Consider the following 42,288-nt stretch of genomic DNA (forward strand, 5'->3'; position numbering starts at 1 on the left):
CATGGCGGCCGATGCCTACGAGCAGTACCTAACCGAGACAATCAATCGACTGCCGGATCCTGGCGACGATCACGATCCGAGCGCCTATATGGCGCAGGACGAACGACTTACCGTGTGTGGCATACAAACCATTGTCTTCTCAGCTATGGCGCTCGAGGCGGCCGCCTTCGATTTCGCCGCCATTCAGCTTGGCGATGAAATGGCCAAAGAACACCTCGACAAACTCGACCTGTTGGCCAAGTGGGTCATAGTGCCTCAACTGGTCTGCGGTCGCTCTCTTCGGACCGATGGTCCCGCCCTCAATGACTTGCGAGCGCTCATCAAAGCCCGGAATCGTCTGGTTCATCACAAATCACAGCCCTGGCCTTCCACTGAATCGGTATGGGACGACATGGAAAAGCGCTCAACCCGCTTTCGCCAGGAGATAGGGCTGGCTATCAAAACCGTGATCTTGCTGTCCTTGGAACTGGAAATGCTGCTCGGCACGTCGGCAGGGGTATTACCATCCTTCGATAAAGATCGAAAAGACTTCAATCAGAGCATCAACCCTCAGCCAGAAAAACGTCCCCTGCTGGCAAAAGTGATCGCCGAGTGCCGTGCTATCCACCGCAAAAACTTTGCTCTGGAGAAGGCATGAGTAAGGAGCAAAAGGACGCTCTCCCCATAATTGCCGAGTGCCGACTAAGCGCCGCCGAATTCCTGGGCTTGAGCAACATGCCGTCCGCCGCCGAGTGGTTCGCCAACCTGGACAACCCGCGGACCCGCCGGGCCTACCAGGGCGATATACGCGATTTCTGCAGTTTTGTCGGTATCCATGGGCCGGAGCAGTTTCGTGAGGTGACCCGAGCCCATGTGCTAGCCTGGCGTTCGGCCCTGGAGGGCAAGGCGCTGTCCGGTGCGACCATCCGTAGAAAGCTCGCGGCGCTGGCCAGCCTGTTCGATCACCTGCTGGACAGCAACGCAGTGGCCGGTGGCAACCCGGTGCATGGCGTTAAACGGCCGAAGATCGAGAGCAACGAAGGCAAGACCCCGGCCCTCGGCGATCAGCAGGCCAAGGCGCTGCTCGACGCGCCAGATCCTTCTTCTATTAAAGGTAAACGTGACCGGGCGATTCTCGCCGTCTTGCTCTACCACGGCCTGCGTCGCGAGGAGGCCGCCCGCCTACGAGTCGACGACCTGCAACAGCGTCGGGGCATTCAGCACCTGCGCATTCATGGCAAGGGAGGCAAGCTTCGCTATGTGCCGCTGCACCCGGCCGCCGCCGAACGCCTGCAAGCTTACCTAGATGTCTTCGGGCATCACCAAGATCAGGAAAAAGCGCCACTGTTTCGACCACTGCGCGGACCGAAAACCGGCGAAGGGATTTCCGCCGAGGGGATCTATGCCCTTGTTGGCCAGTACGCCAAGGCGGCCGGGATTGCCGTTGCCGGCCTAGGCGTGCATGGCCTACGCGCGACGGCCGCGACCAACGCCCTCGAGCACGAAGCCGACATCGCCAAGGTCCAGGCCTGGCTCGGGCATGCCAATATCAGCACGACCAAACTCTATGATCGGCGCCACTCAAGACCGGAGGATTCGCCGACCTTCAAGGTCCGTTACTGACACCGACCGTTACTGCTCCGTCGCTTTTGTACTTGAGGCGGCTAGTGGATAGGGGGTTTGGGGAGCAACGGAACAGAAAGTGCACTTAAGCTCGGATGTCCTGGAGGCGACCTTTCACCGAAGAGATGTCACTGATCGTCGTCTGGATTGCGCAGCGGTCTCAGCTCACCTCGAGCAACCTCTTCCGGTACCACGAAGGAGTACCGACCCAGCATGTTGATGTGTTCATAGATCAGCGGCGACAGCCGAGCCAGATCCTCCTCCTGCACCGGGTAGCCGTGCTGCCTTAGCCGTTCCACGGCGGCGGTCATGTAGAGGGTGTTCCACAGCACGATGATATTTACCACCAGGCCCAAGGCGCCGAGTTGGTCCTCCTGACCTTCGCGGTAGCGCTGGCGAAGCTCGCCGCGTTTGCCCTGGAACACGGCACGGACCAGGCTGTGCCGGCCTTCGCCGCGATTCAGCTGGGTCAGGGTGGCACGACGCTTGGATTCGTCATCAATGTAGGTCAGCGTGTGCAGAGTTTTCTCGATCCGTCCGAACTCTGCCAATGCCTGGGCCAGACGGGTCGGACGATCCCCCATTTGCAACGTGCGCATGATGCCGGTCGCCGGTACCCGACCGAGCTTGAGCGACCCGGCGAGACGCAGCAGGTCATCCCAGTGCTCGGCGATCAGGTCGATTTTTACCGACGCCAGTCCGTTGAGCTTGCCATAATCCGCGTCTGGGCTCGTGCGCCAGAAGCGGGTACCGCCGACATCGGCTAGGCGCGGGCAGAAGTGATAACCGAGCAGGCGGAACAACCCGAACACCACATCGCTGTAGGCACCGGTATCGGTCATGATTTGTGTTGGCTGCAATTCGGTCTGTTGTTCCAGCACGACCGCTAGCAATACCAGGCTGTCGCGCAAGGTGCCAGGCACCGTGATGGCGTTCAGGCCGGAGAACTGATCGGAAATCAAGTTGTACCAGGTGACTCCCCGTCCGGTACCGAAATACTTCGGGTTGGGACCGGCATGCACGGTGCGCACCGGTACGACGAAACGCATGCCATCGGCGGAGGCCACCTCGCCGCCGCCCCAGACCTGAGCCAGCTCCAGTTGGCTTTGCGCAGACACCAGAATGGCATTGGCTGCTGACAGGGTGTCGTCGCGGAGATAGTTCTGGCTGACCCAGGACAGTCGGTCACGGCGCAGCGCTTGGTTATCCCGGTGCCTCGAATACCGGAGTGTCGTCCGGCGATCAGGAAAACTCGGCGTCACGCTATCGCACGGAAGTACAGGAAGCCGCGTCTGAGTCGGCCCAAACGATCCTGGGTCGCTACGCCAGTATCCAACCAACTTTGACCGTGCCCCATGGCTCGCGTGTGGTGATCTACCTGCAGCGCGATTTGGATTTCACCTCGCAATTCGAGGCCGAGATCGAGCACGCCAAGAGTGGCGGCGTCACCTTCATCCAGTGAGGAAGCGGTATGTCTGAGATTGCATCGTTCCGCGCCAAACTGAAAAACCTGGTCACGCTGCTGGACGATCCAGAAGTGACCGAAATTGCGATCAACGGCCCTGGCAACGTCTGGGCCGGTTATCACGGCAGTCGGTTCATGAAGCCGGTGCAGATCGAGGGGGTAACAACTGGATTAATTACCTCGCTCGGTGAGGTGATTGCCGCTCATACCGGGCAACAGGTTGACTCGTATACGCCGATTCTGTCGGGCCGTATTCCGATCAATCTCGCCGAGGGTGCATCCGCAGACCCTAAAGTCATTGATCGGCAATGAATCGACCTACAACCCTTACGCTATTGGGGTTGTCGATGGCCGATTGGAGCGTCAGCCCAAGTCGTTGCGTGAAGCGGTGGCCACCGCCGAACGGTTGGAGCGCGAAGGCTTCCTTTTCTCGGTCGGTATTGGCCAGCTCCTGGTGACGAACATGCGGGCTCTCGGCCTGAGCTACGCCCAAGCGTTTGAGCCGTGCCGCAACCTGCAGGCGATTAGCGAGCTGATGGTCAAGAACTACACCAAAGCCCTGACCGCGAATCCGAACCCACAAGAAGCCCTGCGCGACTCGCTCTCGATGTACTACAGCGGGAACCCTGTACGTGGTTATCGCCCGGACAAAGAGGGTGATCTGTCCTACGTGCAGAAAGTTGTGGTCGGTGCCCTGAATCCTTCGAGTGCTGATCCGATTGTGCCTGCTGTGGAGGCCACTGCAGGCGATGAGGCGATACCCGTAGCGGTTGCATCACCAGGGGCACGAAAAACGCCTGTGCGCGCTCGTACAGCTTCGTCAAAACATAGTGACCCATGGATGATTGTGACCGACGAAAACGGCCAGGCACCGCAACCCGCTCAACAGGCTGCGATGCAACCGGCTAGCCCTGAGCAGTCAAGGATTCAAGTTGCGCTGGACACTGGCGATGCCGCGCCGGTTGAACAGTTCCAACGCTTCGCTGATCCCAAACCAGCCGCTGCGCTGGCATCCGGCCAAGGGCAAGCGCAAGTCGAGCCATCTTTCGTACAGATCATCAATTGAATTTCTCGCACGCGAGAAAAGGGGGATTTATGCAAAAACTTCCATCCGTTTTTTTGCTGGGAGCGTTATTGCTGTCAGGTCCAGCCGTTGCTGATGAACCGGTCCAGCCGCCCTATGGCCATGACAGTAACCCCGACGCTTGCGGTGCTGTTCTTTGTCTACTTGGCATGACCCGCGATGGTGACTGCGACAAGTACATCCAGAAATATTTCAGTATCAAGCGTTACAAGCACGGACATTTCAGTCCTTCGCGCACGAAAGCCGCACGGGGGGAGACTGATGAGTCCTGCAAGGACGATGAGGGTTTGACTAAAAAGGCCAACGATATTTGGGGGCCTGTAGAACATGGTTTCTAGAGTTTTCAAGCCACTGGCGTTGACGATGGCACTGGTCGCGGGGGGCAGCCTGCAAGTGCTGGCCCTGGCTGCTGACAACGAGGGCGACGCAAGCCGTCGCATCGAGGTCGGTTTCTAGCCCGAGGGCTCTGCACAGAAACTAGTCTTGCGCACCATTTACGCGGCCACCAGCTCTATCCGCGTTGCTGCGTACGTCTTCACCAGTCCAGACGTTACCCGAGCGCTGGTTGCCGCCAAGCAACGCGGTGTTGACGTGGCGGTGGTCGCCGATCACCGCAGCAACCTCGAAGAAGCGCGCTCAACTGCTGGGCGCCATGCCCTGACGCTTATAGCCAAGACGGGTACCCAAATATTGGATCTGATTTTTCGCGCCCAGCATCAGACACGCGGCCGACTTCGCCTACAGCGCTTACTATTGGCGCAGTTGCACCGTGATCGCACTGGTGGGCCGCGTGCAGCACAACAGGATGTCACCGTTTTGCGGAGCGTCCAGCGGGTCGTCGAAGTACTCGACCGTACCTTCGCGCAAGCTCACCTGGCAGGTATTGCACAAGCCCGCCCGGCAATTGAACGCCGGAGTCAGGCCCGCCTGTTCGGCCAATTCGAGCAATGAATGGCAGTTTTCATCCCAGGCTACGCGGGTGCCGGACGGCATGAAGCAGACACTTACGGCACCGTCCTTTGCCACAGGTTCGCTCAGCGTCGGCTCAGGTGGCGGCGCTGGACTGACGTCGTCTTCCTCAAGCACCGTCGCCGGGCCAAAAAACTCGTAATGAATTCGTTCGCGGGCCACCCCAAGGCTGCGCAACAGCCGCCAGTTGGCCTGCATGAAAAGTCTGGGGCCGCACAGGTAGATATCATAGTCGTCCAACGGCAGCAGGCTTTGCAGGGTTTGGCGACTGATCAGGCCCTGGCTGTGAAAGCGGTCACGATCCGCCTCGCTCGGATTGCGATAACAGAAGTGCACTTCAATGCCCGGGCGCCGGTCGGCCAGGGCCAGCACTTCATCGCGAAACCCATGCACCGCGCCGTTTTCGCAGGCGTGCAGAAAGTGCACCGGGCGCATCGACTGGCCGCTCAGGCGATGCAGCATGCTCAGCATGGGCGTCAAACCGACGCCGCCGCTGAACAGCACCACCGGCCTTGGACTTTGCTCGTCCAGCACAAAGGTGCCGGATGGGCCTGCGATGTCGAGTACGTCGCCAACCCGCACGCCGTCGTGCAGGTGGTTGGAACCTTGTCCGGCCGGCAGGTCTTGGCGATCGAACGGGGCGGGTTCACGCTTGACCGAAATTCGTACCTGGAGCGGGTTGTCCGTGAAGGCACTGACGCTGTAGTTACGCAGCACTCGAGTGCCGTCGCCCAACACCAGCCGCACCGTGAGGAACTGCCCCGGACGAAAGTCCATGGGTGCAGGACCGTCCTGCGGCGCGAGGACGAAGGAGGTAATGACCGCGCTTTCCGGCGTTTTCTCGATCACCCGCCAAGCCTTGAAACCTTGGGGTTGGCTGCTCATCTCAAACCCCCGCTGTTTGCGGTCTGGCCTGTACCAGCGGGATCAAGTCCGCAGGTTGTTCCTGGGCAATCAATTTGGCCAGGTTACGCCGGAAACGCAGGGGTCCCGAGTCGGAGGCCAGGTCGATATTGGGGCTGCACTTGTTGGCCATGCCTTGATGGACGGCGGCGAGCACCACGCGGTCTTCGGCGAAAGCGTGACGTACGTCCTCATCGAACTGGCGCGAGACTTCCTCGTTGTCCTGGTCGAAGTTGCGCACCTGGAACCAGTAGTAGCGGGTGGTGGATTCATCGATGGGGGTCATGAAGTTGTAGGAGTTCATCAAGAACACCTGTTCGTGCACCGGCCCGGCATCCGATCCGGTGCCGGCCGGGGTGAAGATGGCCTTGATGATGGCCTGGGCCGGGTAGTGCACTTCGTAATGCTGCTTGCGGTCACAGTTGCCGCTGAACTTGACGAACTTGGCGTAGAACGGCGCCACTTCGATGTCGCGCATCCACCGCGACACGATCACGCCGACGTCTGTCACCGTAGTTTGCAGCGGCTCCTGGGCGCATGCGGCGCTGCCAAAGGAGGACTGGTGAACCCAGGCCACGTGGGAGGGGTCGAGCAGGTTGTCGGTCATGTACAGGTAGTTGCAGGGGATGACCATGCTGTCGCCACGATTCAGGCCCCAGGCCGGATCGCCCCATTCGGGCACGTGGCAAATCTTGCTGGCGTCGGCCAGCTCGGCATCGCCCATCCAGATCCAGATCAGGCCGTAGCGCACGGCCAGCGGATAACTGCGCACCTTGGCGCCTTGGGGAACGTGCTTACTGCCGGGGGCGCGCACGCAACTGCCCGAGCAGTCGAAGGTTAGGCCGTGGTAACCGCATTCGATGTCGTCACCTTGGCGCCGCCCTAAGGACAACGGCAGTTTGCGATGCGGGCAGGCATCTTCTAGGGCGACCGGGGTGCCATCGCCTTTGCGGTAAAGCACTACCGCCTCATTCAGCAGCTTGACCGCAAACAGTTGCTCACCGAGTTCGGTTTCACTGGCGGCGACATACCAGGCGTTGCGCATAAACATGGGGTCTCTCCTTATTATTATTCGGATCGTGGCTAACGACGTATCCAGAATACGAGAGGCCAGTTGAGTAAGAATAGATGGATAAAACTGATATTTGGTTTAGGTTCTCTTAAGTGTTTATCGCGTCCCCACGAACATCTCCTGTGGGAGCTAGCTTGCTCGCTCCCACACTGGGTGCTGTGCGTTTTACAGACCGCCGCGCGTGCCTATCGCGGACAACGCCCGTTCCCAGATCTGCCGCGTTCGCACCCACACCAACTCTTGCCAGTCGCTGTCCGCGGGGAAGAATTGTTCAAGCAGTTGCAACTTGATCTGCCGTGCTTCGGGGCCGGTTGGGTCGCCGTGTAGGTGCAGCCACTGATCGTCGCGCAGCACCGCATGGATTTGTTGACCAGGGTAGGTGCCGCACTCGATCACGAACGGCATCAGTTGCACATGAGGCAAGGCGTTGATGATGGCCTGGGAGGTGTAACCGGTGGCAGTGGCAGCAACGCCGGTGTCACTCTGGCTGTTGGCGCTGGTCATCAGGGTGAACAGCCAGGGCCCGAACAACACCTGGGCCTGGGGCAGTGCCGGGTACGAGGCCTGGGCAATGGTCATCAACATCGGATGGCCATAATCGCCCGCGCCGGTGTGCAGGTCGAAGCACATCGCGACCTCGGCGTGTGCCAGGTGTTCGCCGAGGATCCGGTGCAGGGTCTGGTTCGACCAACTTGAGCTGTTACCGCCGTAGAACAGGCCATCGGGATGGCGATACTGACCGGCCTCGACAATCGACATCACCGCCGACCAGCCCTCGCGGCTGATCCGTTCATTGAGCTGGGCATCGGCGCGCTCACGTTCGGGGCCACGCAGTTGGGTACAGGTGTAGATCGGGTGCAGAGTTTCATAAGCCGCGTTGTCGGGTGGTGTCTTAGTGAAGTCCAGGTAGTTGCGGTTGAGGTCGATGTTGTCCTCGTTGACCCGACGCATCCAGGCCGTGCCCCACGGGTTGATCAAGTGGATCATCAGTACCGCGACGTCGTCGGGCAGGCTGCGCTCGCTGAAGGTTTGCAGCCATTGGCGCTGGCAATCCGAGCCGTAATAACCTTCCACGCCGTGGGTGCCGCTCAAGGCCACCAACACCCGTTTGGCCTGGGGGTTGCCGAGCAGGGCCACATCTGTGCCCAGGGCCTCGGCGAACGGGCCGCGCAATGGGTGCGGGTAATGGCTAAGACGGGCGCCGACGGCCTCGGCGGCGGCGAGGAATTGTTCACGCTGCTGGGTAAAGCTGCGGTGTGATGGAAAACCGTTACTCATGGTTGTCTCCTGTCGAAATGGGGTTACTTCAGGCGGCCGGAGAGGAACTGGGTCAAGCGCTCGCTTTGCGGACTGACCAGCACTTCACCCGGCGGACCTTGCTCTTCAACCCGGCCTTGGTGCAGGAACATCACATGGTTGGAGACGTTGCGCGCAAACCCCATCTCGTGGGTGACCACGACCATGGTGCGACCTTCCTCGGCCAGGGCCTGCATCACTTTCAGCACCTCGCCCACCAGTTCCGGATCCAGCGCGGAAGTGGGTTCGTCGAACAACATCACTTCCGGTTCCATGGCCAAGGCACGGGCAATGGCGACCCTTTGCTGCTGGCCGCCGGACAGGTGGGACGGGTATTTTTTCTCAACGCTCGGGTCCAGACCGACTTTATGCAGGTACTGCCGCGCGCGTGCCTCTGCGTCCTTGCGCTTGACGCCCAGCACATGCACCGGTGCTTCGATGATGTTCTCCAGCACGGTCATGTGCTGCCACAGGTTGAAGTGCTGGAACACCATCGCCAGTTTGGTGCGCACTTTTTGCAGCTGACGCGGGTCGGCCACCCGCAGCGCGCCGTTGAGATCCTGTTTGGTGCGGATTTGCTCGTTGTTTACCGTGATGGTTCCGGCGCACGGCTGTTCCAGGAAGTTGATGCAACGCAGGAAGGTGCTTTTGCCCGAGCCGCTGGAGCCAATGATGCTGATTACGTCGCCAGCTTTGGCCTTGAGCGATATGCCCTTGAGTACTTCGTGGTCGCCGTATTTCTTGTGCAGCTCATCTACGCTTAGCTTATACATGTTCGATGTCTCCAAAAGGACGGTCACTCAATGCGCCTGCGGTTGCAAGAAGGCCAGCCAGCGCACTTCGCAGCGACGAAACAGCCAGACCAGGGTAAACACCATCAGCGCGTACAGCACCGCCGCCAGGCCGAAGGCTTCGAACGAGGAGTAGGTCGCAGAGTTGACGTCGCGAGCGACCTTCAATAGATCGGGCACGGTGGCGGTGAAGGCGAGAGTGGTGGAGTGCAGCATCAGGATCACTTCGTTGCTGTAGTACGGCAGCGAACGGCGCAATGCCGAGGGCAGGATGATTCGCCGGTACAGGGTGAAGGTGGACATGCCATAGGCGCGGCCTGCTTCGATCTCGCCATAGGGCGTGGCGCGGATGGCGCCGGCGAAAATCTCCGTGGTGTAGGCGCACGTGTTGAGGGCAAAGGCCAGCAGGGTGCAGTTCATGCCCTCGCGAAAAAACGCATCGAGGGTCGGTTGGTCGCGCACCACTTGCAAGCTGTAGATCCCGGTGTAGAGGATTAGCAGTTGGATATACAACGGCGTGCCGCGAAACACGTAGGTGTAGAACCATACGGGCATGCGCAGCAGCGGATTGGACGAGACTCGTGCCACGGCCAGCGGCACGGCCAGGGTGCCGCCGATGGCGATGGAAGCGACTAGCAGCCAGAGGGTCATGGCCACGCCTGAGAGTTGGTAGCCGTCAAACCAAAGGTAGGCTTTCCAGTACTCCTGGACGATATCGATCATAGCTGCGCACCTCTGACGCCCACCGAGTAGCGGCGTTCAAGCCACATCAGCACGCCGTTGGAAACGGTGGTCAGGGCCAGGTAGATCAGGCCGCCGACCACGCTGAAGAAAAACAGGTCCATGGAGTTCTTGCCCGCGTCCTGGGTGACTTTGACGATATCGATCAAACCAATGATCGACACCAGCGCCGTGGCCTTGATCAACACCTGCCAGTTGTTACCGATTCCCGGTAGGGCGAAGCGCATCATTTGTGGAAACAGCACCCGCACAAACACCTGCCGACGATTCATGCCGTAGGCCACGGCAGCTTCCAACTGGCCGGCTGGCACGGACTGAAAAGCGCCGCGGAAGGTCTCGGTGAAATAGGCACCGTAGATGAAACCCAGGGTCAGCACCCCGGCCGCGAAGGGGTTGATGTCAATCTGTTCGGTGTCCAGCCATTCAGTCAGGTTGTTCAGCCAGATCTGCAGGCTGAAGAACAGCAACAACATGATCACCAGGTCCGGCACGCTGCGAATCAGCGTGGTGTAGCCGGCGGCCAGGTGACGCAGCAGCGGTTGTTTCGATAGTTTGGCTGATGCGCCGATCAGGCCCAGCGTGACGGCCAGTACCATGGACATCAGTGCCAGCTGGATGGTCGCCAACGTACCTTCGAGAATGAGCGAACCATAGCCCTGTAAAAGCATGTTCTGTCTCTCCGTTGGCAAGGGCGGCCCGGGGGCCGGCCCTTGCGCGAAATGGATGGGCAAGGCGCCGGATCACCAAGCCGCGAGCGTTCCGGCACCGGTCAAGCGCAGGGCTTTTAGTTGTAGATGTCGAAGGTGAAGTACTTCTTCTGGATGGTGTCGTAGGTGCCGTTCTTGTGCATTTCGGCCAGTGCCCGGTTGATGGCTTCCATCAGCTGCGGCTCGTTCTTGCGCAGGCCGATGGCAATGCCTTCGCCCAGCAGTTCCTGGTTGTACACAGCGTCGCCGGCGAAGGCGAAACCGGTGTTCTTAGGCGTTTGCAAAAAACCCAGTTCGGCCACGGCGGCATCGGTCAGGCTGGCGTCGATACGGCCGCTGACCAGGTCCGGATACAGCAAGTCCTGATTGGGGTAGGTGACCATGATCACCCCTTCAGGCGCCCAGATTTTTTTGACGTACGTCTCTTGGGTAGTGCCTTGGGCTACGCCGACGCGCTTGCCTTTCAGGGATTCTGGCGTAGGCAGCAGACCGCTGTCCTTTTTCGCGATCAAACGGTTGGGGGAGTTATAGAGACGGTCGGAGAAGTCCACGTTTTTTTTGCGCTGGTCGTTGATGGTCATTGCCGACAACACGGCATCGAACTTTTTCGCCCGCAGCGCCGGGATGATGCTGTCGAATGCGTTTTCCACCCACACGCACTTGACCTTCAGCTCGGCGCAAATGGCGTTGCCCAGGTCGATGTCAAAGCCCACCAGTTGACCGTCGGGGTTTTTCGATTCGAACGGAGCGAAGGTCGGATCGACGCCAAAGCGAATGACGCTTAAATCCTTGGCCAGGACGCCGGTGGAAGCCAATGCAAAGACGGTGGCGAGGACAAATTTTTTCATTGTTGTTTTTCCTTTGTCTGACGGATCGAACGCTAACGATGTATTACAGAAAAATCTTTATATGATAGTACCTGTATATACATTAAATGCAAAATGCAGGCCAATTCACGGAAAATGCCTGCAAGGTGCTGTTTTTCGCGGTGCTGATAAGCCCGGGGTGGCTGAGTCGCCGGGCCACTATGGTTTTTTGTTACGCATGGTTACATCAGAGGCTGCACCGTATCGGGTCTTGCGCAACAACATGGGGCGTCTCCTGACCGGGACAGGTAAATACCCGCCAAAGCCAGAATACGAGGCTTTTCATATACAAAAAATGTCGAAAACTGTGGCTTGCTATAGCTCAGCTAAAGTATAAAACCGTCGATTGCTATGGAGATGATGATGAACAGCTTGCCTTCCCTGCGCGCGCTGCAGGTTTTTGAAGCCGTGGGACGTTTCGGCGGCATTGTCGAGGCCGCCAAGCGTCTGGGTATCTCGGCCGGTGCCGTCAGCCAACAAATGAAACTGCTGGAAGACACCCTGGACTTGAGCCTGACCTTGAAGGTCGGCAAGCGTATTCGCCTGACCGCCGCCGGCCAGCGTTATCACGATAGCTGCGCAGCGGCATTCGAGAGCCTGCGCATCGCCCAGGTCGAGGTCGAGCGGTCGAAAAACGCCAGCAACCTGCGCATCAGCGCTTTGCCGTCATTGCTGTCGGATTGGTTGGCACCGCACATCTATGCCTGGCAGGACGAGCACCCGGAACTCAATTTGTTTCTCGATGGCAGTCACGCCGAACCTTCGCCAGAGGGCTACGACATCGATTTTCGCTTCACCTACGGCGACTACGTGGCCACTGAAAACGCCATCGAACTGTTTCGCGATTGCGTGGTGCCGGTGTGCAGCCCTTGGTTGTTGCGGCCTGATGTGCTGCTCAACAAACCGGCAGACCTGCTGGCATATCCGCTGCTGTCCATCGACTGGCTACCGAAGTTTGCCTCGCCGCCTTCGTGGCGTGACTGGTTCAAGGCCCAACAGGTGGACTGCGAAAGCATTCGCGATGGCTACCGCGTGTATTCCTTGTCTGCCATGGCAATCCAGGCCGCATTGGCGGGGCAGGGTGTGGTACTGGCGCAATACTCAATGGTGGCTGATGCGTTGTCAGATGGGCGTTTGATCAGGCCGTTTGCCCGGGCCTTGCCCTTGCCGTCGGCGTATTTTTTGGTGGGTGCCAAGGGCGCGTTCGACAAGGCCCACTGCCGCGACTTCCACCGTTGGATTGTGGCGCGCGGGCGTGAGCAAATGGTGATCAATCAGCGGTTGCTGGCGTAGCCGTCACTAGGCTGCGCTTGAGCTCAGGTTTTCGTCGGACAGTTCGCTGTTGGAGCGCCGGCACAGGTAGTACTGGCGGCCGTCATCCACGTGCAGGTCGAACAGCTTTACCAGTTCGCCGCTGGCGACATCGGCGCCACCAACGGCTCGCGCAGCAGCGAGCAACCCAGGCCGGTCAGCGCCAGTTGCCCGTCTTCGAGCAGCAAGCCATTGAGCGCACTGGCGTGCTTGACCTCGGCGACTTGAAACCATTCGGCCCAGGTGCCGCGTTCTTCGTCGTGCAGCAACGGCAGTTGGCTCAAGGCCTGGGGCGAGTCGATGGGGGCGTGGCGCTGAAGGAATTCGCGGCTGCAATAGGGCGAGACGGCACCCGAGATCAGCGGCTCGCTGTGATTGCCCGGCCAGTGGCTGGTTCGCTGGAATAGCTGCGGTGGTTTGCGTAGGTGACGTTGATGTCCAGTTCCGGGTTTTGCGCCAGGAACTCGACCAGCCTCGGAATGAACAGGTTGATGCCAAACAGCGGAATCAAGCTGATGGTCACCTGGCGCATGACGGACTTCTCGCGCACATGCTCGGTGGCGCTGTGCAATACCGCGAAAGCCGAGCGGATGGCACGGTAATAGGGGGCATGCCGAGATAAGGCAAAGTTCACTAATTTGGTATGCAACTACTTGTCTGGATTGATAATTCCCGAGACAACGCGATGGCGTGCGCAGATTGTCCTAGGTGGCCAGCCATTTAGGACGGCTTGAGGTGGGTACGCAAGCCTTTATAGAACAACAGTATGCGAAGCAAATGTCCTAATTTTCCCTTATCTCGGCATGACCCCTCAAATCGCCAAACGCATTCTGCTGTTCCTGCATGAACGTGTGTCGAGCTTGGAGGATCCACGCAGCATTGGCGAAGCCTTAAAAGACTCAAGCTTAGGGGATTTTTGGAAGTATCGCGTGGGGGATTACCGCCTCATCAGCAGCATCGAGGACGGTGCGTTGCGCATCCTGGTCGTCAAGATTGGTAACCGCCGTGAGGTGTACCGGTAAGTAACGTATGGGTTAGGTTGGCGAATTTTGGTGGGCTGTCTGGGGCTATACCCAACGCTCTTATTGGTACTGAGTTTATTGGGGCCGCTGACCCATGATCTGAGCTTTCCGCTGATGGTCTTGGTGGAGGTGGTGGTTTGGGTGCCTTTCACTCAGATCATCTCCTTTCCGCTGGCAGGGTGGCTGGTTTCTCGTTTAAGGCGAATTAATCAGTGAGTACGTGGACTGTTTCAGTCAGCGTCACGTGCCATTAACACATTAAAAAGCGATGACTACAGTTGTCGGCATTAACCCAATTAGGCAGAGGAAAGACCATGCAAACGTTAATCATCAACGGACAGTCGCAGCAGGTTGACGTTGCAGCGGATATGCCTCTGCTGTGGGTCTTGCGCGATGTGCTCGGCCTGACAGGGACAAAATACGGCTGTGGCATTGCTCAGTGTGGGGTGTGCACCGTGCATCTCGACGGCCAGCCGATCCGTTCGTGTGTGACTCCTATTTCGGCTGTGGCAGGTCGCTCAATCACCACCATTGAGGCCATCGGTGAGACGGCCGTGGGCAAAGCCGTGCAGCAGGCCTGGCTAGCGCATGAGGTGGTGCAGTGCGGTTACTGCCAGTCAGGACAGATCATGGCAGCAACTGCTCTTCTGAATAGCCAGCCGACGCCCGATGACCAGGCGATTGATGCGGCCATGGCGGGTAATCTTTGTCGCTGCGCCACTTACACCCGCATTCGCACGGCCACACTCCGGGTAGCTGTGCAGTTCTGTCATGTTGAGATGTCCCTCATGGTTTGCCAGGTTAGTTATCTCCGCAGCGCTGAGTGTGGACGGGTAGGCAAGGTGTTGAGTGGCAATCAGGTGTGTCTCGCGAGTAAGGCTCCATTATCCAGACGCGGCATGACGGCGTAAGTAATTCTGCGCTACAGCGAAGTCGCTAGCGAGGTGGCGACCGCTTTTGTTGTGCCTGAAGAATACGGCCGTCAGGGTTAAGCCGTGACGGCCGGTGGAGCGGATTTACTCGGCGTAGGTCGGGTAATCGCTGTACCCCTTTTCCGTGCCGCCGTACATGCTGCTTGGGTCGACCGGGTTGAGCGGCCAGCCATTGGCAATGCGCTGCGGCAAATCGGGGTTGGCAATGAACGGGCGACAAAAGGCAATCAAGTCGCCCAGGCCAGCCTCCAAGGTTTCCGCGCCGCGTTGTGCGGTGTAGCGGCCGGCGTAGATGATGCGCCCGCTAAATACCTGCCTGATTTCGCGGCGGAAGCCTTCGGGAAGCGCCGGGGCATTGTCCCAGTCGGCCTCGGCAATCGACAGGTAGGCGATGCCGGCCTCTTCGAGCACCTTGATGGCCTCGATGTAGGTGCTGTGTGGGTCTTCTTCGACAAGGCCCAAATAGACCCTGTCCTCTGCTGTACTTTCAAACAACGGCGCGAAACGCACGCCTAGGCGGTCAGCACCGATAACTTCGGATACGGCCTGGATAATCTCGCGCAGGAAGCGCAAACGGTTGTGCAGCGAACCGCCATATTCATCGTCGCGCTGGTTGCTGTGGGCGGAGATGAACTGGTTGACCAGATAACCGTTGGCGCAGTGAATTTCCACACCATCAAAGCCTGCACTCAATGCATTGCGCGCGGCCTGCGCGTACAGCTGCACCAGTTCTTTTACCTCGGCATTGGCCAATGCGCGAGGTACCGAAGGCTCGGCTAAAGTACCTGCACCTGGACCGGTTTCAATAAATACTTTGACGTTGTTCGCAGCAATAGCCGAAGGCGCTACTGGCGCGGCACCATTAGGCTGCAGCGAGATGTGCGATACCCGGCCGACGTGCCAGAGCTGGGCGAAAATGATGCTGCCAGCGGCATGTACGGCATCGGTGACGTTGCGCCAACCTTCGATTTGTTCTTGGCTATGAATGCCTGGTGTCCAGGCATAACCTTGCACGTCTTTTGGGGGTGCATCGAGCCACGCTATACCGTGCGTTGCCTCAATAGATAATTAGCGCAATGTCCCAGCAAAGCCCACCCAGTGGACTTTTTGCGACTGCTGGACGCCAGTGGGTGCGGAGCTGGTCTACTCAGTAGTGCAATCGACTTCTGAAAATGACAGGATGCCTGGGAAGAAGGTACTGAACGACGCTGGTAGGGCTTAAGTGCACTTTCTGTTCCGTTGCTCCCCAAATCCCGATAGTGGTGGAGCGACGGGCCAGTGAGACCCGCCGCAAAGGGCGTTGCTTAAACGATGCCGGTATAGAGGCGCACGTCTTCCTCCGCGCGCTCGGTATCGGGAACAAGCATCCACAATTGACCATTTACATCACGCAAATCGTCCCAGTTCTTGGTCGCAACCAGCCGGCGTCCATGGTCGATAAGTTGCTTGGCCTGCGCTTGATCGTTCATGGTCGGCCGTATCTCTTCCAGATGCTGGAACATACCAACTAGGAAGTCGGGCTGGCGAGCTAGGATTTGGAAGTGAAGGCGCTGCAATTCGCTCGTCGCAGCGTCAATACGCTCTGGGTTGGTTGAGTGGATATGCAACTCCTCTCGCGCCAGGATTTCCTTCAGCTGATGCCGCTCGCGATCGTTGCCCGACTCTTGAACCATGGAGGCCGTATCGGACTTGACCTGGAGATAGTTTGCTTTTGCAGCATCGATCCGCTTGGATGCTGTCAGCTCAAAAATCCCTTGAGCAATCTTGCACTTCTTGTCTTCGAGCTTGAAGCGATCGTCGGTCACGTCATCGCTAGAAAGCGATGCGCTCTCAACGATAAGCGACTGGAGTTCGTCATTCAGTTTCTCCAACTTAGCTGCGCCATCATGGTTGTGGTTCGCCTGAGCGTCCTCAATCTCTGTCTGGATCTTCGTTTCGAGCTGAAGCACCTCGGTGGCCAACAAGCGGGTATCGACGTGGCGGGCCTGGCCCTTGAAGACCTGAGAGAACTCCTGTCCCGTACCGTTCAGGTAGGCGGACACCGTCAAATCTCGTGACTCCGACATTTCGAAGGTCAGATCCACCTCTGTGTCGCGAAGAAGGTCACGGCTAATTTGCTCACCGGTGATAGCCAATATTCCAATCGGCTTATTGGTCGATGAATGTTTTTCGGATGGTCCTTCAACGACCATGATGGTGATGGCGTCACGAGAGCCTTTGACGATGGTCTTGGCGATCTCAACGGTGCGCTTCCCTTTGGTAGGTAGTACGCAGTTCTTAGCAAAAACAAGGTCGAGTCGTGTGTCCTTGGTAGAACGATCGTCCTTAACTAGGCAAATGTCTTCAGGAAACATCTGACCGGCTACGCTGTAGCGCCCCTGTGCAATCTGGATCGAATCAAAGCCAACATCGATGGGGCTTTGTCGTTGGTTTCCTTGAGAGCTTCTAGGGCAGCCTCTTTCCTGCCTAGGGAAATATTGTTGAGTGCCAGAAGCCACCAGCCATCAGCATTGTCGGTATCCTGGACCGTGGCTGCTTTGGCAGAAATTACTGCTTCCTCGTACCGCTCGCGTCTACGTTGATCTCTAGCCTTTTCTATTAGCTCTCCTACGTCCATATCCGTATTTTGGATCCAGTTTTGGCAGTGGTGAAACTGCCATGATTCTGGCAGTTGAGTTTGCGAGGGCTCATCTGACACCGGGGTGTGGATACCCTTGCCGGTTGATTGTCACTCAATAATTGGAGCACCTAAAGTTGCATGGTTGCAATCTCGCACTTAGGGAGGATAGGCATATGAAGCTTATGTAACTTGCCGAAGTGATTCTGCTTATGCGGCTTGCATAAGCTATTTTTGCTGAACGTCCTTCAAGAGCTTGGACACCTCTTCGTCGCCTTGCGCAGCAAGGAATGCGACAGCCGCTCGAATCACATCAGATTTAGTAGCACGAAAGCCATGCGGAACCAGGCTGAGACGGTCGATCTCTTTGTCAAGCTCGTCGGTCAGGGAAAAGGTGACTCGTTTATAGACTTTCGACAGTGCTGGCTTAGCGGCCACTACCCCGTTCTTGCCATCGATCTTTGCGGCGTTGATGAACTCGTCTGCCGCTGGTGATGTTGCCGCTAGGTTCGCTGTTCCTTTACGCAAATTACCAACACCCATTACTTATCCCCCCAGAGCTCTTTTGCGATCATTTCGATTTCCTCAACAGCTCGTAAGTCGGTTCCAACCTCAAGTACAGAGGAGCCATTTTCGTCGGCATCGTCATAAACGTTACGTGCTGTCGTGAATACCTGGAGAGGTTCAAGACCATAGCTTGTGCAAGCTTCTTTCGAATCTAGGATCCGCTGGATCTGGCTCGGTAGGGCCGGGGCCTGAGTTACGATCGCACGGGCCACCAGCTCAGGATTTACACTTTTGGCCAGCGTAATCAACTCCTCCACATGTGCAAGGGTCTTCAGATCGCGCCGCTTAGGCCGAAACGGAAGAAGTGCATGTGTGGCGACAGTAAGTGCGGAACGCAAGGCTACTGAGTCAGCACCGCCGGCATCCACGACGATTGCCTCATACCGCTTAGCTCGATCGAGGAGCGTCTTCCGAATGTCGCCATGGGCTGACTCAACCTGTAGATCCTGCAGATTTGGGTTCTGTTCTCGCTCACGAGCCCAATCAACTGACGTTCCCTGTGGGTCGGCATCCAGCAACAACACATCATTCCCTTTCCGTTGCAACCATACGGCTAGATTCTGTGCGATGCAGCTTTTCCCGCTGCCACCTTTCTCGCCACCGAGCACCAGGATCATTTGTGCAACCCTCATCAGTTATTGAAGTTACTGCGCTTATGTAAGCCACACAGAGAATTTATGCAAGGCGAGCAACTTATGCAAGTTAAATAACCTATGTAATCTCGCCGCATATTGCGCCTATGCATTGAAAATGGGAAGCGGTCGGACCTTGTGAGATGGCTCGCACTGATGCGCTATGACCCTCGATCACACTTGGTTCATCTTTCGATCAATCTCTGAAGGTTCGAAGACAGGGCCGCGACGCCTTAGGAGTGACAAATCTTTCAGGGGGCTTTGCCGTCCAGAGCTGTCTCTTTTTTATGGGGCGGTTGATTTTTGCTCTCAGCGTAGAGCTGTCAAGCTGCCGCGCCCCCGGCTCGTCGGGACAGTTCTATCGTCCCGTCGAACGGAGGCACGGGCGAAGCGTACGGCTTGATAGATCGTAGCGACCCAAGTCTCAGCGACAGGAGGTTGGGACAGCTTTTCGTCCCAGCCTCCCGAGCACTCGGCGACCCGAGGCTCCCCTCGCTTGCGAGGGGCGGGGGGAGTAGTTTTTTGAATACGGGTGCAGGGGCGGTTCGCCCTTGCCGGGGTGCGGGCGAGTAGCCCGCGTAATCGCGCCGTGGCGTAGCCACGAAGTGCGCGAGGCGATCATTTTTCGATGTTGCGTTAGGGAGATGATATTTCGCGTTGCACGGTCCGGGGGGCCGCCGGGTCGGGCGAAGCCCGGGAGGGCTTGAGCCGGCTGGGGGCAGAGCCCCCCAGGAGGCGGCGGCGCTTTGCGCGAAACGCGCTGAGCCGGTTTAAATATCTGTTTAAGAACTGTTTAAGCCGTTTTGGAACGTCTGGAAGCCTTAAGCCACGCGGGCTCCAGAAAAATCGATTCTCAGCTATGCCAAATTTTTTCTCAGCTATGCCAAATTTTTTCTCAGTAGTGCCAATTGCTCAACGGTAAAACTCTCAGCTATGCCAACGCTTGTGAATAACTAGCTTGCTGCTGTTTCTGGCCGCCACCAACGTGCACGAATGACCGACTTACCTTCTTCTGATCGCTCGGTATAGATCTCTGGTTTTTCGATGATATGCCCCTTCTCCAGTTCGGTGAGGGCCTTTCTGAGACCTTTACCGGTCGCTAAGAACGATTTAAGCGTTCGGTACTTACTCGGTCCGCGTAGCGTCTCTACATCAACGTGGTGCCACCCTGTAGGCTGTTCTAAAGCGTATGCCTGCAACCACCTAGCAAAGTCGCTTGGCCTCCACCAACGCACCATCTTTTCGTTGCGCCCTGCCGCGGTCCTAGCAACGTAAAACTCGTACTCCTCAATGATGCCGGCGGACTCCATCTCGTTAAGCGCTTTTGGTAAACCGCGTCCTTTAGACATGAAGTTACGCATCTCACCGCCGCCGCTCCATACACGTAGATTTTCGATGGTGACGTGGTGCCAGTCGCCAATGCGATGGCCGCTAGCGTAGTTTTGCAACCATTTCGCCAAGGGTGCTTTGAGCTCAAGTCGAGCCTGGAAATCGATGTGAGCTAGCTCGTGCTTACCGAAGAACTGGACAATCTCAGGATCCAGGGCAAGCCAGAACTCTTCGTTCTTCCGTTTCCAGCTCAACTCTGAGATCAACCGGAACATTTTACCGTCGCCATCCGAGTTCTCAATAAAGAGGCTCGCCGAGGCGATACGTTGCAGGCTGTCTTTCAACCACTTGTAGCTTGTTGTACCAGGAGATCTGCCAATGGCCTGGAGAAACTGGCTGCGCACAAAATGAATCTGTTCCCCGGCTTTACGGCCCTGAGCGAGGCGGAGTGCATGCAGGAAAACATCGTTGTCGGCCATGTCCAGTTGTTCGCCCGTATAGAGCAGCACTAGGTCATCACGACTGGCCAGCCGGGTTTTTACGTACTTTGCACGTTTTCCAGCGGCAATCGACATAAACAGGCTGGATCGGGTCCACTTATGTGGCATAGCCGACTTTTCGCCCGGGAAGAGCGGGAGTTGCAGGGCAATCTGAGGAGGGGTGGAGTCGAGCTCCTGTTCGGCCTGGAGCGCCAGAGCCAGACCCTGTTGCTGTGCTTTATCGGTTTTCTGTTTACTGGTGTTCTTTTTGGCGATCGCAGCTACGCGTGCTGCGGCGCCGCCTCTTTTCGCTACAATATCGTCGCTCATCTGTGAACCTCAGTTTCACTCATGCGCTGGGCCTGCTGAGCCGCAATCTCAGCCGGCCTGCTTATCCTTCTTTGGGCTCAACGTCCACACCGCCCGATTCCAGCAAGCGCAACCCGGCAACAATGAAAGCGGCCTCAATTGCGTCGAGCGTTACTCTGCGAGGTGAGCTTTTCCCAGCCTCAAAATCACTAATTGCCCGTTTCGATGCACCAGACGCTTCAGCCAAGTCGGTCTGAGTCCAGTCCAGCAGCATTCGAGCCGCAGCACATTGACGTGCGGTAATAGGGGATGGATCAGCCATTGTTAGCCTCAAGTGTGTATTTAATAGCGCTTCTGCACTTTAAAACACGCTTATCCTCTCAGCTATGCCAATGGACGTCAATCGACTCATGCCACAACCAAAAGTGAGTATTAAAGTGCGTAACCGCGTAAAAAGTGCAGAACTTTGAACTGAGATAGGTGGAAATACTCTCAGCTATGCCAACGCAATTGCGAAAGAACATCACGACTAGGCTTCACAACTCTCAGCAACGCCAAGAGAAAATTTCAGCTATTCGTACCCATGCTCAACCAAGCCGCTGACGGTCTCTACAGGGAACCTCAAGGCGTGAACCATGCACCTTGGGGTTGCACTCGCTCACAGGCTTTGCCTGCAGGCCTCATATCCTAATGCGTTCCACCTCATCCAAACTGATGTCATCCCGGCACCGGTCATACATCTGGGTGGTGTGCGGGTCGAAGCATGGTTGGCCATGGCCGCCGCGTTTTCCAGGGTGCCACCATTTTTTAAATAGGCCGTGATCCCGGTGGCGCGAAACGTGTGATTGTCGATCAGCGTCTGGATCCCGGCTGCCAAGGCGCGCCGACGCACCATGGCATGCGCACTAGCTTGAGGCAGCGGGTTAGAGCTCGACTGTCCGGTACCGCGCCCAATCGTGCGAAACAACCTTTCCTGAGCTCAGCCCCCGTTAGCTAGGCACGAGCCATACGCTCCACGGCAATTAAAATAACAAAAAAATAAAAAAGGTATCTATTACCTTTTGACAGAAATAAAAAACTGCGCGAGTATGTCTCCCATAAAACCTGCTTGGAGGATGGAGACATGAACGCAACAGAGCACATGAAGCAACGGATGGCTCAACGCGGCATAAATCGTGAAATGGTGAACCTGGTTCTGGATTCCGGAACGCCCAAGCAGGACAAATTCATCCTGAGTCGCGATGAGGCACAGGAACAGCTTCGCGAGCTTCAGCAAGCTATGCGTGTCCTGAAGAAGATTTTGGATAAAGGTGGTGTAACAGTCGTAACCGAAGGCGATGCGCTGATCACAACCTATAACTGCAATTCGCGTCGGCACTAAAATGGAAGCGACTATGCAAGAGAAGATCATCACCCAACTGCAGGAAAGCCTCGAAGCGATTCAGCTCACCTCAGCTAAATCGCTCGAACTGGCCCTACAGGTTTTAGCTTGGGTAAAGCTCTCCAGCACAGGTGAGCTTTCTGACGACCTGAGTCTCAGCACCACATTACTGGACGAGCCAAGCAGGCTGCTCCAGGTGCTGACACGGTTGGCTCAAGAGGGTGACCTGATAGGTCAGGCATTCGCGAACGGTACCGATTTTGGACGTCTAGACCCTCGGTTACTGCAGCCAGCGCTCACCCTAGCATTGCGCCTGGATCAGGCTGGAATGCTGAAAAACTTTGATCCTGTTAGAGCAATCAGTTCTTTATCGTCAAAGTTTAGCCAGGAACCTGATCTTCCGCTGGAAGTTACTGCCCTACTGGCTGGTCTAGCTGGGGGACTACCAGGGGAAGGTGTTTATGTGCCTTGGGATTCCAGGGGGACTTTAGCCGCCTCAGTAACCAGTGCTGATACTGATGTTTACCTAGAAAGCCCAATCCTCTCTGCCGTTCCAGCCTTGATCAGTCTGCTGAGCGATCACCGATTCCAGGTTCATTATGCAGACCCGATCCGCAACCCTTCAGCTGTTGAGAATGGTCAGCTACGGCAGTTCGATGTCGCAGTAGCATTCCCACCTATGGGCATTCGCTACTCCGCAGATGTAACAAATAACGATTGGTTTAGCCGATTCCCAGAAAAAACAACCTCGGGTGCCGTTCTCGCCATTCTCCATTTGCTCCGCCAAGCAAAGCGCCGCGTGGTCATCGCGGTATCGAACAGCCTTTTATTCAGTGCGGGCGCTGAGCGCTCGTTGCGTGAGGATCTCGTCCGGCAGGGCAAAGTTGAAAAAGTCATTTCCATGCCTGCAGGTCTATTGGCAAACACCAACATTGCCTTTTCCATTCTGGTGCTTAACCCCACCGGAGGACTCGACAAGATCCAGTTTATCAACGCTGACACCGCTTACTTCAGAGAGTCGGTATCCAAGGCTAAATGCCAAATGATCAACGTCGATAAGCTTGTGACACAGATCGAATCCAATGCCGATACAGACAACCAAGTACACGCCTCTGTGGAAGACGTGCTCAAAAACGACGCCCAGCTACAGGTCAGTCGTTACGTACTGCCCGATACAACGAAGCAACTGCAGGCCCTGCTGAATCAATCCAGGACAGTCGTACTCAAGTCTCTAGTCAGCACCGTTCGCCCCATGCCAGTTACTTCACAAGATGACGACAGTATTGGGGTATGGGAGATCGGGGCTGCTGATTTGCCTCCTTACGGCTACATCAGTACACCCGGACGGGCGCTAAAGGTTGAGCCGTTCGCGCTAACCAAGCATGCTAAGCAATTCCTCCGCCCGCTCGATATCGTACTCATCGTAAAGGGCAGTGTCGGTAAGGTAGGTATTGTTCCGCATGACGTGCCACCACCTGGCGCTGATGGCTGGGTTGCAGGTCAGTCAGCAATCGTACTGCGTGCAGACGCTACAGACCCGATTGACCCTCGTGCTCTGTTCCTTCAGCTGCGCTCAGAACTTGGCCGGGAACTGCTTAGTGGCATTGTCTCGGGCGCCACCATTCAGCTGATCCAGCTACGCGAACTGGAGCGCTTAGAAATATTGCTGCCCGATGCTGCGATCTGTCAGCAGGCAATCGAAACACTCGAGAAAGAGGCTCGACTGCAGAAAGAAATTAATCATCTCCGGCAAGAGCAATCATTGCTTGCCTCGGATCTTTGGTCTCTGACCTGAACAAAAGTCTCCCTGCGACATGTTTCTTCGCAGGGAAGTGTTAAAGACTTCCCTTTTTTACATCGGCAGGACGCCTCCAATGTTCTGCTGCTTGGAGCAGTACATGACAGATCAAACAATACTACGCGATGCCATTCTAACTAGCGTGCCCGGCGATGGCAGTACCATCGGCAACCAATCGCTACTCGAACAGCTACGCAGGCAGTTCCCACAGCTGGCCGAAGATGTGTTCTGGACCGTGCGCGATGCTCTGATCGATGAAGGCCTGCTGGCCAAGGGGCGTGGTCGTGGCGGTGCGGTGCGTCGTACCGATGGCGCAGAACAAGCGCCATCCAGCCTGGCAGAACAGGCATTGAGTAAGGCTCTCGCGCGCTTTGCTCCAGAACAGGACATCGACGATATGGATGATGCCGAGGATCAGCCAGAACTGCCGGCGAAGAAGAAATCCAGCCGCAATGCCGCCGAATCCAGCCAGACCAGCAGCACCCTGCAGGACTTGCAAAAAACTCTGTGGGCCACCGCTGACAAGATGCGCGCCAATATGGATGCCGCCGAATACAAGCACATAGTTCTCGGTCTGATCTTCCTCAAGTACATCTCCGACAGCTTCGCCGGCCGTCGCGCCGAGCTGGAACGTCGTTTTGCCGATGCCAGCGACGACTACTACCTGGGCGGCGACGACCCCGCGTATTTCGCCGAAGAACTGGAAGAGCGCGATTACTACAAGGCAGTCAACGTGTTCTGGGTGCCGGAAGTGGCCCGCTGGGAGTCGCTGCGCGCCGCTGCCAAACAGGTCGACATCGGCAAACGCATCGACGAGGCCCTGGCCGCCATCGAAGCAGAAAACCCGCCACTGAAAAACATCCTCGACAAGCGCTACGCCCGCGCCCAGCTACCCGACGGCAAGCTCGGTGAGCTGGTCGACTTAATCTCTACTATCGGCTTCGGTGGCGACGCCAACCAAGCCCGCGACCTGCTCGGCCAGGTCTACGAATACTTCCTCGGCCAATTCGCCAGCGCCGAAGGCAAAAAGGGCGGGCAGTTCTACACCCCGGCCAGCATCGTCAAAACCCTGGTCGCGGTGCTCAACCCGCACCACGGCAAGGTCTACGACCCTTGCTGCGGATCCGGCGGCATGTTCGTGCAGTCGGAAAAGTTCATCGAAGCCCATGGCGGTAAACTCGGTGACGTTTCCATCTACGGCCAGGAGTCTAACCCAACCACCTGGCGGCTGGCCGCGATGAATTTGGCCATCCGTGGTATCGACTTCAACCTCGGCCGTGAGCCGGCCGACACCTTCATCCGTAACCAGCATGCGGATCTGCGTGCTGACTTTGTCTTGGCCAACCCGCCGTTCAATATCAGCGATTGGTGGCACGGCAGTCTTGATGGCAACCCACGTTGGGTGTATGGCACACCGCCGCAAGGTAATGCCAACTATGCCTGGCTGCAGCACATGCTGTTTCACCTAAAATCCAGTGGCCGCGCCGGCATCGTGTTGGCCAACGGTTCTATGAGTTCAAGCCAGAACGGCGAAGGTGACATTCGCAAGGCCATGGTCGAGGCCGACGTGGTGGAAGTGATGGTCGCCTTGCCCGGTCAGTTGTTTTTCAATACACCGATCCCGGCTTGCCTGTGGTTTTTGGCCAAACAGAAAGTTGCCCGCCCCGGCGAGGTACTATTTATCGACGCGCGTAAGCTCGGTACCAACGTCAGCCGGGTGCAAATTGAGCTGCTCGACAGCGACATCGAGCGCATCGCGCAGACCGTGGCCAATTGGCGCGGAGTACCGCTGGATGTCGGCGGTGATATTTCCGAATACGCCGATGTGGCTGGATTCTGCCGCAGCGTCACCCTCAGTGAAATCGCCGAGCACGGGCATGTACTCACCCCAGGCCGCTATGTTGGGACCGAGGCGGTCGAGGACGACGATGAAGCCTTTGCCGACAAGATGCAGAACCTCACCGGCCTGCTGGGAGAGCAAATTGCCAAAGGCACGGAACTCGACCAGTTGATCCGCCAGAAGCTGGGGGGGCTGGGCTATGAGTACTGAGTGGAATTGGGTTCGCTTAGGAGATTGTTGCGAGAAAATCGGCAGCGGCGCGACGCCCAAAGGTGGGAAAGATGCTTACCTGGAAGTTGGCCCCTATCGATTGATTCGGAGCCAAAATATTTACAACGATGGTTTTTATCCTGCCGGCTTGGTTTTCATAAGTGATGATCAAGCGCAGAAATTAGATGGCGTTGCCGTCCAGCAAGGCGATGTACTACTCAACATCACCGGTGACTCCGTCGCTCGAGTTTGCTTAGCTCTTGCTCAGTACTTACCCGCACGAGTCAATCAACACGTTGCAATCATCCGTCCGGCCTCTAAAACTCTGGATAGCCGGTTCCTTCGTTACTTCCTTGCTTCACCGTACCAACAAAATTTGATGCTTGGTTTGGCAGGAGCAGGTGCAACGCGGAGCGCTCTAACCAAAGGGATGATCGAGGACTTCAAGGTTCCTTATCCATCACTTGCTACGCAGAGCGCAATTAGCGATATTCTCTCCGCTCTCGATAACCGTATCTCCCTGCTGCGCGATACCAACGCCACCCTGGAAGCTATCGCTCGGGCACTTTTCAAATCCTGGTTCGTCAATTTCGACCCCGTGCGCGCCAAGGTCGAAGGTCTAGAGCCGGAAGGCATGGATGCCATCACCGCGGCGCTGTTTCCCGACAGTTTTGAAGAATCCGAATTGGGATTGGTACCGAGAGGATGGAGAGTTGGGCAAATTGGCGATGAACTCAGAATTGCTTATGGCAAAAACCTGCCAACAACGAGGCTGCTAGAGGAAGGATTTCCCGTATTTGGTGGAAACGGACAGATCGGATTTTTCAGTGAGTATCTGTACGAGTCGCGCCAAGTGATTGTGGCTTGTCGTGGTGCAGCGTCAGGAAAAATAAATCAGTCATCTCCTAAGGCTTTCGTTACGAATAACTCGCTAATACTTGAGAAAACCAAAAATCTTCCGTTTAGCTATTTGAAAGGGTTCATGAAGAATTCTGATTTGGTTCCGTACGTGACAGGATCTGCTCAACCACAAGTCACGATTGATAATTTGAAAGTATTCAAGATTTTGGTTCCGACTGAAAGTGTCGTGACATGCTTCGAGAGCATTGCTGGTTTGATTGAGGATCAGATCGAACAAAATAATTGCCAAGCCCAAACCCTCACTCAACTCCGCGATACCCTGCTGCCTCGCCTGATCTCTGGCCAGCTGCTCCTGCCGGAAGTGGAAGCCTCCGTCGAGAATATGTTGTCGGAGGCTGTCTAATATGGCTCTGAACCTCCGTCAACGTGTCATCGAACGCCTGCAGAACCTGACGGATACCCAGCAGACCGCCCGCGAACTAGCGCAATGGATATTTGAGCAGTTTCCTGCAGAATGCGCGGTCAAGAAAGAGGGCAGTGCCAGCTACATCCAGACCGACAATGACCTGGTACAGCAACTGGTGGCGGAAATCTCTGGTTCACGCCCACGCTGGCAGCAGATGCACCCTCAACTGAAAACGACCGAAGGACGGCCACGTCACTATTACTGGTCGGACATGGATGCCAACGCGGAGGTGGCGGCGGCTGAAGGGGTCACACTGATACCGTCAGACCTGCCTGAACCCTCGCCGTTGCGTGAGCATGCGCTCTATCCGTTTCTGGCGGAATACCTGCTGACGGACGAGCAGCGCGTGTACGCCATGCGGATCAACGAAAAGCGTTCGTCCAACCGTGCTGGCAGCGGTGGCAACGAATGGTTGCATCCGGACCTGGTAGGCCTAGAAGACCTGACTGCCGACTGGACGCTCGACTTGCGTGACTGCGTCCGCGTGTTGGGCGAGCGTCGTGCTCGACTGTGGTCGTTCGAGGTCAAGCTGCTGCTCAACCGTTCCAATGCGCGCAAGAGTTTCTTCCAGGCCGTGTCCAACTCCTCTTGGGCGCATTTCGGCTACCTGGTGGCAGCCACGGTGGAGGGCGACGGCACGCTTAAAGAGTTACGCATGCTCGCTGCCGCTCATGGCATTGGTGTGATTCAGCTCGACGTACACAGTCCCACGGAAAGCCAGATTCTGATCCCGGCTCGCGAACGCAGCGAAATCGACTGGGATATGTGTAACCGACTGACTGAAGAGAATGGCGACTTCGCCGAGTTCATCGGCCGCATACGTCGCTTCCACCAGACCGGCGAACTATCGGCCAAGGAGTGGGAGGTCACCGCATGATTTCATCCCAACAATTGGAGCACTGGCTGGCCGGAGCTCCTGAAACCGAGCATTTGGAGTTCAAGGAAGCCAAGCAGCAATACGACAGCACTAAGCTGCTTCGCTATTGCGTGGCCCTGGCCAACGAAGGCGGCGGTTATCTGGTACTCGGGGTCAGTGACAAACCGCCACGCCGGGTGGTTGGCACTGTGGCGTTCCCGAATCCTGGGCAAATCAAGGCAAAGCTTCTTGAGGCTCTACGCATCCGGGTTGATGTTCACGAGCTGCAACATCCAGATGGCCGCGTGCTGGTTTTCGAAATTCCCACACGCCCGATCGGCCAGCCGTTGCATCACGACGGTGCCTATCTGATGCGGGCCGGGGAAGACCTGGTGCCGATGACGGCGGATCAGCTGAAGCGGATCTTTGCTGAGGGGCAGCCGGGATTCCTGACAGGGGATGCCTCTCAATTGATTGATGCCGATGTCCTTATTTCTTTGCTGGATGTGCAGACATTTTTCGACCTGTTGAAAATGCCGCTCCCAGCTACGCGAGAAGGCATCCTTGCCCGCTTGATAAGCGAGAAGCTAGTAAGAGCTGATGGGATGGGATACCGAATCACCAACCTTGGCGCCTTACTGCTGGCCAAAGATCTGCGCGAGTTCGAATCGTTGCAGCGCAAGGCTGTTCGCGTAGTGAAATACAAAGGGAAAAATAAGCTGGAGACCGAGCGCGACCTCATCGGCCAAAAAGGCTATGCGGTTGGCTTCGAGGGGCTGATCAGCTACGTCAACAGCCAGTTACCCATGAACGAGGTGATCGGGCAGGCGCTGCGTGAAGAAGTTCGCATGTTTCCGGAGCTGGCCATTCGCGAGCTCATTGCCAACGCTCTAGTACATCAAGACCTTGATGAGACAGGCGGCTCGGTAATAGTCGAAATCTACACCGACCGCGTTGAGATCACCAATCCAGGTCAACCTCTGATTCCAACCGAGCGCTTCGTCGACGAGTACAAGTCTCGCAATGAGAAGCTTGCGGATCTGATGCGCCGTATGGGCATCTGCGAAGAAAAAGGCAGTGGCATCGACAAGGTGGTATTCAGCACCGAGTACTACCAACTGCCGCCACCCTATGTGCGAGTGTCCACTCTACACACCACGGTAGCGTTGTATGCACACAAAGATTTCGCTGACATGGAGCCGATCGAGCGCGTAAGAGCGTGTTATCTCCATTGCTGCCTCAAGTACGTCAGCAACGAGAAAATGACCAATCAGAGCCTACGTGAGCGCTTCAAATTGGAAGACACCCGGGCCAAAATCGCGAGCGTTTCACAAATCATTGCGGCCACGGTGGGCCAGGGCTTGATCAAGCTCGATGATCCGGAAAACGCCTCCAAGCGCTACTCGAAATATGTACCTTTCTGGGTGTGAGGTTTCATTTAATCGCTGACGTCAGTCAGAGCGGGCAGCCGCGCTGTAGGCTTCTAGCCATGGGCTCGGCTTATTTAATCGCTATTGTCGGTACAGCCTGCCGCCCGTAGACCGACACAGTAAACGAACAAGTAGACGGCCCGACCTATGAGGCGGGGTGGAATACTTAATTGGGCAGCAAGCCGCTGTCCAATTTCGAGGGTTTAAAAGGGATTGATGCCGTAATGACCGAAGACCAATTGGAACAGGAAACCCTCAGCTGGCTGGCAGAGGTGGGCTACACCCACCTGTACGGGCCGACTATCGCCTATGATGGCGAGAGCCCTGAGCGTGACAACTACCGTCAGGTAGTCTTGGTCGAGCGTCTGCGCAGCGCCATGGCCAAGCTCAATCCCAAGGTGCCGCTGGTCGCACGCGAAGATGCGCTCAAGCAGGTGCTCGAACTGGGCCTGCCGGTACAGCTGTCGGCCAACCGCTTGTTCCATCGCCTGTTGGTCAGTGGCGTACCGGTGCAGTACCAAAAAGACGGTGAAACCCGTGGCGATTTTGTGCGCCTGATCGACTGGGTTGAGATGAAAGCCAACGACTGGCTGGCGATCAATCAGTTCAGCATCCAGGGGCCGAAACATACCCGGCGTCCGGACATCATCCTATTCGTCAACGGCCTGCCGTTAGTGTTGTTGGAACTGAAAAACCCGGCCGATGTGAAGGCCGATCTGAGCAAAGCCTTCGACCAGATCCAGACCTACAAGGAGCAGATCCCGGACCTGTTCCAGTACAACGAAATTCTGGTGATTTCCGATGGCAGCGACGCCCAAATGGGCTCGTTATCGGCCGATGCCGAACGTTTCATGAACTGGCGCACCATCGACGGCCAGGATCTCGACCCGCTGGGTCAATTCCACGAACTAGAGACCTTGGTACGTGGTGCCCTGGCACCGAAGATGTTACTCGATTACCTGCGCTACTTCGTGTTGTTCGAGGATGACGGCCGACTGGTAAAGAAAATTGCCGGCTATCACCAATTCCACGCCGTGCGCGCCGCCATTCAGCAGGTGGTCACCGCCTCGCGTCCCGGCGGCACCCATAAGGGCGGAGTGGTCTGGCACACCCAAGGCTCGGGCAAGAGCATCACCATGACCTGTTTCGCCGCCCGGGTGATGCAGGAAGCGGCGATGGAGAACCCAACCATCGTGGTGATCACCGATCGCAACGACCTGGATGGCCAGTTGTTCGGAGTGTTCTCGTTGTCCCAGGATCTGCTGCGCGAACAGCCCGTCCAAGTGGAGTCACGCGGTGACTTGCGCACCAAGCTGGCCAACCGCCCCAGTGGCGGTATTGTCTTCGCCACCATCCAAAAATTCATGCCTGGGGTGGATGAAGACACCTTTCCGGTGCTGTCCGACCGCTCGAATATCGTGGTCATCGCCGACGAAGCGCACCGCACCCAATACGGCTTTGGCGCCGAGCTGAAAACGTCGGAGGGGCTGCAGGCCGCCGAGAGCCAGACCCGTTACCAAGTGGGCTATGCCCAGCACCTGCGCGATGCGCTGCCAAACGCCACTTTCGTGGCCTTTACCGGCACCCCGGTGTCCAGCGAAGACCGCGACACCCGTTCGGTCTTCGGTGAATACATTCACGTCTACGACATGCAGCAAGCCACCGAAGACGGTGCAACCGTCGCCATCTACTACGAATCGCGTCTGGCCAAGTTGTCCTTGAAAGACAGCGAGCTACCCGCGATCGACGATCAGGTCGATGAACTGGCCGAAGATGAAGAGGACGACCAGCAGTCGCGCCTGAAAAGCCGTTGGGCCGCACTGGAAAAGGTGGTCGGGGCTGAGCCGCGGATCCACAGCGTGGCGGCTGATCTGGTCACGCACTTCGAGGAGCGTAATCAGGGGCTTGTCAGCATGGGGCAGATGCCCGGCAAGGCCATGGTGGTGGCCATGAGCCGCGAGATCTGTGTGCACCTGTACAACGAGATCGTCGCCCTGCGTCCGGAGTGGCACGACGAAGATCCGGAGAAAGGTGCGATCAAGATCATCATGACCGGCAGTGCCTCAGACAAGGCCTTGCTGCGGCCGCACATCTATTCTGGACAACTCAAAAAACGCCTGGAAAAGCGCTTCAAGGACCCATTCGATCCGCTCAAGCTGGTGATCGTCCGTGACATGTGGCTGACCGGCTTCGATGCGCCCTGCGTCCACACCTTGTACGTGGACAAGCCCATGAAGGGCCATAACCTGATGCAGGCCATTGCCCGGGTCAACCGTGTGTTCAAGGACAAGCAAGGCGGCCTGGTGGTGGATTACATCGGTATCGCCAATGAGCTAAAAGCGGCGCTCAAGGAGTACACCGGCAGCAAGGGAAAAGGGCGGCCAACCGTGGATGCCCATGAAGCCTATTCAGTGCTGGAGGAGAAACTCGACGTCCTGCGCAGCCTACTGCATGGCTTCGATTACAGCGATTTTCTCACCGGTGGACACAAGCTGCTGGCCGGGGCAGCCAACCATGTGTTGGGCTTGGAAGACGGCAAGAAGCGCTTTGCTGACACCGCGCTGGCCATGAGCAAGGCCTTCACCCTATGCTGCACCTTGGATGAAGCCAAGGCCGTACGGGAGGAAGTGGCATTCTTCCAGGCGATCAAGGTGATCTTGATCAAGCGTGAAGTGAGTCAGCAGAAAAAGACCGACGAAGAGCGCGAGTTGGCCATTCGCCAGATCATCGGCAATGCCGTGGTCTCTGGCGACGTGGTGGACATCTTCGAGGCGGTGGGCCTGGACAAACCAAATATAGGCCTGCTCGACGACGCGTTTCTCGCAGAGGTACGCAATCTTCCAGAGAAGAACCTGGCGGTCGAGCTGTTGGAGCGTTTGCTCGAAGGCGAAATCAAGAGCCGTTACAGCACCAACCTGGCCCAGGAGAAGAAGTTCTCTGAGCTACTGGCCAATGTGATCAAACGCTACCAAAACCGCTCGATCGAGACCGCTCAGGTCATCGAAGAGCTGATCGAAATGGCCAAGAAGTTCGCCGCCGCGAGCCAGCGTGGCGATGCGCTTGGACTCAACGATGACGAGCTGGCGTTTTACGATGCCTTGGCCAACAACGAGGCCTCGGTGCGCGAACTGGGCGACGAGATCCTGGCCAAAATTGCCCATGAACTGACCGCCAGCCTGCGAGCCAACGTCAGTGTCGATTGGAGCAGCCGTGAAAGCGTGAGGGCCAAACTGCGCATCCTGGTGCGACGGATTCTGCGCAAGTACAAGTACCCGCCGGATCAAGCTGAGGAAGCGGCGCAGTTAGTGCTCAACCAGGCGGAAACGCTCTGTGAGGCGTGGCTATAGGCGTGAGCTCAGCGAGCCTGTCCGTAGGGACAGCGAGACAGAAGCATGCGACACCTTTTCTCTGGCAATGAATCTACAGGTGTCGCCTGACTTAGACTTCTGTGGCCTCGGAATGTCTCGACCGAATGGAGAATGGCTGTACGCTATATTTTTGGCTGCGACGGCGATGAGGTCGCGCCTGAGATCGTCAAACCAACCGCTCTCCCGAACGCATAGCCTAACCGTGTAATGACGACGCTCGACAAATCTCCCGGAAAACTTATCTCATCCTGAGAGGGACCATATTCGCCATAACGGTCGTCGTGTCCGCCAGGCTCGAACGTCTTGAACTTGATGTAAGCGGGTTCGATAAGACCTAGCCGATTCAACGTTATCACTGACACAGGGTCGTGGGCGTTCGTACCATCGACGCCGGGACCGTAGGCAAGACTCAAATCTCCGGTCTCTTTTTTAGAGGTTTCCTTCTCCGCTTCCTCGAACATCGAGGACAGGACAAATGCATCAATGGCTGTCATTTCGCCGAGTGTTGTCACGTACTTGCGGTGTATACCTTCCTCGCTCGCATCCATTCCAGTAGCCATCAGATTCGCCCATAGAGTGTGCAAATCTTCTTCATCCTCGACAGTTGCATATTCGAGTAGGGGGAGTGCTACCTTGGGCGGAATAGCCCGGATGTTGACGACACCGTTCTCTTCGAGCCGACTTTTTGCTTTGTGCACCAATGACTCCAGCCGCTCCCAACTGTAGATCGAGGCCTCAATGCGCTTTGCCGCGATCTTGTCGGTCCAGTACAAACCGACTGTGTCCTCGATTGCGCGGCCGAAAACACGGTCTAGAAATCCTCCGGCACTCCGTACGACATCAATCGCATTGCCGCTGGCCATAGCGACTTCCTGTATAGCCTTAGCGGCTTCTGTTACCGCTTCAGTTTCGTCCGACATACGGATACTTATTGATTTAATGAGTCTAAAAGCAATGATCTCCTTCGATCATCATGATTTTTTACCAGAGTAATAAATCCCTTAGTTCTAACTACTTTAAGTAGCTATCCGCGGGGGTTTATCTCTGTGGAACAGGAGATGGATTTTCGGTATTGGTAGTATGCCTCTATAGCTACCTCTTCTACCCAGGATCAATGATCCGTCCAGTAGGTCTAGACAATGATTCAGGCCCATTTAGGCCTGACTGCAAGGAAGCAGTGCAGGACCGTCGGTAAATAAGTACTCCCCATGCTGAAGGTATGAAACTAAGCACTGGAGTACCTACATGATCCGCCACCCTGATAACACCAACCTGATCCTTCACAGCGGCAGCACCTTCCAGAGCTGGCCTGTTCAAGAAGACAAAGGTCCTTTCATTCAGCAGTACCTGAATCGTCTCCAACAGACGATGCAGTGCGCTCTTGCTCAATACTCCAGAGTATTTGCCTTCCGAGTCGACCTACGACTGCCTGTAGGACTTCAGTTACCTGACTACGCGTACACGAATCAGGTCATTGAGCGTTTCATCGAATCCTTTAAAGCCAAGATCCGACATAACCGCAGTATGGCTCGCCAATTGAATCCCTATGCTCACGACAGCAAGGTCCGATACGTCTGGGCGCGAGAGCAAGGCCAGCATGGCAAGCCGCACCACCATCTGGCCATTCTGTTGAACTACGATGCCTTCAACGCGCTGGGTAAGTTTGAGCCTGGTAGGGACAACATGTTCAACCGTCTGGTGGAGGCCTGGGCCAGCGCCTTGGGCCTATCTGTAGAGGCTGTCAGCGGCTTGGTCGAGATCCCGCCGAATCCTTACTATCACTTACATCGTGACGACCTGGTTGGGCAGGCTGTGTTCTTCCACCGAACCAGTTATCTCTGCAAGTCGGCTACCAAGGCCTTTGTGGATGGCAGCCATGGCTTTGGCTGCAGCCGAAGCTAAGTACAACCACTGGATCACGACAAAAAAATAAGTGATTGGGTACCGTGCCGATGACCGCCCTGGCATCAGCCAAGAGCAGTCTATCGGACGGTGTGACCATAAGGGCTACAGGTAACCTCGTTCAGCCAACGACACGCAGCCTTCATGGCCCACCACGACATGATCCAATATCCGGGTACCGACCATGTTCAAAGCGTTCTTGAGGGTGGCGGTGAGCGTGCGATCAGCCTGACTTGGCTCCGGATCGCCGGAGGGATGATTGTGAACCATAATTACGGCCGCGGCGTTGTGCTCTAGAGCGATCTTGACCACTTCCCGCGGGTACACGCTGGCCCCATCCAGCGTGCCTCGGAATAGCTCCCTGAAGCCTATTACCCGGTGTTTGGTATCGAGCAGTAGCAAAGCAAAGACTTCATGTTCGTGGTACTGCAGCAGTGTTTGCAGGTGGCTGAAGACCTGCTTGGGCTCAGTCAATGCCCGGCCTTTAGACAGGCGACTCATTGCCAGCTGCTGAGCCATACGCAGGATGTCAGCTTCGGTGACCGGTGATTCCATCACGTAGGTACCGGTGGTTTCACCGGCTTTGAGTTTGTGATATTTCATGCGGATATTCCTGTGCGAATGCGTGAGAACGGAGGGATCTGAGAAACCCTGTTACTGGACGGTGGGCTTGCCGTTGTGCCGCGAGGCTTGCGACTCCAACTTTTGGGCGAGTGAGGGGTTGGCAGGCGCTGCCAGTTGGGCTTGGGGCTCTATAGGGCTGGTCTGATCTTCAATGGCGGGGAAGAACTCTTCGACGACGGCCCCGGTGTCCTCCTCACTGTCTTCAAAGGCCCCATTGTTAAAGCCCTGCCGGGCCGCGTGATCCAAGGCGCGCTGGTCAAAACCTGCGGCTTGCCGGGTTTCCTCCACTTGCTTGGCTGCCAGTAAGGCGTCTTCTAGGGTCAGCCCATTGCGTACCGTGATGTCCACGTAGAAGATCGGCGTGCCATGGCTTTGCCGGGTGGATTTACCGCGCAGGCGTAACTCCAGCGGCAAACAGGCCAGTCGATTGCCGGAGATGGCTTGCAGGTAATGCAGGCGCGCTGCCAGGGTGCGAATGCTGTTAAAACCGGTGGTACGGAAGACAAAGCTGCCCAGCGGATCGTCATCGCCAATCACCACGTTCAGCCGGCCGTAAGGCTTGCAGGCATTGCCTTGAGCCAGTGAGCAGCCATCCGGTGAAGGGCAGGGCAACGACTGGATGCCATCCTTGGTCAAACGCTTGCAGGTCTCACCATTGCCGACGCACATTGGTCTGCCAGTGGTGCGGTCGAACAGGCTGTAGTCCGCGCGAAAGTTCAGGTCCGGCTCGTTGAACAGCAGCCGAATCGGAATGCTGCGCAGCTTGCCGTCCTGGCCATTGCGCAGTTCTTCGTTAAGGGGATGCAGTAACCAGCCGTCGCGACTTTGTACCTGCGAAGTGATGGTGAACTGGTCGTCTTTCTCCGGCAGACGTTTGCCGTTTTTCTCGACGACCTTGCCAATGGAAATACGCCCGAGTACCGGAGGGGTGATAGCTAAGCCTTTGAGCATGGAAGTTCTCCTGTATCTGAAATAGAAACGCCACCGAGACCGCGCAAACGGCCAGGGTGGCGTTGGAGAGAAAGGGCATGGGAATAAGGGAAGAGCGAACGAACGTTCAGGCCAGCAGAAAACGCCGACTGCCGGTTTTGGTGGTCGAGTAGCGTACTTGCAGATAGGGCTTTTCTTTGAGCAGACGGGGGATATCCAGGGCCACGCTGTCTTTGGCTTTCTTCCACGTAATACAGCCGGTCACGAAGGTCGCCCGACTGGCATCGCCCATGGCCTGTTGCAACATTTGCTTGAGCTGAGCTTCCTGCTTCTCCTGCAGAGCAATCGATTCGCGCACTCTCTGCAGTTCGGTAAAGGTCGTACAGAGCAGCGCGTCCTGGCTGAAGTCCAGGCTTTGCCCACTGTCCTGTGGATACAGGCAGCGCAACGCTTGCTCCGCTGAGGCAGATCCGTCTGCCGGCGGCGGGGTATCACTGACCACGTAATCCCAGAACAGCCGCTCCAAGTCGATCAGTCGAGCAATCAGTGATTCGTCGCGTTCGATACGATGGATCTCCAGGTGCTGACCACCGAGCAGTACCGCCACATCAGCGGCCTGCTTGCCGGTGACGGCGAGCTGGTGCATGACTTGCAACTGCACATACTCGGGCACCCCTTCTTTCCAAAGGCGTGCGCCGTTTATGCCGGCGGTTTTGCATTCGAGAATCTGCACTTCTGACGCGCCGATCACCTCTCGGTCGATGTTGGCCAACATCCAGGTTAGTTTGGGATCCGGATGCTGCAGCACAGCATTGACCCGCCGCACCCGGTGACCACTGCGCCGGGTGTAATGTGTTGCGACAATCGGCTCCAGGATATTGCCCCAATAAGCAGGGCTCTCTTCATCCTGCGGATCAAGTTTGGGCAGTACGGTGTCACGGCCGGTCTTCTCCATCCACAGCTCCAACTGGGATTTGTAAGGGTTGAGGCCCACGGCTGCGGCGGCATCCGAGCTGCCAATACCTTGTTTACGTACGGCCAACCAGTCCTCGCGCGGCAGTTGTTTGGTGCCGACCAGACGTAACGCAGGACGGGGTTTGCTGCTGGTGTGTTGCAGAGTTTGTGTGCCCATGATGTTTTCCTGTGCGGCATAAAAAACGCCCGGCCAGCAGACGCTAACCAGGCGCTTTAATAGTTGAGTAAGTGAGTGGAGCTAGGCGGCGAGCTCCAGTGCGGCCTGCAAGGCGCGTTGTTTGATGACCGCACCTTGGCCAAACCAGGCCGAGTCCATGCGGTATTCAGTACTCCTGGCGCGTCGCTCGTGATCGACATACTCGGTCACGGCGTTGAGCAAGCCCCACGCAGTTCCTTGGGCTGATTCAAGCGTTGCTCCACGACCCTCGCCTTCGTACAGCCCTTGGACTTTGCGCAGTGCGCGCTCGTTCGGCAGGACTTCGGGCAGTTTGCTATTGGGGGTTACGTCACACAGCACGTTCATGAAAAAGCCCATCGCTTCATGCCACTGCACCTTGCGTTCAGCCAGATTTTTCATTCGGTACATGAACTCGTCCCACTGGGAGACGGCGATTCCCAGTTGTTTCTTCACGGCCTGCGGATCAAAGCGGGTGTTGTGCGGCACCTTGATCGCGCGGGTGGTGCCGTCCAGGGCGATGGTCAACGTGTTGTTGCAGACCACGCGCACCGTGGTCGGAGTGGCGGTGGTGGCCAATGTGCCATCACAGGAGGTGGCCAGCAGTAGGTAGCCATTCACCTGGTCGTTGCCCTTCAACGCCGTGCCTTGCCCAGTACGGGCCAGCGCCCAGAACTTGCGACCGCCTTTGAGCACTCCCGCGGTTTCGAGCTCGTAGCCCGAGACCTCAGTCAGATCGCGATAGAACTCCAACACTTCACGGGGCTGCACCACCTGGTAGCGGTTGGATACCACCGACAAGGGGGCCTTGGTGTCGGAGCGGTAGAGAACCTTCTGTTCAGGGAAGGTATGAATACTTCCCAGGTGCCCGATGGCATCCGCCTTGAAGTGGACTGGGCTTTCCTGGATCTGCCAGTCCATCCCGGCTTCACGCTGCCAGACTTCGAGCGGTTGTTTGGGGGAGAGGCGACTGCCCAGACCATGCCAGGGCGTGGCGCCAACGTAAGCCATTTGTTCAACGAGATGAGCCATGGGAATAATTCCTTGCGAATGAAGGGAAAAGCGCGTCGCTTCATCAACAAACGACGCCTGTTCACAACGACTTAACGGTTGACGCTGAAGCTGTAGCCGCACGCCAGGCACTGATAGTTATCCAGCACCTTGTCATCGATCTGCTCGCCCAGCGTGGCCCCGGCAATGCCACCCGCGACCCCACCGAACAGACCACCCAAAATCGCCCCGGCGATGCTGCCGATAGCGATGCCCACCGGCCCGCCGACTACGCCCAGCACCGCGCCGGCTTCTGCACCTGACAGGGCACCGGCGGCACCACTGGCCGCACCGCCTGCCGCACCAATTAATCCACCCGTTTGCTTACCGATATTTTTCGTGACGACGCGTCCAGAGTTACAGCTTGGGCAAGGGGTATACATACGCAGATCCTCTCAAGTGATGAGCGTGCTGAGGCAAAAGCTGGCACGCCAAATCCCCGACAGCAGTCGATACCGTGGGGCGTTCACAGGAGTGATATAGGTCTGAATTTTTTTTGAATACGATTTCAAGCAGAGGGGATCGAGATTTAAATATGCCAAAAATTTTGGCGGCAGCTGAGCTCGACTCGAGTTTTAGGTTTGTGGGGAGGCGCTATGAAATACTCACAAAACACATATCCATGCACCATAAAAATCTGCTATTTCCGCTATTAGTAGCGGAAATAGCAGGTTTACATACAAGTATTTATTGATTTTAGTCGATGGATCACCTGCAATGACCCGCCCTCGCCAGTACGGTCCAGCACCAGGATGGAGATGAAGAGGGGGACGGCGACCGCCCATAGGCGTACCCACAATGACGTTTTGACAACCATTGCCAATGGGCTATCAGGGTAGTCAGGCAGCGTCTGAACTCAACAACAAGGTAGGACGATGAACAACGACAACAGCGGTAAGCCCGTCGTGAGAGGACTGTATTTGAAGCCAGGGCAATCTTGCCAATGCCTGGGGGAGGCCTCAGAAATCAACGGTACTGAACACCATCGTCGGTGGGGTACGAGCACGATTGCCGAAGTATTCGCCGTGAGTGTTGCGCAATGAGCCAATTTTTCAATCAGCCTATACCTTGGCAGCAGCCCCAGAATTACGCCCCCCTCCCAGGGCGAGGAGATTTTTTTCCGCATTACATGCCACTGCCACTGTTGAGCGCTGCCGTGGATGAGGCCCAGAACAACATCAAAGCCCCTCGGCCGCTGATTTTCTCCACGGCGCTGGCAGCGATTGCTGTTGCCGTACAGGGCTTATTTGATGTGCGTAAACCGAATGGCCAACGCGTGCCGCTTTCACTCATGCTGCTGACGATTGCGAACTCAGGTGAGCGTAAATCCACCGTGGAGAACGTCTTTCTGGGTGCTATCCGTACCGTTCAGAAGCAGCAAAACCTAATTTATCAAACGGCTTTGAACGAGTGGAAAACCGAGCTGCACATTTGGGAAACCAAGAAGAAAGCCATCCTCAAGTCGATCCACAAAAAAGCCATTCAAGAAGAACCCTCAGACGATGAAGATCGGAGGTTCAAGGTGCTGGAAAGCGCAAAGCCTACCAAGCCCAAACAATTCAAACTTCTCTATGAGGATGCGACTTCTGAAGCCCTCTTTCGTGGGTTGCATCAAGACTTACCGACCGCAGGATTGATTTCCAGTGAGGGCGGTGGGGTTTTGAATGGACGAGCCTTGAATGACCTGTCGAAACAGAATGCCCTCTGGAGCGGGGACTCCATAACCGTAGATCGTGTTTCGATCGAGAGTTACGTGCTCGCTGATGCACGTCTGACGGTTTCGATCATGGCGCAAGAGAGCGCCTTCCAAAACTACATGGAGCAGCGTGGCGAACAGTCTCGAGGCTCCGGGTTATGGGCAAGATTTTTGGTCTGCCAGCCTTGGTCAACTCAGGGCTCTCGTTTCATCGAAAATGGGACCGTGTCGTCGGACCATTGCGATAAATTCGCAGCGCGTCTAGTCGAGCTACTTCAGCCCAATATGGCCTTGCTGAAGGACCCTGGTCGAGAAAAAGGCGTGATACATTTCTCCCCCGAAGCCAGTGAACAATGGCTGAGTATTTTCAATGCGATTGAAGTAGAAATTCGGCCAAATGGGCGCTTTGCGGGAGCAGGGGACCATGCTTCAAAGCTTGCGGACAATATCGCGCGAGTGGCTGCTTTATTTCATTGCTTTGAAGGTTTCGAAGGGGATATTTCACTGAGCACCGTTAACGCCGCGATTAGCCTGTGCTTCTACTACTCGGACGAGTTTATGAAGCTTTTTATGCCGCCGCCACAAGAAGAAGTTGATGCAAATGAACTCTACAGTTGGCTGCAAAGGGCGATGACCGGTCGTATAAATATCCCAAAAAACCACGTACGACAGAGCGGGCCTAATAAGCTTAGGAGCAACGGTCGCCTAGACAGGGCCTTGGAGGTGCTTCGTCAGCAAGGGCGGATTTATTCTTTTCAGCAGGGTAAAACTGAATGTATTAGCTTGATCCTACTTTCATTAATTTAAAGCTCATTTAGGCATCGCTCGTAGCCGGTACAACGCCCCTATCGTCAGCTACCAGACCGATCTGTCTGAAAAAGCCCGCCGCAGCGGGCTTTTCTGCGGGGCGATTTAACGAGTGCCCCGTTATACGCAGTTGCCGGCCTCAACTGTGCGCACTTGACTCTACACGCTCGGCCTCATCCACCTCCCCGAGCAACTGAGCGTACTGTGCTGCGCTGATCGCGCCCATGATTGTCAAGGCCTCAAGATAGCCTCGCGCGCGCTCAGCCATGAGCTCTACCCGGTTTGGCGTGTCCTGCCCCTCAATCCGGGCAATCTCCTGGTGAGCATTGTTCAAAGCCCGTTGCTTATCTGTGTGGGTAAATGTCGCCATCGTGGGGAGCCTTTCGTTCGTCTATCGGAGAGCCGCTTCGCTATCTAGGTGCGAGTCCTGGCCCGATTGTTCCACTGCTGATATCTAGCATTTACCTAGTTTGTTCAAGGCAATCACCAAGCGATCCAGACTCACGTCCAGATGCTCTTTATTGGCGGCCAGCTCTTTTTTCATGATCTCCAGGTACCGCTTCAATTCCTCGTTATCGGTGGAGAAGGTGATGGGGAAATCATCGGTGGCCGTCAGTTCGTTGCCATTTTCGGCGTAGCGGATAGCGGCGCAGACCAGGGTGGCCAGATCAATCACCCGATGCAGGGGTAACTCTTCCGATTGGCGGGACCATTTTTCGCCGGTGTTGCGCCACACCTTGGCCGAGATCTCCGTGCAACCGGGCTCGTTCCATTGCGCCAGGCCTACCGAAAGGCCCATCGCATCAGTCTTCTTCCTGTAAGGCCCATCGAGTTGATCGTAGTTAGCGACTTCAAGAACGGGCTTGTGCTTCAAGTACGTCGGGATTTTCATGTGCTCGTCACCTTAGTAAATTCACTAACATTACTAAAATTAGTAATTTCACTGATATTAGTAAATAGAGATCCGAAAGGGAAGGCCGTCCGCAGTGTTTTTTCGAGTAATGGCTTTCGTCTATAAACTAACGATAAAAACCGTTATCGTTAGTTTATATAGGCCGAGAGGATGGTTTCATGGAAGTCGAAGGGCAGAGCTTTATTGTGCAAGAGAGTTGGGCGCGAATCGCCACGTTGAGTCGCACCTATTACGCCATGGCGGCCGATGCCTACGAGCAGTACCTAACCGAGACAATCAATCGACTGCCGGATCCTGGCGACGATCACGATC

38 protein-coding genes and 5 pseudogenes are annotated in these 42,288 nt (G+C 56.4%); 20 read left to right on the top strand and 23 right to left on the bottom strand.

Annotated features, from left to right (window positions below; all coding sequences use genetic code 11):
• Together GHO42_RS25775 and GHO42_RS15740 are read left to right on the top strand one after the other, a co-directional pair.
• Window positions 1-637: hypothetical protein (locus GHO42_RS25775; protein WP_178114926.1), on the top strand; the 637-nt coding region annotated here is incomplete at its 5' end.
• Window positions 634-1,602, top strand: coding sequence for a tyrosine-type recombinase/integrase (locus tag GHO42_RS15740; protein ID WP_019410162.1), 969 nt, complete (start codon window positions 634-636; stop codon window positions 1,600-1,602). The genes GHO42_RS25775 and GHO42_RS15740, both read left to right, overlap by 4 nt.
• A 128-nt stretch (window positions 1,603-1,730) precedes the next feature.
• On the opposite strand, the pseudogene GHO42_RS15745 reads toward GHO42_RS15740, so the two are convergent.
• Window positions 1,731-2,810: pseudogene (locus GHO42_RS15745) on the bottom strand (transposase); the annotation flags it as partial.
• 20 nt (window positions 2,811-2,830) lie between these two features.
• On the opposite strand from GHO42_RS15745, the gene GHO42_RS15750 reads away from it, so the two are divergent.
• The 6 genes and pseudogenes from GHO42_RS15750 to GHO42_RS26150 all read left to right on the top strand — a co-directional run.
• Window positions 2,831-3,064, top strand: a complete 234-nt coding sequence (locus tag GHO42_RS15750) for a TrbI/VirB10 family protein (protein ID WP_019410164.1) — start codon at window positions 2,831-2,833, stop codon at window positions 3,062-3,064.
• 9 nt (window positions 3,065-3,073) lie between these two features.
• Window positions 3,074-3,379 (top strand): Flp pilus assembly complex ATPase component TadA, encoded by a 306-nt coding sequence (locus GHO42_RS15755; protein ID WP_019410165.1) that lies wholly within the window; start codon window positions 3,074-3,076, stop codon window positions 3,377-3,379.
• The gene (locus GHO42_RS15760; protein WP_019410166.1) at window positions 3,366-4,133 is read left to right on the top strand and encodes a lytic transglycosylase domain-containing protein; all 768 of its coding nucleotides are present in this window, start codon (window positions 3,366-3,368) and stop codon (window positions 4,131-4,133) included. Before GHO42_RS15755 ends, GHO42_RS15760 begins: the two co-directional genes overlap by 14 nt.
• 29 nt (window positions 4,134-4,162) lie before the next feature.
• Entirely contained in the window at window positions 4,163-4,489 is a 327-nt protein-coding gene (locus GHO42_RS15765; RefSeq protein WP_019410167.1) for a TrbM/KikA/MpfK family conjugal transfer protein, read from the top strand.
• The gene (locus GHO42_RS26145) at window positions 4,479-4,607 is read left to right on the top strand and encodes a hypothetical protein (RefSeq protein WP_254925078.1); all 129 of its coding nucleotides are present in this window, start codon (window positions 4,479-4,481) and stop codon (window positions 4,605-4,607) included. The genes GHO42_RS15765 and GHO42_RS26145 overlap by 11 nt, the downstream gene beginning before the upstream one ends.
• Before the next feature lie 27 nt (window positions 4,608-4,634).
• Window positions 4,635-4,781 (top strand): annotated as a pseudogene (locus GHO42_RS26150) (phospholipase D-like domain-containing protein); the annotation flags it as partial.
• 120 nt (window positions 4,782-4,901) lie between these two features.
• Here GHO42_RS26150 and GHO42_RS15775 read toward each other — a convergent pair.
• From GHO42_RS15775 to GHO42_RS15805, 7 genes are all read right to left on the bottom strand, one after another.
• Entirely contained in the window at window positions 4,902-6,005 is a 1,104-nt protein-coding gene (locus GHO42_RS15775) for an FAD-binding oxidoreductase (RefSeq protein ID WP_019410168.1), read from the bottom strand.
• A 1-nt stretch (window position 6,006) separates the two neighbouring features.
• Window positions 6,007-7,074 carry an aromatic ring-hydroxylating dioxygenase subunit alpha gene (locus tag GHO42_RS15780; protein WP_019410169.1) on the bottom strand — a complete coding sequence of 356 codons (1,068 nt, stop codon included), beginning with the start codon at window positions 7,072-7,074 and terminating at the stop codon, window positions 6,007-6,009.
• A 186-nt stretch (window positions 7,075-7,260) separates the two neighbouring features.
• Window positions 7,261-8,373, bottom strand: a complete 1,113-nt coding sequence (locus GHO42_RS15785; RefSeq protein WP_019410170.1) for a DUF2817 domain-containing protein — start codon at window positions 8,371-8,373, stop codon at window positions 7,261-7,263.
• A gap of 23 nt (window positions 8,374-8,396) precedes the next feature.
• Complete coding sequence (locus GHO42_RS15790; protein ID WP_019410171.1) at window positions 8,397-9,164, bottom strand: ABC transporter ATP-binding protein; 768 nt, start codon at window positions 9,162-9,164, stop codon at window positions 8,397-8,399.
• A gap of 27 nt (window positions 9,165-9,191) precedes the next feature.
• The gene (locus tag GHO42_RS15795; protein ID WP_009682423.1) at window positions 9,192-9,905 is read right to left on the bottom strand and encodes an ABC transporter permease; all 714 of its coding nucleotides are present in this window, start codon (window positions 9,903-9,905) and stop codon (window positions 9,192-9,194) included.
• Window positions 9,902-10,591, bottom strand: a complete 690-nt coding sequence (locus tag GHO42_RS15800) for an ABC transporter permease (protein WP_009682422.1) — start codon at window positions 10,589-10,591, stop codon at window positions 9,902-9,904. The genes GHO42_RS15795 and GHO42_RS15800 overlap by 4 nt, the downstream gene beginning before the upstream one ends.
• 116 nt (window positions 10,592-10,707) lie before the next feature.
• A complete protein-coding gene (locus tag GHO42_RS15805) occupies window positions 10,708-11,478 on the bottom strand; it encodes an ABC transporter substrate-binding protein (protein WP_019410172.1) in 771 nt (256 codons plus the stop codon).
• Window positions 11,479-11,859: 381 nt separating this feature from the next.
• On the opposite strand from GHO42_RS15805, the gene GHO42_RS15810 reads away from it, so the two are divergent.
• Window positions 11,860-12,789, top strand: coding sequence for a LysR substrate-binding domain-containing protein (locus GHO42_RS15810; protein ID WP_019410173.1), 930 nt, complete (start codon window positions 11,860-11,862; stop codon window positions 12,787-12,789).
• 6 nt (window positions 12,790-12,795) lie between these two features.
• Here GHO42_RS15810 and GHO42_RS15815 read toward each other — a convergent pair.
• Window positions 12,796-13,411, bottom strand: a pseudogene (locus tag GHO42_RS15815) (LysR substrate-binding domain-containing protein); the annotation flags it as partial.
• Between the two features lie 199 nt (window positions 13,412-13,610).
• Between GHO42_RS15815 and GHO42_RS15820 the strand changes: the two are divergent.
• Both GHO42_RS15820 and GHO42_RS15830 read left to right on the top strand, forming a co-directional pair.
• Window positions 13,611-13,829: a type II toxin-antitoxin system RelE/ParE family toxin gene (locus tag GHO42_RS15820; protein WP_019410174.1), complete on the top strand. Its 219-nt coding sequence runs from the start codon at window positions 13,611-13,613 to the stop codon at window positions 13,827-13,829.
• 314 nt (window positions 13,830-14,143) lie between these two features.
• Window positions 14,144-14,572: pseudogene (locus GHO42_RS15830) on the top strand ((2Fe-2S)-binding protein); the annotation flags it as partial.
• Between the two features lie 273 nt (window positions 14,573-14,845).
• Here the strand turns inward: GHO42_RS15830 and GHO42_RS15835 are convergent.
• The 6 genes and pseudogenes from GHO42_RS15835 to GHO42_RS15860 all read right to left on the bottom strand — a co-directional run.
• Window positions 14,846-15,772 (bottom strand): annotated as a pseudogene (locus GHO42_RS15835) (alkene reductase); the annotation flags it as partial.
• Window positions 15,773-16,065: 293 nt separating this feature from the next.
• Window positions 16,066-17,259 (bottom strand): hypothetical protein, encoded by a 1,194-nt coding sequence (locus tag GHO42_RS15840; RefSeq protein WP_141232298.1) that lies wholly within the window; start codon window positions 17,257-17,259, stop codon window positions 16,066-16,068.
• A gap of 347 nt (window positions 17,260-17,606) precedes the next feature.
• Entirely contained in the window at window positions 17,607-17,921 is a 315-nt protein-coding gene (locus tag GHO42_RS15845; protein ID WP_019412122.1) for a ribbon-helix-helix domain-containing protein, read from the bottom strand.
• A complete protein-coding gene (locus tag GHO42_RS15850; protein WP_019412121.1) occupies window positions 17,921-18,562 on the bottom strand; it encodes an AAA family ATPase in 642 nt (213 codons plus the stop codon). The genes GHO42_RS15845 and GHO42_RS15850 overlap by 1 nt, the downstream gene beginning before the upstream one ends.
• Before the next feature lie 968 nt (window positions 18,563-19,530).
• A complete protein-coding gene (trfA, locus tag GHO42_RS15855; RefSeq protein ID WP_019410141.1) occupies window positions 19,531-20,715 on the bottom strand; it encodes a plasmid replication initiator TrfA in 1,185 nt (394 codons plus the stop codon).
• 61 nt (window positions 20,716-20,776) lie between these two features.
• Window positions 20,777-21,016, bottom strand: a complete 240-nt coding sequence (locus tag GHO42_RS15860; RefSeq protein ID WP_019410142.1) for a helix-turn-helix transcriptional regulator — start codon at window positions 21,014-21,016, stop codon at window positions 20,777-20,779.
• An 801-nt stretch (window positions 21,017-21,817) separates the two neighbouring features.
• Here GHO42_RS15860 and GHO42_RS15870 point away from each other — a divergent pair.
• From GHO42_RS15870 to GHO42_RS15900, 7 genes are all read left to right on the top strand, one after another.
• Entirely contained in the window at window positions 21,818-22,075 is a 258-nt protein-coding gene (locus tag GHO42_RS15870; RefSeq protein WP_019410144.1) for a DUF4258 domain-containing protein, read from the top strand.
• A gap of 13 nt (window positions 22,076-22,088) precedes the next feature.
• Window positions 22,089-23,870: an N-6 DNA methylase gene (locus GHO42_RS15875; RefSeq protein WP_019410145.1), complete on the top strand. Its 1,782-nt coding sequence runs from the start codon at window positions 22,089-22,091 to the stop codon at window positions 23,868-23,870.
• A gap of 103 nt (window positions 23,871-23,973) precedes the next feature.
• Window positions 23,974-25,923, top strand: coding sequence for a class I SAM-dependent DNA methyltransferase (locus tag GHO42_RS15880; protein ID WP_019410146.1), 1,950 nt, complete (start codon window positions 23,974-23,976; stop codon window positions 25,921-25,923).
• Entirely contained in the window at window positions 25,913-27,187 is a 1,275-nt protein-coding gene (locus GHO42_RS15885) for a restriction endonuclease subunit S (RefSeq protein ID WP_019410147.1), read from the top strand. The genes GHO42_RS15880 and GHO42_RS15885 overlap by 11 nt, the downstream gene beginning before the upstream one ends.
• Before the next feature lies 1 nt (window position 27,188).
• On the top strand, window positions 27,189-28,127 hold the full coding sequence (locus tag GHO42_RS15890; protein ID WP_019410148.1) for a COG2958 family protein: 939 nt from the start codon (window positions 27,189-27,191) through the stop codon (window positions 28,125-28,127).
• On the top strand, window positions 28,124-29,536 hold the full coding sequence (locus tag GHO42_RS15895) for an ATP-binding protein (protein ID WP_019410149.1): 1,413 nt from the start codon (window positions 28,124-28,126) through the stop codon (window positions 29,534-29,536). Before GHO42_RS15890 ends, GHO42_RS15895 begins: the two co-directional genes overlap by 4 nt.
• 224 nt (window positions 29,537-29,760) lie before the next feature.
• Window positions 29,761-32,883, top strand: coding sequence for a type I restriction endonuclease subunit R (locus tag GHO42_RS15900; RefSeq protein WP_026014165.1), 3,123 nt, complete (start codon window positions 29,761-29,763; stop codon window positions 32,881-32,883).
• A gap of 143 nt (window positions 32,884-33,026) precedes the next feature.
• On the opposite strand, the gene GHO42_RS15905 is transcribed toward GHO42_RS15900, so the two are convergent.
• Entirely contained in the window at window positions 33,027-33,824 is a 798-nt protein-coding gene (locus tag GHO42_RS15905) for an Abi-alpha family protein (RefSeq protein WP_019410151.1), read from the bottom strand.
• A 325-nt stretch (window positions 33,825-34,149) separates the two neighbouring features.
• Here GHO42_RS15905 and GHO42_RS15910 point away from each other — a divergent pair, with 325 nt between their 5' ends.
• Complete coding sequence (locus GHO42_RS15910) at window positions 34,150-34,806, top strand: inovirus Gp2 family protein (RefSeq protein ID WP_019410152.1); 657 nt, start codon at window positions 34,150-34,152, stop codon at window positions 34,804-34,806.
• Between the two features lie 105 nt (window positions 34,807-34,911).
• Here the strand turns inward: GHO42_RS15910 and radC are convergent, their stop codons facing one another.
• From radC to GHO42_RS15935, 5 genes are all read right to left on the bottom strand, one after another.
• Window positions 34,912-35,409 carry a DNA repair protein RadC gene (radC, locus tag GHO42_RS15915; RefSeq protein WP_019410153.1) on the bottom strand — a complete coding sequence of 166 codons (498 nt, stop codon included), beginning with the start codon at window positions 35,407-35,409 and terminating at the stop codon, window positions 34,912-34,914.
• A 51-nt stretch (window positions 35,410-35,460) separates the two neighbouring features.
• Complete coding sequence (locus GHO42_RS15920) at window positions 35,461-36,381, bottom strand: hypothetical protein (RefSeq protein WP_019410154.1); 921 nt, start codon at window positions 36,379-36,381, stop codon at window positions 35,461-35,463.
• 106 nt (window positions 36,382-36,487) lie between these two features.
• A complete protein-coding gene (locus tag GHO42_RS15925; RefSeq protein ID WP_019410155.1) occupies window positions 36,488-37,492 on the bottom strand; it encodes a YqaJ viral recombinase family protein in 1,005 nt (334 codons plus the stop codon).
• Window positions 37,493-37,573: 81 nt separating this feature from the next.
• On the bottom strand, window positions 37,574-38,542 hold the full coding sequence (locus tag GHO42_RS15930; RefSeq protein WP_019410156.1) for a DUF932 domain-containing protein: 969 nt from the start codon (window positions 38,540-38,542) through the stop codon (window positions 37,574-37,576).
• A gap of 71 nt (window positions 38,543-38,613) precedes the next feature.
• Complete coding sequence (locus tag GHO42_RS15935; protein ID WP_019410157.1) at window positions 38,614-38,943, bottom strand: hypothetical protein; 330 nt, start codon at window positions 38,941-38,943, stop codon at window positions 38,614-38,616.
• 656 nt (window positions 38,944-39,599) lie between these two features.
• On the opposite strand from GHO42_RS15935, the gene GHO42_RS15940 reads away from it, so the two are divergent.
• Window positions 39,600-41,063 (top strand): YfjI family protein, encoded by a 1,464-nt coding sequence (locus GHO42_RS15940; protein ID WP_019410158.1) that lies wholly within the window; start codon window positions 39,600-39,602, stop codon window positions 41,061-41,063.
• Between the two features lie 139 nt (window positions 41,064-41,202).
• Here GHO42_RS15940 and GHO42_RS15945 read toward each other — a convergent pair whose 3' ends face one another.
• On the bottom strand, window positions 41,203-41,433 hold the full coding sequence (locus GHO42_RS15945) for a hypothetical protein (protein WP_019410159.1): 231 nt from the start codon (window positions 41,431-41,433) through the stop codon (window positions 41,203-41,205).
• Window positions 41,434-41,517: 84 nt separating this feature from the next.
• Window positions 41,518-41,955, bottom strand: a complete 438-nt coding sequence (locus GHO42_RS15950) for a DUF6530 family protein (protein ID WP_019410160.1) — start codon at window positions 41,953-41,955, stop codon at window positions 41,518-41,520.
• Between the last annotated feature and the right edge of the window lie 333 nt (window positions 41,956-42,288).

Source organism: Pseudomonas sp. FSL R10-0056, from assembly GCF_009600105.1.
GTDB lineage: Bacteria > Pseudomonadota > Gammaproteobacteria > Pseudomonadales > Pseudomonadaceae > Aquipseudomonas > Aquipseudomonas bubulae.

What these genes read in the sequence shown, in the direction of transcription:
- GHO42_RS15890 (WP_019410148.1), top strand. Translation starts at nt 27,189, where the DNA reads ATGGCTCTGAACCTCCGTCAACGTGTCATCGAACGCCTGCAGAACCTG.
- GHO42_RS15755 (WP_019410165.1), top strand. Translation starts at nt 3,074, where the DNA reads ATGTCTGAGATTGCATCGTTCCGCGCCAAACTGAAAAACCTGGTCACG.
- GHO42_RS15845 (WP_019412122.1), bottom strand. Translation starts at nt 17,921, where the DNA reads ATGGGTGTTGGTAATTTGCGTAAAGGAACAGCGAACCTAGCGGCAACA.
- GHO42_RS15935 (WP_019410157.1), bottom strand. Translation starts at nt 38,943, where the DNA reads ATGTATACCCCTTGCCCAAGCTGTAACTCTGGACGCGTCGTCACGAAA.
- GHO42_RS15765 (WP_019410167.1), top strand. Translation starts at nt 4,163, where the DNA reads ATGCAAAAACTTCCATCCGTTTTTTTGCTGGGAGCGTTATTGCTGTCA.
- GHO42_RS15790 (WP_019410171.1), bottom strand. Translation starts at nt 9,164, where the DNA reads ATGTATAAGCTAAGCGTAGATGAGCTGCACAAGAAATACGGCGACCAC.
- GHO42_RS15895 (WP_019410149.1), top strand. Translation starts at nt 28,124, where the DNA reads ATGATTTCATCCCAACAATTGGAGCACTGGCTGGCCGGAGCTCCTGAA.
- trfA (WP_019410141.1), bottom strand. Translation starts at nt 20,715, where the DNA reads ATGAGCGACGATATTGTAGCGAAAAGAGGCGGCGCCGCAGCACGCGTA.
- GHO42_RS15925 (WP_019410155.1), bottom strand. Translation starts at nt 37,492, where the DNA reads ATGGGCACACAAACTCTGCAACACACCAGCAGCAAACCCCGTCCTGCG.
- GHO42_RS15850 (WP_019412121.1), bottom strand. Translation starts at nt 18,562, where the DNA reads ATGATCCTGGTGCTCGGTGGCGAGAAAGGTGGCAGCGGGAAAAGCTGC.
- GHO42_RS15810 (WP_019410173.1), top strand. Translation starts at nt 11,860, where the DNA reads ATGAACAGCTTGCCTTCCCTGCGCGCGCTGCAGGTTTTTGAAGCCGTG.
- GHO42_RS15805 (WP_019410172.1), bottom strand. Translation starts at nt 11,478, where the DNA reads ATGAAAAAATTTGTCCTCGCCACCGTCTTTGCATTGGCTTCCACCGGC.
- GHO42_RS15945 (WP_019410159.1), bottom strand. Translation starts at nt 41,433, where the DNA reads ATGGCGACATTTACCCACACAGATAAGCAACGGGCTTTGAACAATGCT.
- radC (WP_019410153.1), bottom strand. Translation starts at nt 35,409, where the DNA reads ATGAAATATCACAAACTCAAAGCCGGTGAAACCACCGGTACCTACGTG.
- GHO42_RS15920 (WP_019410154.1), bottom strand. Translation starts at nt 36,381, where the DNA reads ATGCTCAAAGGCTTAGCTATCACCCCTCCGGTACTCGGGCGTATTTCC.
- GHO42_RS15795 (WP_009682423.1), bottom strand. Translation starts at nt 9,905, where the DNA reads ATGATCGATATCGTCCAGGAGTACTGGAAAGCCTACCTTTGGTTTGAC.
- GHO42_RS15910 (WP_019410152.1), top strand. Translation starts at nt 34,150, where the DNA reads ATGATCCGCCACCCTGATAACACCAACCTGATCCTTCACAGCGGCAGC.
- GHO42_RS15870 (WP_019410144.1), top strand. Translation starts at nt 21,818, where the DNA reads ATGAACGCAACAGAGCACATGAAGCAACGGATGGCTCAACGCGGCATA.
- GHO42_RS15740 (WP_019410162.1), top strand. Translation starts at nt 634, where the DNA reads ATGAGTAAGGAGCAAAAGGACGCTCTCCCCATAATTGCCGAGTGCCGA.
- GHO42_RS15780 (WP_019410169.1), bottom strand. Translation starts at nt 7,074, where the DNA reads ATGTTTATGCGCAACGCCTGGTATGTCGCCGCCAGTGAAACCGAACTC.
- GHO42_RS15940 (WP_019410158.1), top strand. Translation starts at nt 39,600, where the DNA reads ATGAGCCAATTTTTCAATCAGCCTATACCTTGGCAGCAGCCCCAGAAT.
- GHO42_RS15930 (WP_019410156.1), bottom strand. Translation starts at nt 38,542, where the DNA reads ATGGCTCATCTCGTTGAACAAATGGCTTACGTTGGCGCCACGCCCTGG.
- GHO42_RS15800 (WP_009682422.1), bottom strand. Translation starts at nt 10,591, where the DNA reads ATGCTTTTACAGGGCTATGGTTCGCTCATTCTCGAAGGTACGTTGGCG.
- GHO42_RS15785 (WP_019410170.1), bottom strand. Translation starts at nt 8,373, where the DNA reads ATGAGTAACGGTTTTCCATCACACCGCAGCTTTACCCAGCAGCGTGAA.
- GHO42_RS15875 (WP_019410145.1), top strand. Translation starts at nt 22,089, where the DNA reads ATGCAAGAGAAGATCATCACCCAACTGCAGGAAAGCCTCGAAGCGATT.
- GHO42_RS15905 (WP_019410151.1), bottom strand. Translation starts at nt 33,824, where the DNA reads ATGTCGGACGAAACTGAAGCGGTAACAGAAGCCGCTAAGGCTATACAG.
- GHO42_RS15950 (WP_019410160.1), bottom strand. Translation starts at nt 41,955, where the DNA reads ATGAAAATCCCGACGTACTTGAAGCACAAGCCCGTTCTTGAAGTCGCT.
- GHO42_RS26145 (WP_254925078.1), top strand. Translation starts at nt 4,479, where the DNA reads ATGGTTTCTAGAGTTTTCAAGCCACTGGCGTTGACGATGGCACTGGTC.
- GHO42_RS15820 (WP_019410174.1), top strand. Translation starts at nt 13,611, where the DNA reads ATGACCCCTCAAATCGCCAAACGCATTCTGCTGTTCCTGCATGAACGT.
- GHO42_RS15900 (WP_026014165.1), top strand. Translation starts at nt 29,761, where the DNA reads ATGACCGAAGACCAATTGGAACAGGAAACCCTCAGCTGGCTGGCAGAG.
- GHO42_RS15885 (WP_019410147.1), top strand. Translation starts at nt 25,913, where the DNA reads ATGAGTACTGAGTGGAATTGGGTTCGCTTAGGAGATTGTTGCGAGAAA.
- GHO42_RS15880 (WP_019410146.1), top strand. Translation starts at nt 23,974, where the DNA reads ATGACAGATCAAACAATACTACGCGATGCCATTCTAACTAGCGTGCCC.
- GHO42_RS15775 (WP_019410168.1), bottom strand. Translation starts at nt 6,005, where the DNA reads ATGAGCAGCCAACCCCAAGGTTTCAAGGCTTGGCGGGTGATCGAGAAA.
- GHO42_RS15860 (WP_019410142.1), bottom strand. Translation starts at nt 21,016, where the DNA reads ATGGCTGATCCATCCCCTATTACCGCACGTCAATGTGCTGCGGCTCGA.